At 60.6% G+C, this 57,671-nt stretch carries 31 protein-coding genes (1 of these 31 running past the window's edge); 4 read left to right on the top strand and 27 right to left on the bottom strand.

The window, feature by feature from the left end; genetic code table 11:
- Window positions 1-306, top strand: the end of a protein-coding gene (locus tag ALO80_RS08800; RefSeq protein ID WP_055008704.1) for a metallophosphoesterase. 813 nt of this gene lie to the left of the window's left edge; only the last 306 of its 1,119 coding nucleotides appear in the window; its start codon lies off the left edge, out of view; its stop codon occupies window positions 304-306.
- Window positions 307-476: 170 nt separating this feature from the next.
- Here the strand turns inward: ALO80_RS08800 and ALO80_RS08795 are convergent, their stop codons facing one another.
- The 25 genes from ALO80_RS08795 to ALO80_RS08675 form a co-directional block, all read right to left on the bottom strand.
- Window positions 477-1,793, bottom strand: coding sequence for a methyl-accepting chemotaxis protein (locus ALO80_RS08795; RefSeq protein WP_055005763.1), 1,317 nt, complete (start codon window positions 1,791-1,793; stop codon window positions 477-479).
- Between the two features lie 340 nt (window positions 1,794-2,133).
- A complete protein-coding gene (locus ALO80_RS08790; protein ID WP_055008703.1) occupies window positions 2,134-2,754 on the bottom strand; it encodes an RraA family protein in 621 nt (206 codons plus the stop codon).
- Window positions 2,751-3,530, bottom strand: coding sequence for an IucA/IucC family C-terminal-domain containing protein (locus tag ALO80_RS08785; protein WP_055008702.1), 780 nt, complete (start codon window positions 3,528-3,530; stop codon window positions 2,751-2,753). Before ALO80_RS08785 ends, ALO80_RS08790 begins: the two co-directional genes overlap by 4 nt.
- On the bottom strand, window positions 3,527-4,318 hold the full coding sequence (locus ALO80_RS08780) for an ABC transporter ATP-binding protein (protein WP_055008701.1): 792 nt from the start codon (window positions 4,316-4,318) through the stop codon (window positions 3,527-3,529). The genes ALO80_RS08785 and ALO80_RS08780 overlap by 4 nt, the downstream gene beginning before the upstream one ends.
- 10 nt (window positions 4,319-4,328) lie before the next feature.
- Window positions 4,329-5,360, bottom strand: coding sequence for a FecCD family ABC transporter permease (locus ALO80_RS08775; protein WP_055008700.1), 1,032 nt, complete (start codon window positions 5,358-5,360; stop codon window positions 4,329-4,331).
- Window positions 5,353-6,342, bottom strand: coding sequence for a FecCD family ABC transporter permease (locus tag ALO80_RS08770; RefSeq protein ID WP_055008699.1), 990 nt, complete (start codon window positions 6,340-6,342; stop codon window positions 5,353-5,355). Before ALO80_RS08770 ends, ALO80_RS08775 begins: the two co-directional genes overlap by 8 nt.
- Window positions 6,339-7,244 carry an ABC transporter substrate-binding protein gene (locus ALO80_RS08765; protein ID WP_055008698.1) on the bottom strand — a complete coding sequence of 302 codons (906 nt, stop codon included), beginning with the start codon at window positions 7,242-7,244 and terminating at the stop codon, window positions 6,339-6,341. The genes ALO80_RS08770 and ALO80_RS08765 overlap by 4 nt, the downstream gene beginning before the upstream one ends.
- Window positions 7,234-9,117, bottom strand: coding sequence for an IucA/IucC family protein (locus tag ALO80_RS08760; protein WP_055008697.1), 1,884 nt, complete (start codon window positions 9,115-9,117; stop codon window positions 7,234-7,236). The genes ALO80_RS08765 and ALO80_RS08760 overlap by 11 nt, the downstream gene beginning before the upstream one ends.
- Before the next feature lie 3 nt (window positions 9,118-9,120).
- Window positions 9,121-9,894: an HpcH/HpaI aldolase family protein gene (locus ALO80_RS08755; protein ID WP_055008696.1), complete on the bottom strand. Its 774-nt coding sequence runs from the start codon at window positions 9,892-9,894 to the stop codon at window positions 9,121-9,123.
- Window positions 9,894-11,747, bottom strand: a complete 1,854-nt coding sequence (locus ALO80_RS08750; protein WP_055008727.1) for an IucA/IucC family protein — start codon at window positions 11,745-11,747, stop codon at window positions 9,894-9,896. Before ALO80_RS08750 ends, ALO80_RS08755 begins: the two co-directional genes overlap by 1 nt.
- Before the next feature lie 21 nt (window positions 11,748-11,768).
- Window positions 11,769-13,175 carry a DHA2 family efflux MFS transporter permease subunit gene (locus ALO80_RS08745; RefSeq protein ID WP_055008695.1) on the bottom strand — a complete coding sequence of 469 codons (1,407 nt, stop codon included), beginning with the start codon at window positions 13,173-13,175 and terminating at the stop codon, window positions 11,769-11,771.
- Window positions 13,172-14,380, bottom strand: a complete 1,209-nt coding sequence (locus ALO80_RS08740) for a type III PLP-dependent enzyme (RefSeq protein WP_055008694.1) — start codon at window positions 14,378-14,380, stop codon at window positions 13,172-13,174. The genes ALO80_RS08745 and ALO80_RS08740 overlap by 4 nt, the downstream gene beginning before the upstream one ends.
- Window positions 14,373-16,157, bottom strand: a complete 1,785-nt coding sequence (locus ALO80_RS08735; RefSeq protein ID WP_055008693.1) for an IucA/IucC family protein — start codon at window positions 16,155-16,157, stop codon at window positions 14,373-14,375. The genes ALO80_RS08740 and ALO80_RS08735 overlap by 8 nt, the downstream gene beginning before the upstream one ends.
- Before the next feature lie 226 nt (window positions 16,158-16,383).
- Window positions 16,384-17,760 (bottom strand): diaminobutyrate--2-oxoglutarate transaminase, encoded by a 1,377-nt coding sequence (locus tag ALO80_RS08730; protein WP_055008692.1) that lies wholly within the window; start codon window positions 17,758-17,760, stop codon window positions 16,384-16,386.
- Between the two features lie 361 nt (window positions 17,761-18,121).
- Window positions 18,122-20,524, bottom strand: a complete 2,403-nt coding sequence (locus tag ALO80_RS08725; protein ID WP_055008691.1) for a TonB-dependent receptor — start codon at window positions 20,522-20,524, stop codon at window positions 18,122-18,124.
- A gap of 70 nt (window positions 20,525-20,594) precedes the next feature.
- A complete protein-coding gene (locus tag ALO80_RS08720) occupies window positions 20,595-21,560 on the bottom strand; it encodes a FecR domain-containing protein (protein ID WP_055008690.1) in 966 nt (321 codons plus the stop codon).
- Window positions 21,557-22,066: a sigma-70 family RNA polymerase sigma factor gene (locus ALO80_RS08715; protein ID WP_055005751.1), complete on the bottom strand. Its 510-nt coding sequence runs from the start codon at window positions 22,064-22,066 to the stop codon at window positions 21,557-21,559. The genes ALO80_RS08720 and ALO80_RS08715 overlap by 4 nt, the downstream gene beginning before the upstream one ends.
- Before the next feature lie 189 nt (window positions 22,067-22,255).
- The gene (locus ALO80_RS08710) at window positions 22,256-22,444 is read right to left on the bottom strand and encodes an ATP-binding cassette domain-containing protein (RefSeq protein ID WP_235812462.1); all 189 of its coding nucleotides are present in this window, start codon (window positions 22,442-22,444) and stop codon (window positions 22,256-22,258) included.
- Window positions 22,445-22,527: 83 nt separating this feature from the next.
- Complete coding sequence (locus ALO80_RS08705; RefSeq protein WP_055008688.1) at window positions 22,528-23,703, bottom strand: MFS transporter; 1,176 nt, start codon at window positions 23,701-23,703, stop codon at window positions 22,528-22,530.
- Window positions 23,704-23,725: 22 nt separating this feature from the next.
- Window positions 23,726-24,346 carry a hypothetical protein gene (locus ALO80_RS08700; protein ID WP_083493207.1) on the bottom strand — a complete coding sequence of 207 codons (621 nt, stop codon included), beginning with the start codon at window positions 24,344-24,346 and terminating at the stop codon, window positions 23,726-23,728.
- A gap of 10 nt (window positions 24,347-24,356) precedes the next feature.
- Window positions 24,357-25,838, bottom strand: a complete 1,482-nt coding sequence (locus tag ALO80_RS08695; protein ID WP_055008686.1) for an aspartate aminotransferase family protein — start codon at window positions 25,836-25,838, stop codon at window positions 24,357-24,359.
- Window positions 25,835-26,518, bottom strand: coding sequence for a class II aldolase/adducin family protein (locus ALO80_RS08690; protein WP_055008685.1), 684 nt, complete (start codon window positions 26,516-26,518; stop codon window positions 25,835-25,837). Before ALO80_RS08690 ends, ALO80_RS08695 begins: the two co-directional genes overlap by 4 nt.
- A complete protein-coding gene (locus ALO80_RS08685) occupies window positions 26,515-28,143 on the bottom strand; it encodes a xylulokinase (RefSeq protein WP_055008684.1) in 1,629 nt (542 codons plus the stop codon). Before ALO80_RS08685 ends, ALO80_RS08690 begins: the two co-directional genes overlap by 4 nt.
- Before the next feature lie 10 nt (window positions 28,144-28,153).
- Window positions 28,154-29,035, bottom strand: coding sequence for a TorF family putative porin (locus ALO80_RS08680; RefSeq protein WP_055008683.1), 882 nt, complete (start codon window positions 29,033-29,035; stop codon window positions 28,154-28,156).
- Window positions 29,036-29,063: 28 nt separating this feature from the next.
- The gene (locus tag ALO80_RS08675; RefSeq protein WP_055008682.1) at window positions 29,064-29,489 is read right to left on the bottom strand and encodes a DUF2147 domain-containing protein; all 426 of its coding nucleotides are present in this window, start codon (window positions 29,487-29,489) and stop codon (window positions 29,064-29,066) included.
- 162 nt (window positions 29,490-29,651) lie between these two features.
- On the opposite strand from ALO80_RS08675, the gene ALO80_RS08670 reads away from it, so the two are divergent.
- The 3 genes from ALO80_RS08670 to ALO80_RS08660 all read left to right on the top strand — a co-directional run bounded on the left by ALO80_RS08670 (window position 29,652) and on the right by ALO80_RS08660 (window position 32,879).
- Window positions 29,652-30,338 (top strand): TetR/AcrR family transcriptional regulator, encoded by a 687-nt coding sequence (locus tag ALO80_RS08670; RefSeq protein WP_055008681.1) that lies wholly within the window; start codon window positions 29,652-29,654, stop codon window positions 30,336-30,338.
- Between the two features lie 153 nt (window positions 30,339-30,491).
- Window positions 30,492-31,928 (top strand): coniferyl aldehyde dehydrogenase, encoded by a 1,437-nt coding sequence (locus ALO80_RS08665; RefSeq protein ID WP_055008680.1) that lies wholly within the window; start codon window positions 30,492-30,494, stop codon window positions 31,926-31,928.
- Between the two features lie 282 nt (window positions 31,929-32,210).
- On the top strand, window positions 32,211-32,879 hold the full coding sequence (locus ALO80_RS08660) for a helix-turn-helix transcriptional regulator (RefSeq protein ID WP_055008679.1): 669 nt from the start codon (window positions 32,211-32,213) through the stop codon (window positions 32,877-32,879).
- A gap of 154 nt (window positions 32,880-33,033) precedes the next feature.
- On the opposite strand, the gene ALO80_RS08655 is transcribed toward ALO80_RS08660, so the two are convergent.
- Both ALO80_RS08655 and ALO80_RS08650 read right to left on the bottom strand, forming a co-directional pair.
- A complete protein-coding gene (locus tag ALO80_RS08655; RefSeq protein WP_055008678.1) occupies window positions 33,034-50,817 on the bottom strand; it encodes a non-ribosomal peptide synthetase in 17,784 nt (5,927 codons plus the stop codon).
- Window positions 50,814-57,671: non-ribosomal peptide synthetase (locus tag ALO80_RS08650; RefSeq protein WP_055008677.1), on the bottom strand; the 6,858-nt coding region annotated here is incomplete at its 5' end. The genes ALO80_RS08650 and ALO80_RS08655, both read right to left, overlap by 4 nt.

The raw sequence follows: 57,671 nt of genomic DNA, 5'->3' as shown, positions 1-57,671 counted from the left end.
CAAAAGGCCATTGCCGGTATCGCAAAAGACACACCGATCATCCTGCTCGACCATCAGCCCAGAAACGCGCAAGAAACGGCGACACAAGGGGTGGCGTTACAACTTTCCGGCCACACCCACGGCGGCATGATTTTCGGACTTCACCGACTCCTGGCACTGGCCAACGGCGGATTTGTATCGGGCCTTTATGAGGTCGGCAGCATGCAGTTGTACGTCAACAACGGTACCGCGCTCTGGCCGGGATTTGCCATCCGTCTGGGCCAGCCGTCCGAGCTGACCCGGATTACGCTTCGCCGGGCACCGTAGCGCACGCCATCGGCTTCTACGCAGTTGCGTTACTGAATGCTCCGTGTGCCCGCCCCTGTTTTCCGGGGGCAGGCTCATTAGCATTTATCTGAACGCTGGACTCTTTGATCCTCGAAGCACGAGGTGCAGCGACCTCAAGTCATTCCCCGAGTCGGCCCGACTGTTCATACTTAACCGGCACGCTGGTTCACAAACCGGCTGACGGCCCGTACCACTGTGTTCGCGCCCTGCTGGATTTCTTCGATAACGCGGTCTGCGTCGTTGGCCAGCACCAGAGCTTCAGAAGCCTGCTCGGTACTGCGTACGATTACCCCCACGGCTTCTGAAGCCAGACTTTGATTCTTCTTAACGACGTTTACAATTTCTTCCGCTGCTTTGGTTGTTCGAGAAGCCAGCTGGCGTACTTCATCGGCCACCACCGCAAATCCCCTGCCCTGTTCACCTGCCCTGGCGGCTTCGATAGCGGCGTTCAAGGCGAGCAAATTGGTTTGCTCGGCGATTCCGCTGATGGTTTTTATGATCGTTCCGATCACCTGGCTTTGCGAGTCCAGTGCCTCGATGCCGCGCGTGGCCTCTTCCATCGAAATCGTCAGTTGGCCCAGCATCTGCAGCGTATCCTTGATTACTTTTCTGCCTTGCTGTGCGCTGCCGTCCGTATCGATAGATGTTTGATAAGCCATCTCCGACGCTTCGGCGACAGCTTTCTCACGCTCAACCTGCTCAGTAATGACTGTTGCAAACTTGGCAATTTTATAAAGCTTGCCGTTGGCATCGGTAATAGGGTTATAGGACGCTTCCAGCCATACATCACGCCCGGCTTTGTCAATTCGCCGGAAACGGTCAACGATGAACTCACCCCGGCGCAGTCTCTCCCAAAACAGAGTGTATGCCTCGGAGCTGGATTCTTCAGGCAAACAGAAAATCTTATGGTGTTTTCCCTTTATCTGATTCAACTCGTAACCCATCGCTTTCAGGAAATTGTCATTGGCGGATATGACAATTCCATCAAGGGTGAAATCGATAACGGCAGTGGAGCGTTGCAGAGCGTTCACGAGGGCTTCGTTTTCTCGTGAGGCTTCAATCGTTCGTGTCAGAACGCTCGAGTACAGGGTGATCTGCTCGATGCCGCCCGTTTCATTTTTAAAGGGTACGACCACGGTCCTCAGCCACACCCTTGCCCCTGTTTTACTGACCAGCCGCAGCGTGCCGCTGAAATGCTTGCCATCCCGGATCGCCGCCAGTGCGCGCTTCTGGTGAACATCGCCGCTCAGTTCTGGCGGGCTCAGTTCGGTGAGGCTGCGTCCCGCAATCTCGGCTTGTGAATAGCTCAGCTCTGTCTCGAACAACGCATTGACTGTCTGCACGTTGCCCGCGCCATCCAGAACAGCGGCCACGGTCTCCAGGTTCAAGACTTGCCCCGCTTGCTCAAGCATGGCGAGACGGCGCTCCAATGCCTTGTTGGTGTTTTTCAAATGAGAGTTGAACATTGCGGCTATCCGGGACAGTTTGGGCTTGCAAACTTCATCGGTCGTTACATCGAAACCTTTAGCGCTTTAGTCAACTAAAGGTCGGAAAAGCCGGGTATACATTCTAAAATTTTATTTAGGATCCAAACTGACTATTTGCCAAGGCGATAACGTTTATCACAGGGTGAATAATTGTAAAAATTTACGGAATGAAGTTGAAAGCCGGCTGTCAATGTTCTCTTGATCTGAACAAGGGCTGAAACACGGCTCAACGAATTCCAGGCGCTGTACGTAACGTCTGTCAGGTGTACTCAAAAACGCATCGCTGCTCGATGACATGCACTCATTGGCTGCAGAATTCTCACCCCTTGGTCAGGCGTCCCAGAAGCTCCTCTCGCCGCTCCCTGTCCGCGAGCTCTTTCGCCAGTAACCCAGGCAATAGCTCGCTCGCCTGCTGCGCATTGAGGATAAACACGCCGTCGTCATCACCGATGGCAATGTCTCCCGGATTGACAACGACCCCACCGATATCGATCCGCCCATTAAGCTCGCCGCTCTCCCCCAGGCTCCGCGTGGTCACGGCGCTGATTCCCCGGCTGAACACCGGCAGGCGATGTTCGCGCAGGGCGGAGACATCGGTCACTGCGCCTGAAACGATGACGCCGGCCAGCCCCTTGATAAGTCCGGCCAAGGTACGCAGCTCGCCCCAGCAGGCACAATGCGGGTCGCCGACGCACTCGATCACCAACACATCGCCGGGCAGGCTGTTCAGCAGTGCATCGCGCAAAATGCTGCCGTCGGGCAATTGTACTTTGATCGTGACGACGTTACCGACCAGCCGGGCACCTTCGAACAACGGTCTGATCCCGGGCAGATAACCACGGTCGGTCAGGTGACCGATGGTGGAGGACGCAATGCCCCGGTATTGCTCTATGACGGCGTTGCTCAGCGGTTGCTGGCGGTGTGCAATGTGCTTGTTCATCGGGATTTCCTGGGCCTCAGTAACGGACAGGTCGAGCAATACTCGACAGGGTTGCTGGCGTCGTAATAGAAGCAGCAGGTTCGACGAAAACGGACGCTTTTGCCTTCAGCTTCCAGCAAAACGGGGGGGCGCCGGAAGTGTTTCAACGGGTTGTAGTTCAGGCCGAACAATGCCGGGTCTGCCTGATTCAGCAGCCAGTCGAAGTCGCCCTCATAGCGCTGCCGAATTGCCGGGTCCTGAATCTTTTCCATGCGTTTGTCGTACAGCGAATAGACGCGTACGGCTGTGTTTTCCCAGAGGATGCGCCGGGATATGCCGGTGACGCGGTTGAAGGTTTCCCACAATGGCTGCAGCAGTTCGCGGAACAAGGTTGCGACGATGAGCTCCCTCCACGCCTCGCGAGTGCCGGGTTCATAACCCACAGGCGTCACATCGACCAAGGGCATTGAAGAGGTCCACAGGCCGTCATCGTGTGCGTATTCGATAACGCTGTTGTCCAGCGACAGGATCAAACCCTTGTCGTAGACCGACATGGCGTACAGACAGGCACCCGTGCTCAGGAAGGAGAAGCGCTTGGCCAGCAGTGATGCGGTGATTGTCTGCGTCGGAGAGCCGATGACAGGCCCTAACGTCTCGAGCACTTGTTCGCACACCTCCTCGTCCAGCAGGGCGCGGGGCGATAACGAGCGAGGATCGCGGTCACTTGCCTGCCTGAGCTGCAGCGCCCCGGACAGCAGCGCCCATTCGGGCTCGGTGAAAGCGTGCACCAGACTCATTGCGGCAGTTCCCTGCCAAAGGGAATGCACAACGGTGTACCAAAGAATGGATCGGCGATAATCCGGCAATTGAGGCCAAAGACCTGCTTGACCAGCGCTTCACTGAGGATGTCGGCCGGACGCCCCTGAGCGAAGGCGGTGCGCTCGTGGACAGCGACCATGTGATCGGCATAACGGCACGCCAGATTCAGGTCATGCAGGACCATGATGATGGTTTTGCCTTCTTGCCGATTGAGGTCGCGCAACAAGTCCAGCACTTCGATCTGGTGAGCCAGGTCGAGAAAGGTCGTTGGCTCGTCGAGTAATACGATATCGGTATCCTGCGCCAGGGTCATGGCGATCCACGCGCGCTGACGCTGACCGCCCGATAGCGCATCGACGGGCCTGTCAGCCAACGCCTGCATGCCGGTCTGGGCCAGCGCTCGCTCGACCATGGCTTCATCCTGAACGGACCATTGCTGCATCCAGTTCTGGTAAGGATAACGGCCCAGCGCCACCAGCTGACGTACGCAGATACCTTCCGGGGCGCTTGGCATTTGCGGCAGAATCGCCAGTTCACGCGCTACTGTGGCGGTGGACTTCTGATGGATGTCTGCACCGTTGAGCACCACGCTGCCCTGCTGTGGCTTGAGCAGACGCGCGAGGGATTTCAGCAAGGTACTTTTGCCGCAACCGTTGCTGCCGATCAGCACGGTCACCTGGCCTGCAGGCAATTGCAGATCCAGGCTGTCGATGATCACCTGGCGTTGGTAGCTCAGGGTCAGGTCGTGGGTTGCGATTGACGCCATCCGTATTTCCTTAATGCCGCTGGTTAATCAATAGATAAAGAAAAAACGGCGTGCCCAGCACCGCGACAAAAATCCCTGCAGGCAGATCCAGCGGCAGGAACAGCGTACGCCCGGCAAGATCGGCAAGCATGACAAGGTCTGCACCAATCAGCGCCGACATCAGCGCCTGACCGGTAAACCCCGGCGGCATCAGGCGTTTGGCAATATGCGGCGCGATCAAGCCAACAAAGGCAATTGCCCCGCCCCATGCGACCGCCAGGCCTGCAAGCGCAACGCTCACCAGCAGCAGTCCGGCGCGCAGCCATTGCACCCTGACGCCTATGCCCAGCGCCAGACCGTCATCGAGTTGCTGCATGCGCACCTGGCGAGCGAGCAGCACCAGCAACGGCAGTGTCAACAACAGCCAGCCTGCCAGCGCGCGGGGTTCTGGCCAACTGGCACCATACACACTCCCGGTCAGCCAGACGTAAGCCGACAAGGTGGTTGTCAACGGGCTGAACACCAGAATGAACGTCGTCACCGCAGCCAGCAGAGCCGATACCCCTACGCCGATCAATACCATGCGTAATGGCGAGGCGCCCTGATTCCACGCCAGCAGATAGATAACCAGCGCGGCCAATCCTGCGCCGGAGACGGCGGCCAAGGGTAGAAACTGCGTGCCCAATGCAGCCGAGAAGAACGACAGATACAACACGGCTGCCGCACTGGCACCGCTGGTGATGCCCAACAAGTCCGGCGACGCCAGCGGGTTACGAATAATGCTTTGCAGGATCAGCCCGGACACCGCCAAAGCAGCTCCGACCAGCGCTGCCAGTGCCAGCCGGGGCATGCGCAACTGCTCGACAATGAAGATCAGGCTGGCGTCCGCCTGACCGCTGAATACATTCAAAAGGGTCGCGGGCGACAGGTTGATTTTGCCCAGGGCCAACGAGCTCAGTGCGATCATCAGGGTCAGCGTTACGGCAATCACCAAGCGCAGCAATGCCGTCAGGCTGAACTGCCGGGAAAATCCCGGGTAGCGCACGGTCAGGTGCCTATCCATAACGTGCCCCCCGCCGTACCAGCGCTATGAAGAATGGAGCACCGAACAGCGCGGTCATCACACCCACCGGTACTTCCTGAGGCACGATTACCACCCGCGACAGCGTATCGGCCAGCAACAACAGCGTTGCGCCCAGCAACGCGCAACCGGGCAGCAGCCAGCGGTGATCGATGGACAGCGTCTTGCGCACCATGTGCGGCACCAGCAGCCCGATGAAACCGATGCTCCCGGCCAATGCCACTGCGCTGCCTGCCAGAGCAATGATCACGATGCTCATGAGCAGACGAATCAGCCCGGTACGCTGGCCCAGAGCGGTGGCGATGGCTTCTCCGGTATTGAGCACATTGACCTGCCCGGCGAGCAGCAGTGATCCGCTCAGAGCCAGTACCACGCAGATCAGCAATGGCGCGGCAGTGCCCAGATCGCGTTCCGACAAGGAGCCCGCCAGCCAGAACAACACGGTGTCCAGGCCGTCCTGGTTGACCACCAGCAGGGCCTGACTGAACGCGGTAAACAGCGCGGTGATCGCTGCGCCGGCCAACACAATCCGCAATGGGTTGAGGCTGCCCTGCCCTCGGTTGCCGATCACCCAGACAAGGGTCCCTGCCACCGCTGCACCGATGAAGGCGCACCACAGCCATTGGCTCATGGACGAAAGCGCGAACAACGACGAACAGGCAATGATGGAAAACGTCGCCCCGGCATTGATGCCGAACAATCCCGGCGACGCCAGCGGGTTGCGCGTCAGGGCCTGCATCAGCGCGCCGGCAACCGCCAGACTGGAACCCACGGCGACGGCCATCAGGGTGCGCGTCAGGCGGGTATCCAGCAGCACATGCTCGATAGCGCTCAGCGCGTCGGGCTGCCACACGCTTCTGACTATTGCAGAGGGCGATATCCAGTTGGCTCCGGTGGCCAGGCTCAATCCCATGCACATTATCAATACCAACAGTCCCAGCCCCAGTTTTACCGCAGTCGTCATGAGGGACTGTCCGCCATTGCCACGCGGGCGATTTCGTCGAGCATGTGGTTGGCACCCAGAATGCCTCCGGACAGACTCCAGGCGACGGCATCGACGCGCCATACCTGACGGTCCTGCGCGGCGCGCAACTGCTGCCAGAACGGGTGCTGGACCAGCTTGTCGTAATTTTGCTGCGCGGCTTTGCTGTCCGCGCGCTGAAAAATGAAGAACAGGTCAGCATCGACCACAGGCAAGCTCTCTTTGCTGCTGAGTTTAAGGGACACGCCGCGTGTTTCTCGAGCAGCCTGCGTCCAGGCAAAGCCCAGTTCGGTAAGCACCGAACCTGCAAAGCTGGCAGGCAGATAGCTGCGAATATGGTCCTCGCGAATGTCGAGAACCGACACAGTGATCGGCCAGCGTCCAGCGAATTTAGCCTGTAACAGGCCACGCAATTGCGTCACACGCTGTTGCCAATGCCCCAGCAGTTCCAGGGCCTGCTGCTGACGCTGCAATGCAGCGCCCATCATTGCCAGTGTGCGCTTGAACTCGAACACTTCCTCCAGCATAAGGACCGGGCTGATCTGCTCGAGCAACGGCGCGATGCGTTGATGGCGAAAACGTGATGCGACGATCAGGTCCGGTTTGAGCAGCACTATATCTTCAAGGCTCGGCTGGGTTTCCAGGCCCACATGCGGTACCGCCGCCAGCGCCGGGCGCAGGTAGCGATACATCGGCTTTTCGCTCCAGGAATCGACCACGCCGCACGGCGTGATGCCCAATGCCACCGCGCTGTCGGATGCTCCCTGAAACAACGTGACCACTCTTGGTGGCGCTGCCCAGGCAATGCCCGGCAGCGCCAGCAACCCCAATGACAGACGCAGTACCGTGCGCCGCGAAGGATGCAGGGCCTGATCAGGTTGCACGGCGCAACCTGTGGAACGGATTGACCACCTCGCCTTTGCCGAAGGGCATGCTGCCTGGTCCGCCAGCGCGCTCGATCATAGGGGTAAGCAAGAGTTTCTGCGGCCAATTGGGGGCTTCGAACAGTTGATGCCTGATCATGGCACGCGCCTCGTCGTCAAATTCGATGGTTGTGATCAGATTATCCAGAACATCGCGCAATACCGTCCACAGCGCTGTTACCGGTACGTCATATACCTGGGCCAGCGTATCCATGATTGCCCGCACATTTACTTGAATCCCCAGTGTCTGCAACCAGAACAGCAAGTCTTCAGGGCAGTTGTGGTAAAGGGTATTGGCATGGCCTTTCTTGATGCGATATTCCGGATCGTGCATGCCGTTGCGCTCCAGCCACGGCACGAAAATACGCAACGAGTCGTGGTCGCGCAACAACAGACCTTGCGCCTGGCCGTCTTTCCAGACCATCACTGCGTTCTGGCCATGCACTTCGCCGAGCATACCCAGGCGGAACATGCGCAGGTTGATGTCGAAGAAACTGTGGCTCAGCTCGCGGAACAGCGTCAGTACCGAAGCCTGGTTGCGCGGCAGATCGCGATAATCCATCCATTCATCGAAGAAATGCCGATTGCTGCCGGGTAACGGCGTACCCAGCGCCGCCATCGGCAGCAGGCGGCAGTCCGGATCGTCGAGCAAGGCTGCCGGATAGCCGCGCACCATCGCCGAAAGATGCCGAGGCCCTTCGTCGAACAGGGTGGCTTGAGGTGGCATGAACGCCCACCATTTGCGTTCATCGCACAGGTGCAGCGAGCGGCTCAGGGTTTCATCCTTGTCGACAACCTGGCGCAACAGCTTTTCACTCAGGCCGCCGTTGATCATTTTTACTGCGGGCAGATAGCGGGATGCGCCGAGCGAATAGATGGCCATGGGCAGCTTGAGGTAATCGGGGCTGGCAAAGCATGGCGTCATCGAGCGCAGCGATGAGGTGGCATACACTGCTGCCTCGTTGAAGGTCAGGCGCTGACAATCGCCGCTGGCAAATGCATCGCCCAACTGGGCCTGCAGAACATGTTCGAACTGCCACGGGTGGACCGGCAATGCCACATGGCTGCCGGCAATGCCGCGCGCTTGCAATTCCTGTTCGAGACCAGCTTGCAGGTGCTCTGGCAGCAGATAGCGGGCAGGGAAAGACTCGTTCACATCCCCTACTCCGTCACCGCACTGCAGCAGGGTCTTGTCGACAGCGACCCAGTTCAGCGCCACCGGCTGGGCAAATTCGGCCTGATACTGCAGGTATTCCCGCTCGTTCAAACCTTGTTTGGCCTTGGCCAGCGGGTGATAGGGCCGATCGCGCAACGAAGCCCACTGCTCCATCGTCCTGAAGAACGTAGCGCCGTCCTGAGCCATCAGGTTGTGCTCGTCGACCTTATGATCCAGCGACAACGCGGTCTGCCACACGCTGATGCGCAACACCTCGAGAAACAGTGCTATGCCCTTTTCATTGTCTTGCCGCTCGCTGTCCTGAAGCAGCGTCGCCTTGCCGGCGAACACCCATTTCATGAAATCTTCCGGAGACAGCCGGGTCCAGCGCTCAGCCTGACGGCCGAGCACCGGCGTGCCGGGCTCTTTTTCCCATTGCTGGGTAATGCCGGGGCGCAAGGCGATGCTGATGAAGCGCTGTTCCGCGTCATCGCAGCACCATTCCCAGATCTGCTGTGCGCTGTTCTGCGCTGCCAGCTTCGGGGCCTGTGGGTGACGGGATTGCCAGTGAGCGTTGTCCTGCAGGCTCAATGGCTCGCGGCCAAAGAAATCTTCAGCCAGCAGGCAGTCGACCAGATCCTGCATGACCAGGTCAGCGGCGAGTGAAGTGAAGTTCATCGTTTATTTTCCTTCTGCTGAATGTTGAGCCAGGCGGGCCTGAAGTGCACGAAAGGCTATGCCGCGCTCGTCCCCGAGGACAAAGGCATTGACCCCGCGCGCCTGCCAGCGGGCAGCGTCGCCGGGTTGACGGGGAATCGTGCAGTAGGCGACGCCTGCTGCGCTGGTCGCTTGCCAGGTAGCCAGCAAGGCCTGTTGTACATCGGCTTGATCGATCTGCCAGGGCATGCCCAGTGATTGCGACAGGTCTGCGGCCCCCTCGAGAATCATGTCCAGCCCCGGCACAGCTGCAATCTCTGCGGCGCGGCGCACGCCTTCGGCGCTTTCGATCATTGCCACCACCATGATCTGTTGATTGGCGGCCTCCACGTACTGCGCCAGGCTGTGCTTGCCGAACGAGCCGGGACGACCGGCGTTAAGGCTGCGACGGCCCAGCGGGTAATATTTGCAGGCGGCAATGGCGTCCGCCAATTGCCCGGGACTCTCGATCATCGGCAAAACGATACCCTGCGCGCCGCCATCGAGCAGGCGCAGCAGGGTTTTCGGGTTGAGATCGGCGACCCGCACCAGCGGCGTGAGGCCGTAGCTCTCCGCTACGCGGATCATGTTCTCCACGGTTTCCGGGTTGATCAGCACGTGTTCCATGTCGATGATCACGAAGTCGAAACCGGCCTCGGCGATCAACTCGATGGCAGCCGGGGCCGGAATCGAGCTGATCAGCCCGTACACCGGCTGCCCGCTGCCGAGTCTGCTTTTGAGCGTATTGGTCCTCAGCATCATTGCGGCCTGCAGGCATGCAGCGGGTTGGGCACCGAACGGAACCGGCGTTCGCCATCACCCAGCAGGCGACGTTTGGTCAGCTCTTCCACTTCATACGACGCAGCAAACACGTCAAACAGCTCGAAGCGGTCGCGATGCTGCGGATGCGCGCGCTGATAGTCGAGAATGACATCTGCGGTCATCTGCCAGAACAGAGTTTCGTCCAGCGAGTAGTGCTGGCGCAGGAAGATCGCCATTTCAGCCAGGCAGATGAAGAAGAAGCAGTCGCAGGAAAAGTCGCGCACCGCGTTGACGTCATCGGTAACGATGAACGAATTACGGTTGAGTTTCGCGTGGCTGGCGGGCAGCGGGACCAGCTCCGGGCACAACTCGGGGCGTCCGAGGTGCGCGGGCGAATAACGCACGCCATCATGAAAGTCCTTGAGGGCGATGCGTTGCGGCCAGCCCTGCTTGACGATCAGCACGATGTTCTGCCCGTGGGACTCCATGCCGATACCTTCGGCATAGAGCATATGAATGATCGGCGGCACCGTGACCTGCAGTAATTGTCGGGTCCATTCCTTGAGACCGTACTGGCGGACCCAGGCGTCGATGAACGGCGTCTGGTCGCCGTCGTCATAACGATTTTCGACGTGGCTGAGGCCATTGAACGGCACTGCCTGCTCATCGTCCCTGAGGTATTGATGCAGGCTTTCGCGCCAGATCGCACCCAGCGTGCCGTAAGTCTGTGCCGAGCGGGATTCCGGCAGATGGCGGTAGTCGTAGCTGACACCGGCGACTTCGCCGAGGATCACAAAATCCAGCGCACGAGCGGTGCTGTCGGTGGCGATGAGTTGGTGCAGCCAGTCGGTGATGATCGGACCGTTGAGCACGGTGTGCCGCGCCAGAATTCGCGTGCTGGAGGTATTGGTCATGCTCATGGCCAGCTTGACGTAAGGTCGCTTGGGCTGGCTGGCATTGGCCAGGGTGCGAATCGACTGCTGAGCCTTGTAGACGTCGCTCGAAGTTCCCAGATAAATCAGCTCGCCGCTGGCAAGTTCCGGATAGAAGGTCGATACCGTGACGTTGTCCCACTGCCACGGATGTACCGGCATCAGCTGATAATCGTCGATGGATTTGCCTTGCGCGGCCAGATTCCGGGCGATTTCCTGCCAGCGCTGTGTACCCAGTTCCTGGCGGATAAACGCCGGAAAATCCATGTTGCGTGAATGACCGACCGACGCGCTCGATTTCGCCACCGCCAGCCTGACCACCGCAACAGGCGTGGCAAATTCAGGGCCGTAGTGGCGATTGTCACTTAAGGAAAAGCCGATCCGCGACTTGTAGCACGGGTGATAGCTATGGGCATCCATGAAATGCTGTTCAAGCGCGTCCACGTCCAGCTCGTGCGCGGGCCTTGCGGGTCGATAACCCTGAGTGCGGGCTTGCAGGTCCTTTAGCTGGGTCTGCTCGATTTCCTGGATAAAGCGCGCCAGATGCGGGCTGTCCTTGAACGGACTCAGCAGCTCGGTCAACGCCAGATGCAAATCCGGCACACTGCGCTCACCTTCGCCGGTTACCCTCTCCAGGGTGGCGTGATCCAGGCGGATCAGCTCGAAGCTGGTACTCAGCAGTCCGTCACAGTGGTATTCCACCCCTTCAGTTGTGGCGACTGTGAAGTGATGCCGATGATCGTCCAGCCGTGTGCACCGGTAAGGCAGTGCAGCCTCGTACAGTAAGGTTTGCAGCAATTGGCCGATCACGCGGCGCTGTACTTTTTCGTAACGTGCGGTGTCGACATCGGCCAGCCAGGCACCTGTGGCCGTTTCTGGTGAAGCAGCGTTACGTTTCAGCGGTAAAGGGGTAGCCATGTTCATACCTCGAACGAAAAATTATCGGGGTTCGACCGCACCGGGCTGAGCCTCGCTGCGTTCGTCGTTAAGCGGGAAGCGCCAGGCACACGGCAGCGCCAGCAGGATCAGCAGGCCGGTGACGATGAAGACTTCACTGATGGCCGATGGTGTGGCAGCCGGTCCCGCAGTGTTCAGGCGGAACTCCAGCCACAGCGACGCGATGACAATTGCCAGCGACGCGACGAGACGGCGGGATATGTTATTCATTGCCGCGCCCTGAGTGACCATCGGCTCGGGCAAGGCATTGAGCCCGGCCGTTGTCACCGGCATGTAGGAAAGCCCGAGACCCGCGCCACGAATCATCATCAAGACGAACACCACGCCAATGGCGGTATCAGCCTTGAGCATGCCCAGCGCGAAGGTTGAAATACCGGTCAGCAGCAGGCCGATAGCAACCACTGTGCGTGGACCATGCCGGTCCAGCGCCTTGCCGCCCCACTGGCCGAACAGACTGGCGAAGGCGGCGGTACAGAGCAGTGCCAGGCCGGTCCAGATCGGGTTGTAGCCCAGCACTGTCTGCACCAGCAGCGGCAACAGGACCAGGCATTCGAACATGCCAACCGATTGCACCACGGCAATGATCACGCTCAGACGGTAGCCGCGCAGGTTGAACAGCCGCAGATTCAGCAGCGGTGCCTTGCGGCTCAATTCAACCCGCACGAACGCGATCAGACAGGCCACCGCGATCAGCACCATGCCCTGGTTCAACGGGTCGAGCAGCGCCTGGGCCTGATGCATACGGCTGATGGCTATCATCAGCAAGCCAATGCCGGAGGCAACCAGCAGGTAACCGATCAGGTCGAACGGCTTGCGCTCGACAGGTTCGGAGTCCGGCAGCACACCGAGGCCCAACAACAAGGCCAGCAGTCCGATAGGGACATTCATCAGGAACAGCGAGCGCCAACTGAACCACTCCAGCATCAGGCTGCCACACAGCGGACCGAGCGCCGGAGCAAGCATCACGGCTGCGCTCCAGAGCCCTGTCACCCTGCCCCGCTCATGTTTTTCATACACGGAGAAAATGATCGCCAGCGATAACGGAATCATCAACCCGCTGGCGATGCCCTGCACCACTCGCGCAGTGATCACCAGCGCGATGGAACCGGCCAGTGCGCCCAGCAGGGAACCCCCGATGAACAGCGCTACGCCCCAGAGGTACAGCCGTTTACGGCCGATGCGCTGACTGAGAAAGCTGGTCAGCGGCATGGTCATGCCCATGCTGGTCATGAACCCCGCGACGATCCAGGTGGCCAGCAAGGGGCCGACCCGAAACGCCTCCATGAACGTTGGCAGCGCCGGGTTGAGCGAGCTGTTGCTGAGGCTGACGGTCAGTGTGCCGAGCAGCACATTGAACACCACCCAACGGCGTGGCACGTTCAAAGTCATTGGCGAACCCGTTCGCCGTTACGCACGAAGTGCTGTGCCGGTCGTGGATGGCAGAGAAAATCGACATGCGAGATGTTGTAGCCATACGCCCCGGCCAGCGGCAGAACCAGCAGATCACCGATGCTCACGCCCTTGAGCGACTGGCGGCGGCTGAGTACGTCCTTGGGCGTGCACAGTTGCCCGACAACGGTGTAGGCCCGCTCTTCCGAGGCAGCAGTCGCCGGCCTGCCCGGCAGATGGATAACCGGATGGTCATGGCTTTGCGCGACCGGCAGGCGAAACTGATGAGTGCCGCCCCGACACACCAGAAAATGCTCGCCGTGGCTGGTTTTGCTGTCCAGGACCTCAATGGCGTAGTAGCCGCAGTAGGCACTGATGAAACGGCCCGGCTCAAAGCGCAGGATCGGTGCGTCATGTTGTTCGCCCAGACGCTTTTCCAGATAGCGACACAGGCGCTGCCAGTCGAACTGCCGGGTGTTCAGGTAATCGACGCCAATGCCGCCGCCAACGTTGAAGTGGGTCAACTGGTCCGGGTAACTGGCCAGCGCCTTCCACTCCTGCCAGCGCTGCAGATAGAAATCCAGCAACTGCTCGTGACGTTCGACCGACAATTGATGCGACATGGCATGTACATGGAAGCCTTTGAGCGTCAGGTGGCTGGCGCTGTCTACGCGTCCGACGGCTTCGGCCAGATCGGCTTCGTCAATGCCGAACGGGGTCGCTGTGCCGGCCATTGCCAGCTTGCTCGACTGTGCGGCGGGCAGGTGGGGATTGATGCGCAGGAACACGGCCTGCACCCGTCCCGTCTGTTCGGCGAGACGTTGCAGGCGGGCAATTTCATTGAGGCTCTCCAGATGGATGGCCTCAACCTTGTTGAGCAGCGCCGAGCGCAGATCGGAATCAAGTTTGCCAGGGCCGGAGAACACATAGGGCTTGCGTGTCGGACAGGCCATCACCCGCTCGATTTCGCCCCCGGAGGAGATTTCGAAGCCACTGACCAGCGGTGCCAGGGTTTCCAGCATTGGCGCTTCGCTGTTGGCCTTGATCGCGTAGTACAACTCGACGCCCGCAGGCAGAGCTGCCATGACCTCGCTGACGTGTTGCTGCAAGGCGTCCAGATCGTAGACAAAAGCCGCCAGCGGGTCGGTTTCAAGCGCCTGGGCTTCTTTGATGGCGGCCAGCACGGTTTCCGGCAACTTATGCATAACGTGCCTCCGTACCCCACGGTGAGGCAAGGCGCACATAATTGGCCTCACGGTCGGCCTTGGCGGCAAGCCGGACCTTCAGGTTGGTCTTGCAGGCGATCGGCTGGCCGGCGATCAGCGCGTCCAGCTCTGGCGCAGGCAGCACCAGTTCGTCACGAATCCGCTGCAACTGCTGCTCGACCCGTTGCCACATCTGCGGGGCCAGGTGCGGACGCTCCCAGCTCAAGGCCAGCACAGCCTCGGACAAGTTGTTGATCAGCAGGCAATAGGTGATGCGGTTCCAGCCCTGTTCGCGTGTATAGAGCAATGACTGACGAATCCGTGGGTGCAGCCCGACCTGAATAGCCTTGATGCCCAGCTCGTCAGTCAGCTTGACGCCTTCGAAGTCGCGCAGCAGCAGTTGTTGCGGACGACCGTTATCGTGAATCAGTACCGCATTCTGCAAATGCGGCTCCATCACGATGCCATGATTGAAGAACAGCGCCATGACCGGGCGCAGCAGCAAGGACTGGTACTCGTCGAACCAGTCCAGCAGGTGCCGGTCCTCCAGTGCGCCGCCGTTGAAACCCTGCAGGAAGTCATGCACCAATGGGCGTGAACGCAGATCACGTGCAAACAGGGTGCCCGCCATCACGCTGCAGTCTGCGCCGGACCGGCGGCAGAAATTTTCCCGCAGAATTGCGCCCGTCTGTTCGCGAAACCAGTGGCCGTCAGTCTCGCTTGCGCCTGCTGGAGCCCAGCTCATCGAACCGGGTTCGGCCACGGTGGACAGGCCGCCCAGGGTTTCCGGGCGCGTCTGCTGCAAGCGCTGAAACAATTCGTCGATGATCAGCGTGCTTTCCAGTTCGTACCAGGCATTTTTCCGAACGCAGTTGGTAATGCGTACGTTCAGTGAGCCCTTGATGAAGTAGTCATGCCCTTCGATGTACCAGGTGCGCATCGAAGCTGTCGGGCTGGCAAGCGGTCCGCTGGTGCCGAGATCGCTGATCTGCCCGAGCTCGATCAGGCGTTGTACGCGACGGTCTTGCATGAACAGTTGGGCCTGCACCGGATGCATGCAGATCAGAGCATGCCCCGGTCGCGCCCGTGACTGGTCGGCGAACCCTGCCATCACCTCCGACTCGCTCAAACCATTGGCGGTAATCCGCAGCCCGTCCAGCGGCACTTCAAACACATGCAGCGCGGTCTGCGCCTGAAACTCGGGTGCGTAAGTCTCCTGAGCCAGATGTGCCGGCCACAGACGCGCCTTGGGGGCCGGGTGATTGGGATGACCGAACCACAAGCCCTGTTCGCTCGCCAGGTAGCCGCTGAGGGGCGCCGGGTGCTGACCGGTCATGTTGTGGGCAACGATGGCAGCCGTCAGGTGCTGGCTTTGCAGAACCTGATCGAGCAGCTCGTCATTGCTGGCCCGGGTCATGTGCTCGCAGGCCGCCAGCAGTTGCCGTACGAACTCGGCAAAGGCCAGGCAGTGCCAGGTGCCCTGCCCCTGGCGTGCGTAAACATCGGAAAGGTAGCGATGACTGCCCAGATGGTCACGGCGGTCCACCAGCACAAAGAATTGTTGCTGATTGGGCAGGCTGATGGTCAGTGGAATGCCTTTCCATTGTCCGCCATCCACAAAACTGCCCGGTGCAATACCTTGCATGCCTTGGGGCCAGGTGTAATGAAGGCAGTGTTCGGGCAATGCAAACTCCTTGATCAGGCAATTAAGTAATGCACGAGTGGTTGCCAGTTCGCTCACCATGTTTGATAAAACGGTGCGATCGGTATTGGTCATGTCTGCTCCACAGTCGCCTTGACGCTTACTGTTTAAATGACGTTGCAACAAGCGCGGGTGTACCGCTTGAAGCACAACGGCTCAACTGTCTATATGGCTTATTGCCTATAGCCCGCCACGGTATAAGTGTTTGCACGGCGTGCGATTGATTCGCTCAGTCAAACGTTGTTTGCATGTTCTGGTGTGCGCGCGGTGACCCTGTTACTTGTGTGCTGTGTCGAACTGTTTATTTGCGGCGCTGGGCCACGGCTGCCTTGAGGGCATCCTCGAATCGCTGAACCACCAGTTGGCATTGTTCTTCGGTAATGATCAACGGCGGCAACAAACGGATGACATTGCCATTTCGGCCGCCCCGCTCAAGCAACAATCCTTGCCTGAAACAGTGCTGCTGAATCGCAACTGCCAGCTCCGGGTCCATTGGCAAACTGCCGAGGCGGTCGGCCGGCTTGCGCTCATCGACGATCTCGATGCCCAGCATCAGCCCGCGTCCGCGCACCTGGCCCATCATCGGGTAGCGTTGTTGCAAAAGGCCGAGCTTCTCCTTGAGCCAGTCGCCCCGTTTGGCAGCCTGGGCAGCGAGGTTCTGCCGTTGCAGCACCTCAAGCGTCGCAAGGCCGGTGGCCATCGCCATCTGATTACCGCGGAACGTGCCCGCGTGATTGCCCGGTGCCCAGGCGTCGAACTCGCGCTTGAAGCCGAGCACGGCCAACGGCAGGCCGCCGCCAACCGCCTTGGACATGACGATGATGTCGGGTTCGATCCCGGCGTGTTCGAAGGCGAACATCTTGCCGGTACGTCCGAAGCCCGCCTGCACTTCATCCAGAATCAGCAGAATGCCGTGCTTGCGGGTCACCTCGCGAATCTGCCGCAGCCATGTGGCAGGTGCCGGGTTGACGCCGCCTTCGCCCTGTACCGCTTCCAGAATCACAGCGGCTGGCAGGGATACGCCGCTTTCCACGTCTTCGATGAACTGGGTGAAGTAGTAGCTCAGCGCATCCGTGCCGGCTTCACCGCCAATGCCCAGGGGACAGCGGTACTCATGGGGGTACGGAAGGAATTGCACACCAGGCATGAGGTTGGCGACAGCATTCTTCGGCGCAGTGTTGCCGGTCAGCGCCAGGGCTCCGTGGGTCATGCCATGGTAAGCGCCGGAAAAGCTGATGATGTTGTGGCGTCCGGTAGCAGTCTTGGCCAGCTTGATCGCGGCTTCGACAGCATCGGCACCGGATGGACCGCAGAACTGCAGGCAGTAATCGCGTCCCTGCCCCGGCAGCAGACTCAGCAGCGTTTCGCTGAAGGCGTCCTTCACCGCTGTGGTCAGGTCGAGGGTGTGCATCGGCATTCCGGACGTCAGGAAGCTGTCGAGACTGGCCATGATGGCTTCGTGATTGTGGCCTAGCGCTAGCGTTCCGGCGCCGGCCAGGCAGTCCAGGTAGGTGGTGCCTTCAACATCCGTCACCCACACTCCGTGCGCTTTGGCGATGGCCAATGGCAACTTTCGCGGGTAACTTCTTACATTGGATTCAAACTGGCTCTGCCGGTCCAGATAGTTGGCATTGGTTTTCTGCGACGTAGTAGAGTGCAATAGGCCATTATTCAACATCTGTAAGTCCTCGCTGGATTCCGGATGCAAACTATTATCATTTCCCTGAAAGTGCAACCCGTTGTATTAAAAATACGATGAAAATTTAAATGTCCGAGCGTGCGCGCGCGATAAGTTGCAAGGCGCGCGAACGGGCCAGTCTTAAGATCGGTAATATTTAAAGTGCCTTTACTTGGATGGGCACGTGTGACAGGTCTACAACGCAGAAACAGAATATTGAAATAACCGATGCTTCTGTCACTGTCGCTACATTGATTATGTTATCGCTGCCTGTTTATACCTCGTTGCGTACTTCCAGTTTGTTCAGCACGCGGGTAAGCCCGTCCCTGGGCACTCGCGTCGGTTTAGGACCCGATTCGACTCAGAACCCGATAGTGGCTGAAAGCAGATAGGTCCTGGGTGTCGACAGGGTCAGCCCCGGTTCGCTGTCATCCGATGCGCCGGCCGAACTCCAGTAGTACTTATTCATGACGTTCTCGACGTTGGCGCGCAACGTGATGTCCTTCTGATCGACCTTGAACGCATACCGCGCGCCTACGTCGAAGCGCTCGGAAGAGTCGATGCTTTTGCTGTTGGCCTGGTCCAGGTACTGCGAGCCGGTATAGATGCCACGGCCGGTCAGGGTCAGGCCCTTGACGCTTGGCACGTCCCATTCGGCCCCCAGATTGACGTTGTATTTGGGTGTGGCCGGAGCCCGGTTGCCGTCGAACGCACCGTTGACGGTGTTGGTCAGTTCGCTGTCGATGTACATCAGACCGCCCAGCAGGCGGAAGCCCTTGAGAGGTTCGCCGAACATGGTCAGCTCGACACCATCGTTGCGGCGCTTGCCGTTCGGACCAAAGACTCGCGACGTCGTATTGGTTTCATAGGCTGGTTGCTTGATCCGGAATACGCTGGCGGTGAAGGCGTATGACCCCAGGTCATACTTGGCCCCCACCTCAACCTGCCGGCTGACGAACGGCGGGAAGATCTGGTCTTCGTTCACCGAGGTCGACGGAGCGATCTTGCCTTGGCTCAGGCCTTCCATGTAATTGGCGTACACGGACAGATCGTCGGTCACCTTGTACAGAATGCCGCCTGATGGAGAGACCTTTTCCTCGTCGTATGCCGTGTCGCCTTTGACGTCGTCGGTCCAGTCATCAACCTTGACGCGTTGCCAGCGCGCACCGAGTGTCAGCAGAAGGCGATCATCGAAGAAACCCAGTGTGTCGGTAAGGGCAACGCCGCTGAAACGGTTTTCTGTGTAAACCTTGGAGTCGGCACGCGTGGGGTTGGCAGGTGTCGGCGTATCGACCGGGTTATAGAGATTGCTGGGCGCGGCAGCATAACGTGCACCGCCGTTTTCAAAGTCCATATAGAAATAACTGGCGGCCAGATTGACTTCGTGACTGACCGGCCCGGTATGGAACCAGTTGCGCACGCCAGCGGTGGCCGTGCGGACATTTTCGTCACGCGTGAAGTCACGCGGCTGAACGCTGAAGTCGCCTGCATCGTTGGTGACCGATACCGCATGACGAAGGAAATCGTGGTTACTCTTACGCGCACCGACACCGCCGTACAGCATGACCGAGTCGCTGAGATCATATTCGGCATTCACTGCGCCGAAGGTATCCCGGGTACGTGCCTTGCTCCAGGACTGCGCATAGTTGTCACGAACATCGTTGGCATTCGGTACCTTCGCATTGGCACCTACCTGCACGCGCTCCTGAGGGGCATCGGTGTCACGTTCGGTGTGCCCGATATCCGTTGACAGACGCAGACGGTCGCCGCGGAAATCCAGGCCCAGCACGGCCATGTCGCGATCAACGCTCTGATGATCCCATTCCGTGTCGCCGGACTGTTTGACGCCGTTGAAACGGATACCGAACTTGTCGTCTTCACCGAACCGGCGTGCCACATCCACGGCTGCGCCCGCCTGCCCTTTGGAGGCATAGCTGGTGGTCAGCTCGGTGATGGGTTTATCCGTTGCACGCTTGGGGACCACGTTGATTCCGCCGCCGACACTGCCGCGCGGCGAAATGCCATTAATCAACTGGCTTGGTCCCTTGAGAATGTCCACCCGTTCGGCCATTTCCATGTCGATCGTGTAGGTGGGCAGGATGCCGTACAAGCCGTTGTAGGAGACATCACTGTTGAACAGGCTGAAGCCGCGAATGGTGAACTGTTCGTAGCGCCCGCCTGCCGGGTTGGTGGCACGTACCGAAGGATCGCTGGCAATCAGGTCGCCCAGGGTGCGGGCCTGCTGGTTTTTCACCGCGTCCTTGGTGTAAGTGGTCATGCTGAAAGGCGTTTCCATGAAATCCCGAGAACCCAGCATCCCTTGCGAACCTTTGCGGGCCACCTGGCCACCTGCGTACTCCTGGCCGTCCGTAGAACCGCTATCACCGACAATCGAGGTAGGTGCGAGTTGCAAACCAGCGCCTTCAGGGGCCGGGACCAGTGTGTAGGCCTGTTCACCGACCGGCACCAGTTGCAGGCCGGAACCTTGCAGCAGGCGTGCAAACCCTTCCTCAACCGCAAACTCGCCAGACAGACCTGAACTGTTTCGACCGTTCACCAATGCGGGATCTACCGACAGGTTGACCCCGGCCTGACCGGCAAAACGGGTAAGCGCGGCGCTCAGGCTGCCGGCAGGCACTTCATAGGCACGCCTGCCCGAGGTTTCGGCCCAACTGGTCGAGGCAAACAACGGACTGGAACTCAACGTCAGCAAAAGGCTGAAATGCAAAAGCGGACGCAAACGGTAGGAAGACACTGCGGACATAGAGGGAAACTCTCGTATTTTTTTGTGCACTTACCTGAAATGACCAGCGAGACAAAAAAAAGGGACAGCTTCACGCATTATTTTTTGTCGAAATGTTTTTTCGAGGCACCAGCGTGACCCAGTAGCGGGTACGCATCTGCACCTCCACCGGCAGGCTGGCAGCCAGCAACGAAAGTACGCGGTCGGTATTGTCGAGCCTGAAACTGCCCGTCACTCGCAGGGTTTCAAGTGCCGGTTCCCAGCGCAACAAGCCGGGACGATAGCGACCCAGCTCACGCAGGAAATCCCCCAGTTGCTGGTTCTGCGCGGTCAATACATCGTCTCGCCAGCCGGGCAGCAAGGCGTCGAAGGCGCTGACCGGCCCTGCTCCGCTCTGCCTGAGGCTGACCTGCTGTTGCGCACGCAATGCCAGCACGGGCCCCTGCAACGGATAAAGTTGCACCAGACCGCTGACCACCGATACGCGGCAGTCGCTTTCGTTGAGACGTACACAGACTTCGCTCTGACTGACCACGATGCGCCCGTAAGGACCGTTGATTGTCAGCGCTGCACTGCCCGGCACCTTGAGTGCTATCTCACCCCGCACAAGGCTGATTCGGCGTGCACCCAGATCGACGTTTACCGCGCTGTCTGTGTTCAGTTGCAAGGTGCTGCCATCGGCTAGCGACAGGCGCTTGTGTTCGCCGACGGAGGTTTGCAGGTCGGCGCGCCAGACATCCAGTGGCAGCTGACGGCCCACCAGCCAGGCGGTAGGGACCAGTGCGACAGCGCCCAGCGCCCGTTTGAGCGCCGCGCGTCTTGCCTTGTCGGGACGATCCAGAGTAGCCATAGCCAGATTGGCAGGCAGGCCGAAAAAACGCTGCCGCAGCTGTTGCGCCTTTTGCCAGGCGCGCTCATGACTGGCAGAGCTATCGCGCCAGTGCTGCAGCATGGCGTGATCTTCTTCGCTGGCACCGCCGGATTCCAGAAGCGCGAGCCACTGCGCCGCCCTGCGTACTACCTCGCGTTCTTCGCTGGAAGGGGTCGAGCGAATCACCACTCCACCAGCAGGCAGTGTTCGTAGGCCTGCGCCATGTAACGTTTTACAGTACGTTCGGATACACCCAGGCGCTCTGCAATTTCCCGATACCCCAGCCCCTCGAGCTGGCTCCAGAGAAACGCGCGACGCACCACTGCCGACAGCCCGTCGAGCAACTCGTCCAGCGCCTGTAGGGTTTCCAGCAGCAGCCAGCGCTGCTCGGGAGACGGCACGCTGTCTTCAGGCAACTGCGCCAGTGCTTCCAGGTAAGCCTGTTCCAGGCTTCGCCGCGTGTAGAAATTACTGAGCAGGCGTTTGCCCACGGTCAGCAGGTACGCGCGTGGCTCCTGCATATCGGCGATCTGCTGAGAGCTGGACAGCACACGCAGGAACGTATCCTGACTCAGGTCCGCAGCATCCCAGGCATTCCCCATGCGTTTGCGCAGCCAGCTTTCCAGCCAGCCATGATGATCGCGGTAAAGGGAATGCAAGGTCTGCTGTGAGAGCGTCGCTGCTTCAGTCATGTCAAAAGCCTTGAGCGATGGGTGCGCCAAATGAGACTGATTCTAATTAGTGTTATATCCCGAGTCCACGCTCTTTTTTTCAAAAAGCCCGTCGCCGCTGCGTGAAACCGGGGTCATTCGCCTCCAACGCGTTGATCTGCGCCGCATCCGGGTCATTCACCCGGACCAGAAATCAATGCCGGAAAAACGCTACACGTAGCTTTTTGTATCACTTCTGACATGAAATTCCGGTGATGATCGGTCAAAGGCTGCCTCTGCCAGTGAACCCAGAGCGACACGATCACGATGCCTTTCGACACGTTCTTGACGGATCAGCACTGCCCTATCGCACAAATGGGCGACGGTGTTGATGTCATGGCTGACCAGAATCGTGGTCATGCCAGTATCACGGCGCAGGGTCTGCAGAAGCTTGAGTATTTCCGCCTGGGCCGGCACGCTCGGAATCCGCGATGGCTACGCCGTCACGCTCCACGTGCAACACCAACCTGTCTGCCGACAGCCCGCCGATGCAACAGCACAATCAGACACAGCGCCGTGACCGACAGCCAGACACTGACCAGCAGCACCGGTTGAGCGTTGTCGCCAGACACCCACTGCGACGCCAATAGCGGTCCGAATGCGCAGCCCAGCAGTTGCATGCCCGGAATGAGCCCGGCGATGCGTCCCGAGGGGTCGATTTGAAGCGCAATGCGCACCTGAAACGGCGTCAGCATCAGGTAGATCAGGGCAAAAAGACCGCACAGGCCCAGAAATACAGTTACGCCCTGATCAGCCGTTATATACATGCCCAGCGCAATGCTCGCCAGGAGCAGTGCGGCGGCGGCCAGCATCGAATAGTCAGGCACCCGGCGCACCAGCAGAATGCCCAGACACCCGCCCAGAACCTGCATGAACAACATCGCGGATACCAGCAACTGGGCTGAATGCGCATCCAGCCCCGCATGAATGCCCAGCGGCTCAAGGTACGCCCAAAGCCCGCCTACCGCCGAGAGCTGCATGAACACCAACATCAATAGCAGCACCTGCTTCAGGTTCCATTTGAAGCCTGATACTTCCGGTTGTTTGTCAGGCTGTTGCGGCAGGCGTATGGGTAGCCAGGCAACGAACAGCACGGAGCCTGCGGTCAGAATCCCGAGAAACACAAAGCCGGCATAGACACTTTGATCAGGCAGTATCAGGTACGCGAGTGCTGCGGCTATCAGTGCCTGAGCCAGTGTCTGAACCACCATGAACACACCTGCCACCCGATCCGGCGCAGGCCCCTGAACAATCAGGCTGACCGCCCCCCACAACAGCAGACCCTCGGCCAGTCCCGCCAGCGCCCGCGCTGCCGTTAATGGTCCGTCGCCAGTTACGTTGGCCGTGACAAGGTCCATCCCGGCTGCGCAAAAGATCGCGATGACCGTAAGCAGACGCAGGTTGAGCATCGACCGCAGCAAGTCACCCAGTACCACGCCCAGCCCCAGCGCCACGATTTCGCCCATGGCGACGAGCCCGACGCCTTCGAGTGACACATGACGTTGCGCGAGCAGTTCGCCCAGAAGCAGCGGTTGCAGGCCTACCATCAACACCGCGACCGAGCCCAGTGCCAGGGCGGCACTCAGATGTCTGCGAGTTACAGCGGACGACGTTTGCATGCCATGTGCCTCTTCGGAAGTATCAGTAACCGCGGGTTTCAGGCGGGATCTTGCCGTCGGCAAAACACTGCGCGGCCCGCTTCTCGTCTTTCATCAGCCTTCCGTTGGCGACCAGCACCACCCACCAGGGCAATAGCGTGAGGTGGGTGCCGCATGCCTTGGCCAAGGTGTACGCTTTGGCGCATTTTTCGAACAATTCAGCGTTGAGCACCATTCGGGCACCGGTAGTCCCCATGACCACCGGCGTGCCATCGATGACGGCGGCATTACCGCCACGCGTCAACGCACGCGCCAGGGACTGATCGGGACTGGCGGGCGAGCCCATGTGGCCTATGTGGCGTGCCTGCTCATCAAATAGAATCGGCAGGACGCCGCCAAAATCGACCAGACTTTTTGCGAAAGCCCCGCCGCCGATCAGGATGGCGCCGACATCGGCACGTGCCCGATAAATAGCCGCATGGGTCTGGCGCTCGTCTTGCGCAGGATCGGACCAGGCGACGGCCTGCGGTGCCAGGTCGTCGAGCTTGCCGAGCCACATGCCCTGCTCGCCCGGTAACCGCAATGAGACACTGCTGTGCGAGTCCGCCTGACCCATCAGGCGTTCGCGCAGCTCAAGCCATTGTTTTCGAAGTAGATCGCGCACGGTGTTCACCTCACACCAGTTGAAAAACAGTGTCGAACCGCTCGAGAGCGTCATCGATTACATCGTCAGTGTCCGCCAGGCTGGTGTACAGGCGGCTGCCCGCCAGGGTCACAAGGCCGTGAGCGGTATAGGCCGCGCCCATCTCCTCCATCATGTGCTTGCGGGTCTTGGCCTCATTACGTGCTCTGAGCAGCTTGAGCGGATTACCGGTGTCGAGCAGCAACACGCCGGAAGTCTGCAGATGCACGATGGAGCCCATGTTGTACGCCACGTAGGGCAAGCCGCGCCGGTTGATGATTTCGTCCAGCCCTGCGCGCATGCGGTCGCCCGCCCTGCCCGCCAGCGCCGGTGCGTTCAGACGGCGTGCTTCGAGCAGCGCGTAATAACCGGCCACACACGACAGCGGGTTGGCCGACAGCGTCCCGCCGACAAAAGCCCGCCGGGAAGATGTGCCGATACCACCGGCAAGCAGCTGCATCACGTCCCTGCGTCCGCCAATGGCACCTGCCATGGGGTAGCCCCCCGTCAGGCATTTACCCAGTACCGTAATGTCCGGCATAACGTTGAAATAAGCTTGTGCGCCACCCAGTCCCGCGCGGAATCCGGTGACCACCTCGTCGAAAATAAGTAGCGCGTCGAACTCGTTGCACAGTGCCCGCAACTGTCGGTTGAAGTCTGCATGCACCGGGCGGGTGCCACTTTCCGGGCCAAAGGGTTCGACCATGATTGCTGCGGTGCCACCACGCAAGCGATTGATCTGCAGCCTGCGGCGCAATGCGTCGAGATTATTGGGCGGGCTTTCCTGCGTATTTGCAGTGGCACCTCGCGGAATGCCCACGGCTTCCATGCGGCCGGTGCCCGGCAGGCGCATGCCATAGACAAGCTGATCGCTCCAGCCGTGATAGGCTCCGCCAATCTTGATTACCCACTTCTTGCGGGTATAGGCGCGGGCCAGACGAACCGCTGCCATCACCGCCTCAGTTCCCGAGCCCAGCAGGCGCAGCATGTCCACACCCGGCATCACTTGGCAGACCAGTTCGGCCAGCTTGACCTCGTACTCATGCAGCAAGCCGGTCACCGGTCCGCACTCGTCGAGGATACGGTTGACCTGTTCGCGAATGGCCGGGTGATTCGATCCCAGCAAGGTAGGGCCGCCTGCCTGGAGAAAATCGGTGTAGCGATTGCCATCGACATCCGTCAGGTGCGCACCCTTGGCCTGGGAGAAAGCCAGCGGAAACGGATAGTTGAATGCGAGGTTGTGCTGCACGCCTCCCGGTATGACTTTTTTGGCGGCCTCGGAAAGGCGCTTCGAACCCTGACAGCGTTCGTCGAAATAACCCATGACCTTGCTCATCGCTTCACGCTTGATGGGGCGTATGGGTTGCTTCACCAGTTCGTCGAACCGGCGGTAGAGTGAATCGACATCGGGCCATTGCGATACAGCCGATTCGGGAATTTCAGGCACGCGGGCAGGATCAAGAGGTTTGTTCATGATTGAGTCTCTGAAAAAGTCTGAGGGCTGAGTGCGTGCGAGCTGGAGCTGGTCAAGGCACTGATCAGTCGGGCTACTGCGGCGCGTGACTCAGGTTTTCCACGGGTATTGACTTTGATCTGGTTGAGAAGATGGTCACGACAGAATGTTTCCAGATCCTCCAGGCGCGTCAGGGTGGTCTCGATATCCGGGCCGCAACACAAGACGCCGTGGTTGCGCATCAGGTAGGCATTGTGGTCAGGCCGAATGGCACGTCCGAGCTTGCCGGCGAGCCAGCCGGAGCCGGACGGTGCGTAACCCACCAGTTGAATGCGTTTACCCAGCGATTTCCATAGCGGCGGGTAAGGCACGTCCAGTGCTTTGCCGAACAATGTGCAGGCGCTGGCCAGTGGTTGATGGGTATGGATACTGCAATTGACATCCGGCCGACTGCGCAGGACTTTGGCATGCAGCTCGCTTTCTACCGAGGGCGAGCGTTCTCCCGACAATTGCTTCAGATCCTTGAGTCGCAGCACGCAGACATCTTCCGGGCGCATGCTGAAGTAGTCGGTGGCCGACGGTGTGACCGCGATGTGCAGCGCGTCGATCCGCAGCGCCAGATTGCCGCCGGTAGCGGCAAAGAAGCCGCGGCGTGAAAGATGCCGCGACAGGTCGACGATCTGTTGTTGGACGTGACTCATGGTGTCGTCTCCTGCGATGGGTTCAACCTGCGATAGAGCGGTGCCAGGCGTTTGCGGACTTCCTTGAACGTCGCGAAGCGGTCGTCATACAGGCTGCGGATCGACGGTGATGGTTCGTACAGCCGATGAGGCCTCTGCAACGCCGGAAGATCGGTAAACTGCAATTTTTCGAGCGCTACCGCAGCGATGAAAGCGGCACCGCGTGCGTTGGTTTGAATAGGGTTATGCGGTTGCTGGATGACCCGCCCGCAGACATCGGCCATGATCTGGCACCACACATCCGATTGCGCTCCGCCACCGGTGGCCACGATGATTCCACTCGACTGGCCGATAAACCGCGAGAACGGTTCCAGCATCCAGCGAGTGTTGTGCGCAACGCCTTCCATGAAGGCCCGGATGATGTCTTCCCTGGAGTGTTCGAGCTTCAGGTTGATCAACCCGGCACGCAGGCTCGGGTCACCTACCGGAGAGCGTTCGCCACACAACCAGGGCGTGTAGATCAGCCCCCGCGAACCCGGTGGCACTCTGGCTGCGATGCGGTCAAGCAAGGCATATACATCGGGCTGCTGTTCATCACTCAACAATTCGTCCGGGTGATAGAGCACTTTGTCGCGTAGAAACGACAGGTTGGCCCCTGCGGCCGATTGCATGGCCATTGCCAGATAGCGGCCTTTGACCGCACTGGGAACCGCAGCAATATGGTGACGGACACTGGATTTCTTGAACGGTACATGCGCGCCTACCCAGGACGAGGTGCCCAGATAAAGGTGCGGAGCGAAGTCACGCACCGTCGCGCCAACAGCGACTGCCGAGGTGTCGACGGCTCCTGCAACCACCGGCGTTGATCGTGGCAGCCCCAGTACCGTTGCAAGCTCGGGTTTCAGTGTGCCGATGACTTCTGTCGAGCCGACCAGATCAGGCAGCTTGCCAGCATCAATGCCCAGCGCCCTGATAAGGCCGTCATCGTAGCGAATGCTGTGCGGGTCACGATTGTCGGTAATCCAGGCGGTCAGCATCGAGTCGCCCGTTGCACAGTAGCGCCCCGACAGACGCATGTTCATGTAATCGAGCACATTCAAAAACTTGTGGGTCTTTTCATAGCGTGCCGGGTCATGATCAAGGATGTAAGCCATGTGCCCGGCCGAGTCCATCCCGGACAGTGACGCCACCCCGCCTGTCAGTCGCAACGAACGCCAGAGTTTGAGCGGCCCGTAGCCGCCCAGATTGCACCAGCCCCCGCCCATACGCTTTTTGATGGAGTCGGCACCGCGCTTGTCCAGCCACAGCAATGCCCGGCCGACCGCAACACCGTTGCGGTCGACACACACCGTGCCTTCACTTTGAGTGGAGCAGCAGATGGCCACCACCTGGCGACGTCTGAGCGGATCTGCGCCCAGCAATTCGCTGGCCCCGAGCAGAAACGCATTCCACCAGTCCTCGGGTTCCTGCTCTGCACTCAGGCCACTGACGTGCAACGGCACACCATGAAACGCCCAGGCCCGGATGTCACCGTCCATGGAGACCAGTGCGCACTTGCAACCAGAGGTTCCAAGGTCGATAGCGAGGACGAGCTGCTCCAGGCCGGTGGCCGCCTCAGGCGTCCGGGAAATGAAAAGCGAAGTCATAAAGGTCTACTCAGAATGTGCGGGAAATCGACGCTACCCAGCGATTGCCGTCCGTGCTCCGCACATGCCCGTCGTCCTCGGCCATATACAGCTCACGTGCCCTGGTTTTGGTCGTTACCCAGTCGAGACCCCAGTCAAACCCCCACCAGTGATGAACCAGCCCTGCACCATAATCAGCGAAATCTGCTTCCGAGAAGTTGGCGATCTGCTGATAACCGGCGTGCAACTTGAGTTGGGTATTGATGCCCAGAGCGTATTTGTAATCCAGGTCATACAACAGGCTGCCCCGGGAATTGCGGTCACCCTTGGCATAGCATTCCAGGCCTTTGGTCGGGTCTTCGTTGAACTGCAATTGCGCCCCGCATACACCACCGCTGTTGGCACCCCGGTAGTTCTTCGACAGAACCCGGGCGATTCGTCCTTCAAGCGCGCCATAGCCGACTTCGAGCACAGCAAACTGGCTGTTGTAATTTGTCGTATGCTGGTCGCCCGGCGTGAACGTTTCGAAATCGAAGCGATTGGGCGCTTTGAACTGAGCCCCCGGGAACATCTCGGCCGCCAGCCCCACGCCGTAGTGCCAGGCGTCGGGATCACCGAAGCGATACCCGCCGGCGAGCAGCACGCCCAGACCATCACCGTCGAGGAACTGTTTTTTGCTGACGGTGGAAAATTCGGCGAGCGCCACCAGGCCTGTTTCATGAGCGACCTGAATGGTCACCCTGGCGCCCGGTCGATTCAGGGAATCGGAAATGCCTCGAGTACGTATGTCAGAGCTGGCCTTGGCAGTGATATCCACCGCGTAGCTGGACATTTCATCGGCGATAGCCAGGTTCGAGCCTGCTGCAGAGCACAGTGCTGCAGCCATTACATAACGGAATGTATAAGTGTGCATGATTCTCTCCCACGCTAAAGGGCCGGATTTACAGTTTGCAAACCGGGGCAGGAGGCAGTGTTGCGATACGCTCGAATTGCTCTGTCTTGCCGAGGACTTCGGTGCCGACAAAAGCCCTTACATTGAGGCGTCCGTCCTTGACCCGGACGGCACCCTTATATTTTTTCTGATCACGGGGGTCATACACCCAGCCATCGCGCCAGGCATCCTGGTCATAACGGGACAGTTGCAGGATCTGCACACCGCAGTCACTGCTGCCCGAAGCAACATCCTTGACCCAGACAACCTGTCCGCAGATAGCGCCTGGCTTGTCCGCGCAGTCGTCAAGCCTGACCACGGCGTCTTTTTCCGCCGTCAGCCAAAGCCCCTTTGCCTCCAGCGGACCTGCAGCCGCATGAATGCCGGGAGAGCACATCAGAACCGAAGAGAGGAAAAGCCATTGCCGTGCGTTCATAGGGTCACCTTTTTTATTTTTTGTTTTAACAGACCGTCACATTAACGACGCTTCAGTTATGATAGTCATCGCTACACGATAGTTATAACTATCATTTTACCGGCGAGCAACTGTTTTTTTCGACCGTCATGCTGGCGCCCCACTCTTTCTTGACAGGTACTTATGGCCAGGCTGAACACTGAAACCGCTCCTGCGCAGATCGCAGGGAAAACCGCAGAGCGCAAGAAGCTGCCGGCGCAGCAGCGCGCTACCGAGACGTACGAACGCATTCTGGTCGCCACGGCCAAAACCTTGTGCGAAGTCGGCATAGAGCGCTTGTCCACCAACCTGGTATGCGAGCGGGCAGGTCTTACACCCCCTGCGCTGTATCGCTATTTCCCCAACAAATACGCGCTGTTGACGGTGCTGGGGGAACGCCTGCTTGAGAAGCAGAACGAGCGTATCGATCACTGGATCACCCCCGAGCTGATCGCGGGTACGCCGCAGGCTCTGGAGCAGGCCCTCGCCGAGTTGATTCTGGATACCTACCGGGTTACCGACGCCACGTTGGGTGGTATGTGGACACTCAAGGCATTAAGGGCAGTTCCTGCACTGGAACATGTGCGCCTCGACTCCCACCGCCGGGTATCCAAAGCCCAGGCCGCTATTATTGCCAGCGCTATTCCCGAAGCCGATCCCGCGCGAATAGCCATGGTTGCCCGTGTCGCAGTAGAAATGATTCACGCCACCATCGAATTGTTGTTCGATGAGCCCCTGGACCCGGCAGAGACCTGCGCACTGGTGGCGGCGATGATCGTCAGCCATCTGGATCGTCTGGTGTCCGAGCCTGGCGTTGAAACCGGCAAATGAAGGCGCGACTACAGATTGACCGTTTCGGCCTGTTGACGCGTCCGGATCGCCCCTTCATAGGTCCGCGATGGTTGTATAGGGTCACGTGAGCCAGGACGTGACCGGAACACCGCATCTACTCTTATAAAAACACGCAGCCACAGGAGCAGCGTCATGAACCAGCCCGCAAGGATTACGCTAACCACGCCGTCTCCCGCCCCGGGGCTCACCGAGCTTTTCGAGGCGCAGCGCGCTGCAGTGCTGGCACGGGGCGCACCCTCCTACGCTCAACGAATTGCACACCTCAATGCTGTTTTGCGCATGGTCAGCGACAATCAGGACAGATTGCTCGAAACGGTCTGTGCAGACTTCGGCAACCGTTCGTTCGCTGAAACCAGACTCGGTGAGCTGATGCCTGTCATCAATGGCATCAAGCATATTCGCGCGCACCTCAAAGCGTGGATGCGGCCTTCCCGGCGCAAGGTCGGTATCGTCTTCAAGCCCGCTACTGCCAACGTCATGTATCAGCCGCTGGGCGTTGTCGGCGTTCTGGCCCCGTGGAACTATCCGCTGACGCTGACGCTGGTGCCGTTGATCGAGGCCCTGGCGGCTGGCAACCGGGTGATGATCAAACCTTCGGAATTGACGCCCCTGACCTCTGCACTGCTCAAGCAACTGCTGGGCGAGACGTTCCCCGCCGAACAGGTCGTAGTGGTCACTGGAGACGCTGCGCTGGCGGGCCAATTCAGTGAGCTGCCTTTCGACCATCTGCTGTTTACCGGCTCGACCCAGGTAGGTCGCCAGGTCATGGCCGCAGCGGCGCGCAATCTGACACCGGTGACACTGGAGCTGGGTGGCAAGTCGCCAGTTGTGGTATGCGATGACTTTTCGATCAAAAAAGCCGCCCGGATGATCGCGATCGGCAAGCTGTTCAACGCCGGTCAGACCTGCGTAGCGCCTGATCATGTTCTCGTCCCGCGTGAACAGGTCAACAGCTTTGCCAGCGAGTGGCTGGCTGCAGCAAAAAAACTTTACCCGACGCTCGATGGCAATCCGGACTACACCTCGATCATTTCCCAGCGCCACCACGACCGGCTTGTGGCCATGGCCAGCCAGGCTATCGCAACAGGGGCGAAGGCCTGGCAACACAACGCGCCGGTGTCGACCCGCGAGCGCAAGATTGCGCCCATGGCACTCACGCAGGTGCCCTTGAAAGCAGACCTGATGCATGAGGAGATTTTTGGTCCATTGCTGCCGGTACTTGCCTATGACTCCCTCGATGAAGCCATCGCTTTTATCAATGCGCGTCCTGCACCTCTGGCGCTGTACTGCTTTTCCAACGACAAGACGTCCGTGGATCTGGTGTTGAACCGCACACATTCGGGCGGCGTGACCATCAATGGCACCATGCTGCATGCCACTCAGGATGATCTGCCGTTCGGCGGCGTCGGGCAAAGCGGTACCGGGGCCTATCACGGCTATGAGGGCTTCGTCCGCCTGTCCCATGCCCGCGGCGTTCTCAAGCTCAGTCGCTTCAACATGTCCGACAAGGTCTCGGCCCCCTATGGACGGCTGACGCGCCTGATAACCCGCCTCATGCTCGGCAAATAGTCTCCAGGCGGGCGACTGCGTCAGGTGACAGGATGTCGCCCCCGGCTCGCTGTGCCCGTTCGCTAAACCTACCGGAACGACGGTGAATATCACTGTTTGTGATGCTCCATTATTTATGTAACATCGGGGCGTTATTCTTTTTCGGCCTGAACTAGTCGTGTTCTAAGACGCATCTAACGCGGCGCACTGGCGTCCCTATCACTCGCCGCGGAGTTGATGTGACCACCCTTCGCGTTTCGCGTCTAAGCTCTTGTCAGCAGTTCTGAAATCATGGATGACTCAATGCCTCATACCTTACTACCGCAGATTGGCAGGGCCATCGCCAGCATCGGCAGCGGCCATTTTTCCAGCATGTTCCACAAGCTCATCGACACTCAGCTTGCCGTGGACGCCACGCACCTTTCTTCACTGCCACAGCCTTGGCAAACACTGACCGCGTTGGCACCGACGGTGTTCAACGAAACGGTGACGTCGTCGCGCGGGACCTTGCTGCTGAACGACTCGATTCATCTTTATCCTGCCCACGCCTCGGAAAACTTCAGTTGCAAGATAACGGTATTCCGCGCGCTGCCGGCGCATGAGTTTTCGGACCGTGAACGTCGTCAGTTAAGTGCGCTTTCCCCACTGTTGTTCTCGATACTTGAAAAACATGTCAATGCCTTGCAACTGACCATGATCAATGTCGAGCCTAAGAAAACCGAAAGCGTTGAAGCGCGTTTTCATGATCGACTGCGCGAAACAGGTCTGACATTGTCCGAGCGGGAGACGCAAGTGTGCATCGGTCTGCTTGCCGGGCACACCGCTATCGAGCAGGCCGAACGGCTTGCGCTGAAGGTCAATACGGTCGGCAGTTACCAGCGCCGCGCCGCCATCAAACTGGGCATCAGCGGTCGGCATTCGCTGATGCGCTGGATGTATGGCTCATCCGAAGGCGCCTGTTCGGCCTGCTGAACACTGTTTCGGATCACTGTTGAAGCGCAGGCTGAACAGCTGATTGATACCAGAGGACGAGGCGATATCGATCGCCCCGCCCATGCACTCGTTTACCGCCTTCAGTTTCGGCCTCGTGTATGGCCGACATAACGCTTTAACCCTGCCCGCCGTCTCATTGCGTTTCTCCTACGCCAACCGCCAAACCGTCGTACCACCACGCTGCCAGACTGTAGACATCCGGTGCCTTGAGGACACTGAAGTGATTGCCCGGCCCCTGCCACAGCTCCAGTTGAGGTAACAGGTGTTGCCAACCTGCGGCTGACGACGCCTGCTCGAGTTGATTGTCCAGAGCATCCAGCTGTGGATCATCCACCAGTACCAGACTTGCCCTGCCGCTGTAGCCTCCCTGGACTGGTCGGTAGACCGTTCGCACGGCGCTGGCAAACGTGCGAACAATCCCTTGCAGTGCCTGTGCTGCCAGACGTGATGGCAACAGCCCGACGCGCACCATCGCTTGTTGCAGCAGATGCAATTGAGTGTCGCCATCACTGTCGGCAAACATCTGAGGGTCGATTTCCAGGCTTCTCCCGCTGGATAACTGCAACGCTTCGATCAGCCTTTCCAGCGCCGCCGTAGCGGTATAGGGCTTGCTGTCGAGGCCGTCACCGCCGGGCGCTTCACTGTCGATCAGGGTCAGGGAAACAACCTCGCGGCCACGCGCCTGAAGTTTGACCGCCATCGCATGTGCTGCCCAGCCACCAAAGGAGTGTCCGACCAGATGCAACGGTCCATGCGGGTACATCGCTTCGATAGCCTCCACATGGCTCTGCGCCGCAGCGTCCACCCGGCTGTGCGGAGCACTGCGGCCGTCCAGACCGCGCGGTTGCAAGCCATGAATGGGCCAGTCCGGACCCAGCGCCTCGGCCAGGCCAATGAAACTGGTGACGCTGTCACCCGCGCCCGGCACGCAGAACAGTGGTGCATGCCCTTCCCGCCCGCTCTGAATCGCCAGCAGTGACTGGTAAGCCGGTGCCGACGGTGGCGTATCGGGTACCTCATGCAATGCGGCGCTGATACTCAGTCCGAGTGTCTGCACATGAGGTGCCTGCATCATCGTCATGTGATCTCCCGGCACGCCGACACACTGCAACTGGCCTTTTGCAAGAAGCTCACCCCAGCCCAGTGTCGCGGTGGTGCCTGGCGGTGCCATTGGACGTTGCTCGGCGCAGAACAAGTGAATCGGCAAGTCGAGCGGCTCCAACTGGTAGTGCGCCAGGGCGTGACCGTGTGCCACTTCCCGGTCCAGGTAATGATGCAATTGCTGATCGCTGGCCTGCGCCAGTTCCTCGTACAGCAGGTTCTCGTCGCGGCACAGCTGCAACAGGGTGTCGAAGTCCGGCAGGGTCGCCAGGCCACTCAGGAAAGTCAGGCGCGCCGACGCAGCAGCGCCCACTCCGCCCTGATTTTTCCAGTGCGCGGCGCAGTGCGACAGCAATTGCCGCTCAACCAGGTCTGCTCCTTGCCAGCGCGCCTTGCCCTGATCCGTCAGGCGCGGCACGTAGCTGTCGATCAGGCCGAGGAATGCCACCGCCTCATCCATACCGAGCAGTTGAGTCGCCACTTCATAAGCCAGAACCCCGCCGAACGACCAGCCGGCCAGCCGGTAAGGCCCGCGGGGCTGCACCTGACGAATACGCTCCACCAGCCGCGCCGCCAGGCATTCGATGGTGCGTAATTGCTGCTGACCCAGGCCAATCCCCGGCAAGCCGTAGATCGGGAAGTCGCCCTGCACATGTTGTCCAAGCACCGGAAAATAAGCGTCCAGACCGGTAAAGTCATGGATCAGGAACAGGGGCGATTCGCTGCCGCCCGCTCGTACCGTGATCACTTCCTGAGCGTCTGCCGACGGTGCCGGACGCTGATCAAGCAATCCAGCCAGCGCGGCGATGCTCGGGTGCTGGAACAACTCGGCGAGGGTCAGTGGCAAGCCTGCTTGTTGCAGCAGGCTGACCAGACGTATGGCTGACAGCGAATGGCCGCCCAACTCGAAGAAGCTGTCATGCCTGCCGATTCGGCCGACCTCCAGAACGTCTGCCCACAACTGCGCCAGATGCTCCTCCAGGGCTGTGGTCGGCGCTTGATAAGCGAGGTTCGCCAATGTGGTCAGGTCCGGCGCAGGCAAGGCCTTGCGGTCGACCTTGCCGTTTTGGGTCAAGGGCAGTGCATCAAGTCCCACAAAGACTGCAGGTACCATGTACTCCGGCAATTGTCCCAGCAGGTGCGCACGTAATGCGGCACCGTCGAGCGACACGTCGCGACGGGTAAAGTACCCCACCAGGCGCAACGTGCCATTTTCCAGCCGCTGGGTCGTCACGACGGCTTCGCCAACGCCCGGGCACTGCGCCAGGTGCTGTTCGATCTCGCCTGGCTCGATGCGCACCCCGCGAATTTTCACCTGATCGTCATTGCGACCCAGGTATTCAAGGGTCCCGTCGGCCAGCCAGCGCACCAGGTCGCCGGAACGGTACATCCTCGCCCCGCGCCTGTCGCTGAACGGATCATCGAGGAAGCGCTCGGCGGTCAGCTCCAGGCGGTTCAGATAACCGCGTGCCACGCCTGTGCCACCGATATACAACTCGCCGGGCACGCCCAGTGGCACGGGCTGACCCCGCGTATCCAGGACATACAGCCGCGCATGGGTAACAGGTTTGCCGATGTGCAACACTTTGCCCGGCTCCATCACGCCGGAGCTGGCGACCACCGTGGTTTCCGTCGGGCCATAGTTGTTGACCACGGCGAAACCCGGATCCCGATTGAAGTGGCGCAAACGGTCGCCACCGATCAACAGGGTTTTCAGGGTTGGATGGCGCAGCTCGCGACTGAAAGCGTATTCGGCCACCGGTGTCGGCAGAAACGCTACCTGTAGAGGTTGCGCCAGCCACCAGTCGAGCAATACGTCAAGCTGCTCGTTGCCCATCTCCGCAGGCGGCAGGTGCAGTACCGCACCGGCACACAACGCCGGCCAGACTTCCCAGGCCATGGCATCGAAACCGAATCCGGCAACGCTTGCGGTATGGCTGCCCGCACGCAGATCGAATGCCTGACAGTGCCAGTCGACCAGATTGTTCAGCGTCCGGTGTTCGACCATCACGCCTTTGGGTAGCCCGGTGGACCCCGAGGTGTAGATCACGTAGGCCAGGTGTTGCGTGGTCACTTCCGGCACGTACGGGTTGTCAGTGCGCTGCAACAAGTCCGGGCGATCAAGTGTAATCACCGGTACAGACAAGCCGGGCAGACGCGCCAGCAGTCCGGATTGAACGAGCACCACCACCGGCGCGCTGTCTTCGAGCAGGTAACCGATACGTTCATCGGGATGTGCCGGATCAATCGGCACGTAGCTCGCTCCGGCCTTCAATACCGCCAGCAAAGCGGTCAGCGTCTCAAGCCCTCGCCGCGCCACTACCGCCACGCGGTCGTCCGGGCGTACGCCCAGATCAATCAGGTGATGGGCCAGTGCGTTGGCTTGACCATTGAGCTGGGTGTAGCTCAAGCGCTGCTCGCCCGCCTGTGCAGCCAGTGCGTCTGGCTGATCGAGCGCATGTCGGGCAATGCGCTGATGAATGGTCAGCGGGTTCTCTGCTGCGAAAGCATCGGCATTGAAGCCATCGAGCAGCTCGTGGCGTTCTGCGCCAGGCAGGATGTTGAGCGACTGAATCGCGGCAGACGGTGTCTGCTCCAGAGCGATCACTAGGTTATCCACGGCACAGGAAAGATACGCGCAGACACGCCGGGCATCGATGCCTGTCGAGGTCAGTGCTGTCAGGTCGAACACCTCGCCCAGGTCATCGACGCTGAGGGTCAGCGGGTAGCTGCTGCGCTCTCCCGTCTGCAACAGCTCGATGCCCTGCCAGGCTCTATCGGCAGCCTTGTCATGCTCGCCCGGTGCAGCGCTGTGGCGATAATTCAGCAGCGCGCTGAATAACGGCGCGCCCGCAGGCAAAGCGCTGCAACGCTGGGCGATTGACAGAGAAGCATGCTCATGGGCGAGCAATCCAGTCAGACGTCGATGGGTTTGCAACAGCGCCTCGCGTGCGGTCTGATCGGCAAGGTCGATACGCAGTGGCAAGGTGTTGATGAACACTCCGAGCGTGCGCTCTGCACCCTCGGTACCGTTCAGACGCCCGAGCAGCACGGTGCCGAACACTACTTTGTCGCGCCCGGACAACCGACCCAGTACCTGAGCCCAGGCCAGGTGCATGAGGCTGGCAGGACTGACCCCCAGTTGCCGCACGCGATTGCGTAGCCGCAGACTCAGTGCCTTATCCAGCCGCAGTCTGGCCTCACCCGGAACCTCCGGCCCCGGCAATGAGGTCTGGGCAAACGGTAAGGTGGGTTCGTCCAGATCACCCAATTGCTCGCGGAAGAACGTTTCATGCGCGTGGTCGCCCGCCCCCAGCAAGGTTTGCGCGATGTAATTGCGATAAGGCACTGGTGCGGGCAGTTGCGCTTCCTGATCCAGCAGCACTGCCTGCAATTCCCGGCTCAGCAAATCGAGGGCAACGTGATCCATGATGAGGTGATGGAACAGCAGTACCGCCACGATACGCCGGTTGTCAGGGTCCTCGGCATGCACCAGGCGCAGCAGCGGTGCACGAACGAGGTCCAGCGGTTCAGGGGCGGCCAGCGCTGCCAGCGGCACCTCGATTACTGGCAGATCGGCATGACGCCACACCACTTGCACAGGTGTTTCCAGGCCTTGCCAGCACAGCGAAGTGCGCAGTACGTCGTTGCGGGCAATGACCTGTTGCAGCGCCTGGCAAAAGGCATCCAGCCGCGAGCGGTCGGCAAACGCGAAGCGTGCCTGCAGGCTATAAGGGTCATCGCCGCCGGCCGACAGATAATGGTAGAAAATGCCTGACTGCAACGGGCCTAGCGGGTAGATGTCCTGCACGTTGGGCGCACCGCCTGCAACGCTGGCAACGACGCGATCGATTCCTGCCTGATCCAGCTTCACCAGCGGTAACAGGTCTGGTGTGATCAAGGTGCAATCCGTACCGATCAGGTTGGCCGGTATCTTCACCTGACTGCCGTTGCCAATGGCACGGGCCAGAGCGGCCAGAGTCGGTTGGGCAAACAACACGCGAATATCTGCGTCCATGCCGCGACGCCGCATGCGAGCGATCAGCGCGACGGCAAGCAGCGAATGGCCGCCAAGCTCGAAGAAGTGATCGTTACGCCCTACTTGTGCGACCTGCAGCAAATCGCTCCAGATGTCGGCCAGCGCCGTTTCCAGCTCACCTTGCGGCGGCTCGTAATCACGCCCTGGCAGCGCATCGCGATCCGGCACCGGCAAGGCGCGTCGATCCACCTTGCCATTGGCCGTCAACGGCCAGGCATCGAGACGTACGAAGGCGCTCGGCACCATGTATCCCGGCAGGCGGGCCAGCATCTCGGTACGCAGCTCGGCAACCTCGATGGCAGCGGCATCGGCGCGCTCGATGAAGTAAGCCACCAGACGAGGTTGTCCTGGCTCGTCCTCGCGGGCCAGGACCAGCGATTCCTCGATACCCGGCAGAGCCGCCAACTGTGCTTCTATCTCGCCCAGTTCGATACGCACGCCGCGAATCTTCACCTGATCATCGTTACGACCCAGGTAATCCAGCGTGCCATCGGCATTCCAGCGCGCCAGATCGCCGGTACGGTACATGCGTGCTTGCGGCCGCTCAGCGAACGGGTCGCTCAGGAAACGCTCGGCAGTCAGTTGCGGCTGGTTCAGATAACCCCGTGCCACGCCTTCGCCGCCGATGTAGAGTTCGCCGGCAACGCCCAATGGCACCAGTTGCCGCCGGTCGTCGAGCACATACACGCGGGTGTTGGCGATCGGCCTGCCGATATCCAGGTTTCCATCCGGCAACAGGCGACCCGAGGTGGCCACCACCGTGGCCTCGGTCGGACCGTAGTTGTTGATCACGGCAAAGCCCGGTTCACGGTGGAACTGACGCAAGCGGTCGCCGCCGATCAGCAGTGTGTGCAGGGTCGGATGGTGCAGCTCGCGGCTGAACGCATATTCGGCTACCGGTGTCGGCAGAAACGCCACTTGCAGGGGTTGGGCAAGCCACCAGTCGAGCAGCGTGTCGAGCTGCTCGTTGCCGATGTTTGCAGGCGGCAGGTGCAGCGTTGCCCCGGCGCACAGGGCCGGCCAGATTTCCCAGGCCATGGCGTCGAAGCCGAACCCGGCAACGCTGGCTGTGTGGCTGCCTGCATGCAGATCGAACGCCTGGCAATGCCAATGCACCAGGTTGGCCAGAGTGCCGTGCTCGACCATCACGCCTTTCGGTTGCCCGGTCGAGCCGGAGGTGTAGATCACGTAAGCCAGGTTGCTGGAGGTCAGGCCTGCCACGAGTGGATTGTGCGATTGCGCGGGCCATTGGGGTCGATCAAGCGCGATCACCGGCACCGTCAGCGCGGGCAGACGTGTAATAAATGCCTGTTGAGCGAGCACTACGACCGGCGCGCTGTCGGTCAGCAGGTAGGTGATGCGCTCATCAGGATGTGCCGGGTCCACCGGCACGTAACAGGCACCGGCCTTGAGCACCGCCAACAGGCTCACCAGCGTGTCCAGTCCACGGCGCGCAACGACCGCAATGCGATCGTCCGGGCGCACACCAAGGCCGATCAGATGATGGGCAAGGCTGTTGGCCTGATGGTTCAGGGCTGCATAGCTCAGCGACTGCTCGCCGACCTGAGCGGCAATCGCGTCAGGCAGATTAGCGGCCCGGGCTTCGATCAGGCTGTGAACGGTCTGGCCCTGCGGGAAGTCCATCGCGCTGGCGTTGAGCCTGTCGAGCAGGTGCTCACGCTCCAGCAGCCCGACCAGCGGGATGTCGCCGAGCACCGTGTGCTCATCTGTCACCAGCGCGTGCAGCAGCTGTTCGAAGTAGCCGCAATAGCGTTGCACCGTCGGTTCATCGAACAATGCAGTTGCATAGTCCAGCGTGCCAAACAGCGCATCACCCTGTTCGCCGAGGTTCAGCGACAGATCGAACTTGGAGACCTGGCTCTGCTGCTCGACCACGCTTAGCGACAGCCCGTCCATGTCCGGTAACGAACTTTCCCCGGCCAGCCAGTTAAGCGTCGTCTGAAATAACGGGGAGTGAGCCAGGCTGCGCGTCGGGCGGACAATTTCCACCACCTGCTCGAAAGGCAGGTCCTGGTGATCCTGAGCTTCCAGTACCCGCGCCCTGACTTGCGCCAGCAGCGTATCACCGGTCGGGGCGGAAGCTGTGTCGATGCGCACGGCCAGCGTGTTGACGAACAGGCCGATCAACCCTTCCAGCTCAGCGCGGCCGCGGCCGGCAATCGGGCTGCCGACCACCACCTCGGCCTGACCGGAAAGACGCGCCAGCAGAGCGCCCCATGCAGTCAGCAAGGTCATGTACAGCGTGACGCCTTGACGCTGCGCCAGAGCCCTCAAACCCGCCGTCAGCCGCCCGTCCAGGCGTACATTCAGGCTGGCACCGGCAAAGTCCTGCTGCGCCGGACGTGGCCGGTCGGCAGGCAGCGTCAGCAGCGTCGGCGCGCCTTCCAGTGCCTGCCGCCAGTAGGCAGCCTGATGTTGCAAACGCTCGCCGCCCATCCAGCCCTGCTGCCAGACCGCATAGTCAGCGTACTGAATGGCCAGCGCTGGCAGCGGATCGTCCCTGCCTTGCCGCAACGCCGGGTATAACGCGAGTAATTCGCGAGTCAGCACGCCCATCGACCAGCCGTCAGCGACAATGTGATGCACGGTCAGCAACAATACGTGCTGCGCGTCTTCCACTTGCAGCAGGCAGCCTCGGATCAGCGGGCCACGCGCCAGATCGAACCGTGCGGTGGCCTCCGCATTAACGCGGTCGGCCAGTGTTTGCGGGGCTTTACGCAGATCCTCGACGTTCAGGATCGGCAGGTCCGACGGCGGGGAGAAAAGCACCTCGGCCCCCTCTTCGCAGGCGATGAACCGGCTGCGCAGGGTTTCGTGGCGCTCGACGATTCGCGCCACCGCAGCGCTCAGCGCAACGACATCCAGAGAGCCGCGCAAACTCAGGGCCAGCGGGATGTTGTACGCCTCATTGCCACCCTCCATTTGTGCCAGAAACCACAACCGCTGCTGGGCGAACGACAGCGACAACGCCTGATCACGCGGTGCAGGCAGGATCAGTGACAGCTCACTGCGCCCGGCACCGGCCAGCGCACTGGCAACGGCCGCCAGCTCGCCCAGCGCGAAGAGTTCGCCCAGAGGCAATTCCATGCCCATCTGCTGGCGCACCTGAGACACCATGCGCATGGCCAGCAGCGAGTGCCCGCCCAGATCGAAAAAGTGATCGTGGCGCCCTACCCGCTCGATCTGCAGGATGTCAGACCATATCTGCGCCAGAGCCGTCTCGATCTCACCCTGAGGGGGCTGGTAGGCCACCCCCAGCAGCGCCGAATGATCCGGTTTTGGCAGTGCGCGGCTGTCGAGCTTGCCGTTGGCGGTCAGCGGCAGCGCGGTCAGCTCGATGTAGGCCCCCGGCACCATGTATTCAGGCAGGCTGGCTTGCAGATGAGCGCGCATTTGCTCCGGTCCAGGCGCATCCACCTCCAGCTGGCTGGTGAAATAGGCGACCAGGCGCACGGTGCCCGGCTCGTCTTCGCGTGCGAGTACAACAGCCTCCCTGACCCCGGGCAACTGGTGCAAACAATTGACAATCTCGCCCAGCTCGATGCGGAAGCCGCGGATTTTCACTTGATCATCGTTGCGTCCCAGGCATTCCAGTTGCCCGTCATCGAGCCAGCGTCCCAGATCGCCCGTGCGGTACATCATGGCTGCGGGCTGGTCACTGAACGGGTCGGCAATAAATTTCTCGTCGGTCAGATCCTGACGATTCAGATAACCCAGCGCTACGCCGTCGCCGCCTATGTAAATCTCGCCAATTGCCCCCAGAGGCGTCAGGCGCTGATGAGTGTCGAGCACGTAAACGCTCGTGTTGCCGATGGGGCGACCGATGGACACCGACTCGGCGTCATCGGCCAGCATTCTTACTTCGCAGGTTGTGGCAAAGGTAGTCGTCTCGGTCGGGCCGTAAGCGTTCAGCAGGTGCAGACCAGGGGCCTGGGCAAGCAGCTTGCGGAAACTGACCGGGTCTGCGCGCTCTCCGCCTGAAAGCAGCAGCCGCAGGCTACCAAGTGCTTCTGGAATCAATTGCACGTACTGGTTGAACAATGCGCTGGTCAGGAACAGCACACTGACATTGCCGTGACGCAGGGCTGCGCTGAAGCGCATAGGGTCGATCAGCGTGGTGTGCTCGATCACCAGCAACTGCCCGCCGTTGAGCAAGGCACCCCAGACTTCCATGGTGCTTGCGTCGAAGGCCGGGTTAGAGGCAAACGCGATGCTGTCCTGCTCGTTGAAGTCGGCATAACCGCTGTTCAATACCAGCCTGGCAATGCCGCGATGGGCTACACGTACGCCTTTGGGGGCACCCGTCGAACCCGAGGTATACATAACGTAAGCTGCCGTGTCGGAGGCCTGCGGCAGGCCCGGATCATGCGCAGGCTGATCATCGAGATCAAGGCGGTCCAGGTCGATGCGCTGCACAGCGGCAGCAGTCGACATCGCGCTTTGCGTCAATACGCATCTGGCCTGACAGTCATCGAGCATGTACTGCTGCCGATCGGCGGGCGCATTGACGTCCAGCGGCACGTAGGTCGCTGCGCATTTACCCACGGCCAACTGGCTGATGACCAGCTCCAGCGAGCGTGGCAGGAGAATCGCCACATGCTCACCGGGCTTCACACCTTGGCCCAGCAGGTAATGGGCAAGGTGATTGGCACGTTCGTTCAACTCGCCGTATGTCAGCGAACGTCGGCCATGCACTGCAGCCACTGCATGCGGATGCAGCGCAGCGCGACGTTCGAACAGACGGTGCACAGGCTGCTCGCGCGGGTAGTCACGGCGGCTATCGTTGAACGTGGCCAGCAGACGTTCGCGCTCTGCCTCTGGCACCACCGAGACGTCGATCAGCGCTGTTCCGGATTGCTCTTCGAGTGCCTGCACCAGATGGACAAGGGCTTGTTGCACATAGGCGCAGATACGGTGCGGATCAATACCGGGCGCAGTCTGCGCAGTCAGGCCGAAGCCTTCGCCGAAGTCATCGACACTCAAGGTCAGCGGGTAGTTGCTGCGCTCTTGCGCGTGCACGACTTCAATCCCATGCCATGCCGCACTGCGCGCCTGGTCATCGACCTGAGGTACGGCGCTGTGGCGATAATTGAGCAGCGTATTGAACAGCGGCGCACCCGCCGGCAAGGCACTGCAGCGCTGGGCCAGAGCCAGCTGAGCATGCTCATGGGCGAGCATCCCGACCAGACGATCATGGAGGTCGAGCACCGCACTGCGCACGCAATGCCCGCCAAGATCCATGCGCAGCGGCAAGGTATTGATAAACACGCCCAAGGCGCGCTCGCCTCCTTCGCCACCCCGCAAGCGTCCAAACAGCACGGTGCCGAACACCACGCTGTCGCGCCCGGACAACTGACCCAGTACCTGAGCCCAGGCCAGGTGCATCAAGGAGGCAGCGCTGACGCTCAGTTGCCTTGCCTGATCGCGGACCCGGCGGCACAGGTCGCTGTCCAGTGCGAGGCGGGCCTCGCCAGGAATCTGCTCTGCGGATGTCATTGCCAGACCATACGGCAAGGTCGGCTCATCGACATCGCCCAACTGCTCGCGGAAAAACGCTTCATGGGCGTCATCGCCAGGTCCTTGCAGGACGTGGGCGATGTAGTTTCGGTACGGCACAGGCGCGGCGAGCCTGGCTTCATCGCCCAGCAGCACGGCCTGCAGCTCCTGGCTCAGTACATCAAGGGCAATATGATCCATGATCACATGGTGATAGCGCAGCACCGCTGCAATGTTTTGCCTGGCCGGGTCGTGGGCATAGACCAGATGCAGCAGCGGTGCCTGGGTCAGGTCCATGCGTGGTGCATTGAAAAGGTCTTGCAATGCTGTCTCTTGAACAGGCAGAGGGGCCTGACGCCAGACCACCTGCACCGGCGCTTGCAAACCTTCCCAGAACAACGCGGTGCGCAGAATATCGTTGCGCGCGATCACGCTTTGCAATGCATCGCAGAAGGCTTCCAGACGTGACGTATCGGCGAACGCGAACTGCGGCTGCAACAGATAAGGATCGCGGTCTCCGGCTGTGAGGTGGTGATAAAGAATGCCGGTCTGCAACGGACCCAGCGGATAGATATCCTGCACATTGGCGGCACCTCCCGGCACCTGCGCAACGATACGGTCAATGGCTGGCTGGTCCAGGGCGACCAAAGGCAGCAGTTCGGGCGTGATGCGCTGGCAATGCGCATCGATCAGATTGGCCGGCACCTGGATTTCAGTGTCGCGACCGACGGCGTCAGCCAGTGCCGCCAGGGTTGGCTGGACAAACAGCACGCGGATGTCAGCGCTCATGCCCAGACGACGCATACGCGCAATCAGGGTCACGGCGAGCAAGGAGTGGCCGCCCAGTTCAAAGAAATTATCCTGACGACCTACCTGCGCCACCTGGAGCAACTCGGCCCAGAGGCCGGCCAGGGCGATTTCGATCGCACTTTGCGGTGCTTCATAAGCGTGACTGGCGATACTGTCGCGATCCGGTGCGGGCAGGCTTTTGCGGTCCAGTTTGCCGTTCGCCGTCACAGGCAGGCCGGCAAGCCGCACATAAGCCGCAGGCACCATGTATTCAGGCAGCAGCCCCGACAGCCACGCACGCAACTGCTCGATATCCAGCCCGGTCTGGTCCTCGGCGCAGGTGTAATAGGCAACCAGTCGTTTGTCACCGGGGACATCCTCGCGTGCCACTACCACAGCGTCGAGAACATCCGGATGTTCGTTCAGGCGAGACGCGATCTCACCCAGCTCGATGCGGAAGCCGCGAATCTTCACCTGTTCGTCGTTACGGCCCATGTATTCCAGGCTACCGTCGGCCATCCAGCGACCCAAGTCGCCGGTGCGGTACATACGTGCGTTTGGTGCCTGGCTGAACGGGTTGTCGAGGAAACGTTCTGCCGTCAGTGCTTCGCGGTTGAGGTAGCCCCGTGCCACACCTGCGCCGCCGACATACAACTCGCCGACCACACCCACCGGCACTGGCTCGCCACGGGCGTCAAGGACGTACAACTGCAAATCGGGAATGCGCTTGCCGATGGGGCTTGCACCGAGACGCCGGGCGTCTTCGGGCTGCAACGGGTAATAGGTCACGTGCACCGTGGTTTCGGTGATGCCATACATGTTCACCAGCTGTGTTGCGGCATTCACGTTGCGGGCATACCACGGCCTGAGCATCGCTGTCTCCAGCGCTTCACCGCCGAAAATCACCGTGCGCAGCGAATGCGTCTGCTGGTTCTCGCCCTGAGCGGCAATCAGTTGCCGGAACGCACTCGGCGTCTGGTTAAGCACCGTAACTCCGGCGCTGCACAACAGCGTGTAGAAGTCTTCGGGTGAGCGGCTGACCAGTTGCGGCACGATCAACAGACGCCCGCCGTGCAGCAACGCTCCCCAGATTTCCCAGACCGAGAAGTCGAAGGCGAACGAATGAAACAGCGCCCAGACATCCTGCTGGTTGAAACCGAACCATTCCTCGGTGGCCGAGAATAGCCGCGCCACGTTGCGGTGTTCGATCATCACCCCTTTGGGCAGACCGGTCGAGCCGGAGGTATAAATTACATAAGCCAGGCTTGTGGACTTTACCGGCACCTGCGGATTATGGACGGATTCGTCCTGTAAATCGGCACTGTCGAGACTGATCACCGGCACGTTTGACACCGGCAAGGCCTCCAGCACTGACTGCTGGCTCAGCAACGCTACCGGCGCGCTGTCGCCGAGGGTATAAGCCAGACGTTCGAGAGGATACGCCGGGTCCAGCGGCACATAGGCAGCACCGGCCTTGAGAATCCCCAACAGCCCCGCGATCATCGGTAGGCCGCGCTGTGTGCAGATAGCGACTCGATCGTCTACACGGATGCCCATGCCAGTCAGGCGATGCGCGATTCTGTTGGCCTGGGCGTTGAGTGTTGCGTAGCTCCACGATGTCCCTTCGAACGTTACGGCGATCGCATCCGGCGTGCGCTGCACTTGCGTTTCAAACTGGCTGTGCAGCGTCTGCTCTTGCGGATAAGCCGCATCAGGTGCATTGAAACCGTCGATCAACTGCCGACGCTCGGCCTCCGGCAAGAGCGGAATATGGTTCACCACCGTCTGGCTGTCGGCAACCATGCCACGCAGTATCGCCTGCAGATAACCCAGATAGCGTTCGATGGTGCGGCGGTCAAACAACGCGGTGGCATATTCCACAATGCAGCGGAACGTATCGGCGCTGTCGCCGACGCTCAGCGCCAGGTCGAACTTTGCGAAGGACGGCTGCTCTTCCAGCGGTTCCAGGTGCACATCTCCCAGTTGCAATTCCAGCCCCTGGCTGGCATCCCAGTTCAGCGATGCCTGGAACAGCGGGCTGTGCGCCAGGCTGCGCGGCGGCCGCAGGCGTTCCACCACCTGTTCGAAAGGCAGATCCTGATGGTCCTGCGCGGCCACCACACGGGCCTTTATGCGGTTCAGCAAGGTCAACACATCCGGTTCGCCGGACGTATCGACGCGCACGGCCAGCGTGTTGACAAACAGACCGATCAAACCTTCGATTTCGGCATGACGTCGATTGGCAACCGGCATGCCGACGACGACTTCCTCCTGGCCGGACAAACGCGTCAGCAGTACCGCCCAGGCCCCCATGAACAGCATGAATGGTGTAACGGACTGTTTCTGGCAAAAAGTTCTGAGGTCCGCACTCAGACGCGGATCGAGAGTCAACGCGACACTGGCACCCGAGTAGTCCTGGTGCGCAGGACGAGGACGGTCTGTAGGCAGCGCCAGCAATACCGGAGCACCCGCCAGTGCCTGTTGCCAGTAATCGCTTTGATGGCTCAACCGTTCGCCGTCAAGCCAGTTGCGTTGCCACACGGCGTAATCGCCATATTGCAGCGCCAGCGCAGGCAGCGGATCGTCCAGCCCCTGGCTGAAGGCCTGATAGAGCGCAGTCAGTTCACGGGTCAGCACGCCCAGCGACCAGCCGTCGGCGACGATATGGTGCATCGTCAGCAGCAATACGTGGCGATCTTCTGCCAGGCAGAGCAAACGACCGCGGATTGGCAGGTCGTGGCATAGGTCGAAGGGTTGCGCGGCCTCTTGCGCTACAACTGCCTGCAACGCCTGCGGGTCCTGCCCACGCAAATCCTGCAAGGAGATAGCCGGTACCAGGGTGGCAGGCGCTGCCTGCACCCAAGCGTCTTCGTCTTCTTGGCTGAAGCGGCTGCGCAGGCTGTCGTGGCGGGCGACAATGCGCTCCAGTGAACGCGTCAGGGCCTGGCTGTCCAGCATGCCGGTCAGTTTCAGGCCCAATGAGATGTTGTAAGCGCTGTTGGCGTCTTCCATCTGCGCCATGAACCAGATGCGCTGCTGGGCAGAAGAAAGTGGCACCGGGCCGTTGCGTGGCTGCACCTCGATGATCGGCAACTGACTGCGTGCGGCAGCGGACAGGCAGTGTGCAACTGCAATCAGTGAGCTGTCGGCAAACAGATCAGCAAGAGCAAGTTCCAGTGAAAGTCGCTGACGTACCTGAGACACCATACGCATTGCCAGCAGCGAATGGCCGCCCAGATCGAAAAAGCGGTCGTGACGCCCTACCCGTTCGACCTGTAGCAATTCGCCCCAGATCAGGGCCAGTGCGTTCTCCAGCTCACCTTGCGGTGCCTGATATTCAGCCGTCGACAACGCGCCGCGGTCGGGTACCGGCAGTGCACGGCGGTCGACCTTGCCGTTGGCAGTCAGTGGCCAGCTGTCCAGTCTCACCAGTGCGCCGGGCACCATGTAGCTCGGCAGACGTTCCAGCAGCGCGGTACGCCATTGCTCAACCGTATTGGCTGGCGCATCCGCACGCACGGTGAAGTAACCCACTAGTCGCGGTTGCCCCGGTTCATCTTCGCGCGCCAGCACCAGTGCTTCCTCGATCCCTGGCAACTGACTGAACTGGCTTTCGATTTCACCCAGTTCGATGCGCACACCGCGAATTTTTACCTGATCGTCATTACGGCCCAGATACTCCAGCGTGCCATCGGCGTTCCAGCGCGCGAGGTCGCCGGTGCGGTACATGCGTGCCTGCGCGTGTCCGGCGAATGGGTCGCGCAGAAAGCGTTCGGCGGTCAGTTGCGGCTGGTTCAGATAACCGCGAGCAACACTGTCGCCGCCAATGTACAGCTCGCCTGCCACACCGAGCGGAACCAGCTGCTGGTGCTTATCCAGCAGATAAACCGAGGTATTGGCGACAGGTTTGCCGATATCCAGACTGCCATCGGGCCATAAACGCCCTGAGGTGGCGACGACCGTGGTCTCGGTCGGCCCGTAGTTATTGATCACCGCAAAGCCCGGATCGCGATGGAACTGGCGCAAGCGGTCGCCACCGATCAGCAACGTATGCAGGGTCGGGTGGCGCAGGTTGCGGCTGAAGGCGTACTCGGCAACGGGGGTCGGTAGAAATGCGACCTGCAACGGTTGAGTCAGCCACCAGTCAAGCAGCGCATCAAGCTGTTCATTACCAATGTCGGCAGGCGGCAGGTGCAGCGTTGCACCGGCGCACAAGGCTGGCCAGACTTCCCAGGCCATGGCATCAAAACCAAACCCCGCGACACTGGCAGTATGACTGCGGGCATCCAGGCCGAAGGCCTCGCAGTGCCAGTCGACCAGATTATTCAGCATCCGGTGCTCGACCATCACCCCCTTGGGCTGGCCGGTTGAGCCCGAGGTGTAGATTACGTAAGCGAGATGAGCCGAATCGAGGCCGTCGATGTGCGGATTGCCTGGCTGTTCAGGCCAGTTCGCCAGGTCAAGGTCGATGACCGGTCTACTCCCCTCGTGGAAGCCCAGCGCCTGCAGGCGCGCCATAAATGCCGGCTGGGACAGCACTGCAACCGGTGCGCTGTCGGTCAGCAAATAGGCGATACGCTCGTCTGGATGCGCCGGATCGACCGGTACGTAGCCGGCACCGGCCTTGAGCACGGCCAGCAAACCGACCAGCGTCTCCAGGCTGCGCCGTGCCACCACCGCCACACGGTCGTCAGTTTGCACCCCGACGACGATCAAATGATCGGCGAGCGCGTTGGCCCTGGCGTTCAGTTCGCTGTAGCTCAGGTGCTGTTTGCCCACCTGGGCAGCAACCGCGTCAGGCTGCTGCCGTGCCAGTTGCTCGATGCGCTGGTGAATCGTCAGCTTGCGTTCATAGTCGGCATGCCGATCGTTGAAGCCGAGCAAAAGCTTTGCCCGCTCACTGGCGGGCATCACATCAAGCTGATCGACCGGCATCTGCGGCGCCTGCTCCAGTGCATCGAGCACGCTTTCCATGGTCCATTGCATATAAGCGCAAATGCTTTGCGGGTCGATACCTGCGGTGGTTTGTGCCGTAAAGCCAAAGGCTTCGCCCAGGTCATCGACGCTCAGCACCAGCGGGTAGTTGCTGCGCTCCTGCGCGTGCAGCACTTCGATGCCCTGCCATGTTTCGCCGGAAACCTGCGCGGGCGAACTGTGACGGTAGTTGAGCAAGGCATTGAACAATGGCGTTGGCGCTTTCACTCCACTGCAGCGCTGAGCCAGTGCCAGCGGAGCGTGTTCGTGACGCATCAGTGTGGTCAGGCGCTGGTGGGTTGCCCGCACAGCGGCTTGCACGCCTTGATCTTCCAGGTCGAGACGCAGCGGCAGCGTATTGATGAAGATGCCCAGCGCGCGCTCCGTGGCTTCGGCCCCCAGCAAACGCCCCATCAGCACGGTGCCGAATACCACCCGCGACTGCCCGGTAAGGCCCGCCAGTACCCGTGCCCAGCTCAGGTGAAACAGGCTGGCGACACTGACGCCGAGGCTCCGCGCCTGGGCACGCAGGCGCTGGCATACCAGCAGATGGAGCGTGACGCTGTGCTCTTCAATCTCATCGCCTTCACCGCTCAAGTCCTGCAGACCGTAAGCCAGGGTCGGTTCGTCGAGGTCACCGAGCATCTCGCGGAAAAACGCTTCGTGCTGCTCTTCGCTGATGCCCAACAGCGCCTGCCCGACGTAATTGCGGAAAGGTATCGCTACGCCCAGCAGCCCGGCCTGCCCTGACAGACACGCCTGTATTTCGTGACGCACCACTTCCAGCGCACTGTGGTCCATGGCGATGTGGTGGAACAGCAGCGTAGCCTGAACACCTTGACCTTGCGCAGGCTCATGGCAGACCAGACGCATCAACGGTGCCTGACCCAGATCCATCGTGATGCCTGCTGCCGTCGGCAAACTGTCGACCTTGAGTTCAGCATGGCGCCAGACCACTTGCACGGGGGTTTCCAGGCCGTCCCAGTGTACTGAGGTGCGCAGAATATCGTGCCGGGTGATGACGGTTTGCAACGCCAGAGCGAACGCCTCCAGGCGTGCTCGATCAGAAAAGGCGAACTGCACCTGCATCACATACGGATCGACCTGGGTAGCGGTAACGTGGTGGTACAAAATACCTTGCTGCAACGGCGCCAGCGGATAAATGTCCTGCACATTGGCAGCGCCTCCCGGTATCGCCTCCATCAATTGGTCAACGGCTGTCTGGTCAAGCTCCACCAGCGTCAGCATCCCGGGCGTGATGCGCTCGCAACCCTGCGGGATGCCATTGCCTGGCAATACCAGCGCGCCACGCCTGGCGTTCTGGTAATCGCCTTGCTCGATCAGTTCGATCAGCGCCGGCTTGTGCTCGCGCAGGTGTTCGAGCAAGCCGTTATCAGTCAATGCACGGCGATTCCCCTGCACCACCAGTTGTCCGTCCTTGACCGTCAGGTGAATGTCGTGGGCTTTGAGTGTCGCCAAGAGTTCGTTGATGCTCACAGGATAATCTCCATGTTCTCTGTGATGGCTGCGTAGCCTGCCAGCGTCGGTTGTTCGAAAAGTGCCCGGACATCGGCTTCGATGCCTTCCTGGCGCAGGCGCGCCGTCAGGTTGACCGCCAGCAGCGAGTGGCCGCCCAATAAGAAAAAGTTATCGTGACGCCCTACTTGCCCGACCCCGAGCAATTCGCTCCAGAGCCTGGCCAGCAAGACCTCTGTTGCGCCTTGTGGCGCTTCGTAAAGGCGGGTCGGCAGTGCGTCGCCACACGGTGCAGGCAAAGCCTTGCGGTCCAGCTTGCCGTTGGGGCTCAGCGGCATGGCGTCCAGGTGCACAAACAGTGCTGGCACCATGTAATCCGGCAACTGCGCACGCAGCACCTCGCGCAGTGTCTCGACCGGCAGCGGTATGCCGGTGTAATAGGCCACCAGTCGCTGACCGCCCGGTTGCTCGTCGCGAACCAGTACAACGGCTTGCTCGATCCCCGGATGACCGGTCAGGCACGCCTGAATGTCGCCCGGCTCGATACGCAATCCGTGGATTTTCACCTGATCGTCATTGCGACCGAGAAACTCGAGGTTGCCGCCTGCCTGCTGGCGTACCAGGTCGCCACTCCGGTACAGCCGGTCGCCTGCAACGAACGGGCTGTCGATAAAGCGCTCGGCGTCGGCGTGTGGCAGGTTCAGGTAGCCACGCGTTACCCCGGCACCGCCAATATGCAACTGGCCGATAACACCTTGCGGTACAGGTTGGTCATAGGCATCAAGTACATATAGCCGTGTGTTGCTGATCGGGCGGCCGATAGGCAACGTACGCTCCGGCACCGCTTCGTCGGGCTCCAGTGTCCAGACGCTGCAATCCACGGTGGTTTCGGTCGGGCCGTAAACGTTGTGCAGGCGGACCTGCGGTAGTTGTTTGCGCAACTGTCTGGCCAGAGCAGCGGTCAGCTCGCCACCACCACAGACGATGTCGGTCAGGCTGTGGCACTGGCTGCTCTGTGGCAGGTCGAGAAATTGCTGCAGCAATACAGGAACAAACTGCACCACGCTGACCTGACGCTCCTGAATCACTTGCACGATATAAGCAGGATCGCGCTGGCCGTCAGGTCGGGCCAATACCAGCGGGATACCGCTGGTCAGTGGCCAGAAAATCTCCCAGACCGAGGCGTCGAAACTGATCGGTGTCTTTTGCAACAATGCGCTGCCCGAGGTCGGCGGACACAGTCGTGAACTCCATTGCACCAGATTACTGACGTTGCAATGCTCGACCATCACCCCTTTAGGCGTGCCGGTGGAGCCTGAGGTGTAAATCACATACGCCAGATGGTTAGGCGTCAGGCCATAGACACGAGGGTTATCGACGCGCCGCATGTCCCAGGTTGCGCTGTCCAGATCGACCCGCAAGGTGTGCTCGCATTCGAGCAGATTGCGTGTGCTGGTGTGTACCAGTAAAGCAACCGGCGCGCTGTCCTTGACCATGTAGTGCAGGCGTTCGCGCGGGTAGCTTGGGTCGAGCGGCACGTAGGCACCACCGGCCTTGAGGATCGCCAACAGGCCGACCATCATCGACATGCCGCGCTCGACACAGATCGCTACGCGGTCATCGGGCTGCACACCCAGATCGATAAGGTGATGGGCCAGGCAATTGGCCTGTTCGTTGAGCTGTCGATAACTCAGTTGCGAACGCCCGGCGCGCAACGCGACAGCCTGAGGCGTGCGCACCGCCTGGGCTTCAAACAGCCCTTGCAGGGTTTGCTGAAGATCGTGATGAACCTCAGTGGCATTGAAATCGACCAGCGCGCGCTGGCGCTCCTCGGCGTCCAGCACAGAAAGATGTTGTACAGGCAGATCCGGCTGGCATTCAAGCGCCTCGACCAGGCCAGTCAGCGCCTGCTGAACATAGCCACAGATGCGTTGCGCGCCCACCTGAGGAGGCACTGTTACATTCAAACGCAGGCTGTCGCCCAGATCATCAACGTTGAGGCTTAACGGATAATTGGTGTGCTTCTCGCTGGCCAGAATCTCCAGACCACGCCATGCATCACGCTGCGCATCCTGGCGGGCCTGACCGGCGGCGTGTCGGTAGTTGAGAATCGCACTGAACAACGGCAAGGGCGCGGCCACTCCGCTCCAGCGCTGGGCCTGAGCCAGTGACGCATGTTCATGAGCCAGCAGTGCCGCAAGCCTGGCGTGAGTAGCGCGTGCGCCTTCGCGCACCCCGAGAGTCTCCAGATCAATTCGCAGCGGCAGCGTGTTGATGAACATGCCCATGCCACGGTCGGCGCCCGCACCACCCTGCAGACGACCCAGCAATACAGTGCCGAATACCACACGGTCGGTGCCGGTGGCTGCTGCCAGAACGCGCGCCCACGCCAGGTGGAACAGGCTGGCGACACTGACCCCGAGTTGCCGCGCCTGACTGCGCAAACGTTCTGACAACGCATCAGGCAGCAGCTGTTGCGCATCTTCGATGGAGTGTCCGCCACCCTGCACATCGCGCAGGTCGAACGGCAGCGTGGGCTCGTCGATATCGCCCAGTTGCTCACGGAAATACGCTTCGTGCTCTGCTTCGCTGACACCCAGCCGCGCCTGGGCCACATAGTTGCGATAAGGTACTGCGGGTCTCGCCGGATCAGGCTCGCCGCGCAGGCAGGCGAGCATTTCCTCGCGCATGACGTCGAGCGCAGTGGCATCCACCACGATGTGATGGAACATCAACGTTGCAGACAGGCCGGAGCCTGTCGCGTCCGGGCAGTACGCCAGGCGAATCAGCGGCGCGCAGCTCAGGTCCATGCGCGCAGAGCCTGCGGGCGCGTCGATTTGCGCCAGCGGTACGCGCTCGACCATAAGCTCGGCCTGCCGCCAGACCACCTGGTGCGGCGCATCCAGACCTTCCCGGACGATCGCAGTGCGCAGGCTGTCATGCCGTGCAATGACCTTGCGCAGTGCATCGGCCACCGCCTCCAGGCGCTCCGTGGTGTCGATGTTGATGCGCAGTCGCAGCAAGTACGGATCGCCCTGCTCTGCAGTCAGGTGGTGATACAGAATGCCTTCCTGAAGCGGCGCCAGCGGGTAGATTTCCTGCACGTTGGCCGCGCCGCCAGGCACCGTGGCGACAATGCGCTCGATGCTCGTCTGATCGAGCTGTGCCAGGCTCAGCAGATCCGGCGTGATGTGTGTGCAACCGACTGGAACGCGGTTGGCCGGCACCGAAATTTCGCGACTTTTGCCCACGGATGTAGCCAGTGCGGCGACGGTGGGCTGGCCAAGCAACACACGGACATCGACGCCGAGGCCGGCATTACGCAAGCGCTCGACCAGACTGACCGCCAACAACGAGTGGCCACCCAGCTCGAAGAAGTTGTCGTGACGTCCGACTTTTTCCAGGCCCAGCACTTGCGCCCAGAGTCCGGCCATGACGGTCTCTGTCTCACCTCGGGGCGCTTCGTAGGCCTGCCCGGTCAACGCTTCCAGCTCCGGATCCGGCAAGGCACGGCGATCCAGCTTGCCATGACTGGTCAAGGGCATGACATCCAGGCGGGTCAAGGCCAGCGGCACCATATGAGCAGGAAGACGCGCGCGCAGCGCTTCGCGCAGGACTTCAGGCTCAACGGGGGCGTTTTCGGTAAACCAGGCCAGCAAACGCTCGCCACGCACCAGCACCACGGCGTCTTTCACTTCGGCCTGGCGGGTCAGGGCCGATTCGATTTCGCCCAGTTCGATACGCATGCCGCGAATTTTTACCTGATCATCGTTGCGCCCCAGGTAGTCCAGGCTGCCATCGGCATTCCAGCGCACCAGATCGCCACTGCGATACAGGCGTGCCCGTGCCTTTTGGCTGAACGGGTCGATAACAAACCGCTCCTCGGTCATCTGCGGCCGGTTCAGGTAACCACGCGCAACCCCCGCACCTCCGATATATAGCTCGCCGATGACACCCACAGGTACTGGCTGCAACTGTTCATCCAGCACGTACACGCAGGTATTGGCAATCGGACCGCCGATGTGCAGCGGACCGCCTGGTTTGACCGCACCGGAGGTGGCCACTACCGTGGTTTCGGTCGGGCCATAGTTGTTGACCACGGCGAAGCCCGGGTCGCTGTCGAACTGACGCAAACGATCACCGCCGATCAGCAGCGTGCGCAACGTCGGATGCTGATGCGGGCGTCTGAACGCCTGCTCAGCCACCGGAGTGGGCAGGAAACTGACCTGAAGTGGCTGTTCCAGCCACCAGTCGAGCAGCTCATCCACGTGTTCGTTGCCGACCTGTGCTGGTGGCAGATGCAGCACGGCCCCGACACACAACGCGGGCCACACCTCCCAGGCCATGGCATCGAACCCGAAACCGGCCACGCTCGCTGTATGACTGCCAGCCTGCAGATCGAACGCCTGGCAATGCCAGTGAACCAGGTTGACCAGCGTGCAGTGCTCGACCATGACGCCTTTGGGCTGGCCGGTCGAACCGGAGGTGTAGATTACGTAAGCCAGGTTCTGCTGGTCATGACCCGGTACGCACGGATTGCTGGCGCACTCATGAAGCCAGGTACCCCGCTCAATGTTCACTTGCGCAGCATCGCCTGCCAGACCGTAGGTCGAGTCTTCGGTCAGCACCACACGAGGTGCGCTGTCGTCTAGCAGATACGCAATGCGCTGCGCCGGGTAGACCGGATCCACCGGCACGTAGGCAGCACCGGCCTTGAGTACCGCCAACATGGCGACCAGGCGCTGTGGGCCACGATGCAGACACAGTGCGACCCGTTCATCTGCTGTTACACCCATGCCGATCAGGTGATGGGCCAGGCGATTGGCGCGCTGGTTGAGCTGAGCGTACGTCAGCGCATTGCCACCCTGAATCACCGCTGCACTGTCAGGTCGGCTGGCTGCCTGCGCTTCGATCAGCGCCTGCACGGTGCCGTGCTGCGCAAACACCTGTTCACTGGCGTTGAAATCACCCAGCAGATGGCTGCGCTCTTCGGCATCGAGAATCGAAAGGGTATCCAGCTTCAGTGGCCACGCTTCTTCCAGCGTTTCCAGCAAATGCTCCAGCGTATTCAGCACCCAGCCTGCGATGCGCTCAGCGCCCATGCCTTGCAGTGCCAGCACCTGCAGGTCGAAGCCTTCACTCAGGTCGTCCACACTGAGCGTCAACGGATAATTGCTGCGTACATCACCACCGAGCACCCGTACGCCTTGCCAGAGACCTTCGCCGTCATGCGGTTTCACATCAGCACTGTGGCGATAATTGAGCAGCGCACTGAACAGCGGCGAACCTGCCGCCACCGCGCTGCAACCCTGCGCGAGTACCAGCGAAGCCTGCTCGTGAGCGATCAGCGCAGAAAGGGTCGAATGGACCGTCTGGACGACTGTGCGAGTGGCCAGTGTCGTATCAACGCGCAGCGGCAGGGTATTGATGAATACGCCTAGCGCCCGGTCAGCCCCCTCACCACCCATGCGCCCCAACAATACGGTGCCAAACACCACGTCGCGTCGGTTGGCAAGCACACCGAGAACCCGCGCCCAGGTGACGTGCATCAGGCTTGCAGCGCTTACACCGAGTTGCCGCGCCTGCTCGCGCAGCCGCAGCGCAAGCGTACGATCGAGTGAACATCGGTGTTCCTCGATACCGCTGCCGTCTGCACGCACGTCCTGCACGCCAAAAGGCAGGGTGGGTTCCTCCACGTCGCCAAGCATTTCACTGAAAAACGCCGCATGATCGGCCTCATCATTGGCCAGGCGTACCTGTGCCACATAGTTACGATAAGGCACCGGCGTCTTCAGGTCAGCGTACTGGCCGAACAGCAGAGCCTGCATCTCGCGGCTGACAATTTCCATCGCGGTGTTATCCAGCACCAGATGATGGAACAGCAGAATCGCAACGGTTTCGCCGCTCGCCGGCTCCTGGGCATGCACCAGGCGCATCAACGGTGCCTGAGACAGGTCCAGTCGATGATGACGGGCGTCAAATCGCCGCTGCAAGCGGTCGATGATCGCCGTTTCAGTCTTTTCGGCATCGAACTCGATGGCCTGCACGGTCAGTTCGGCGTTACGCCAGACCACTTGCTGCGGGCTTTCCAGACCTTCCCAGACCACAGAGGTGCGCAGAATGTCATGGCGGTTGATGACATGCTGCAATGCAGCCGCCCACGCGTACAGACGCTCCGGCGTGTCGAATGCCAGGCGCCATTGCAGCAGGTAGGGGTCGCCCTGCTCTGCGGTGAGGTGATGATAAAGAATGCCCTCCTGCAAGGGTGCCAGCGGATAGATGTCCTGCACATTGGCAGCGCCGCCCGGCACATGGGCAACGATACGATCAATGGTGGTCTGTTCGAGCGAGACCAGGCTGAGCATTTCCGGCGTGATCCGCGTACAGCCTGGCGGGATGAGGTTCGCGGGGGCCTTGAACGCCTGAGAATCAACCTGGCAAGCGGCCAGAGCGGCAAGCGTTGGCTGGCTGAGCAGCACATGCACGTCTGCCGCTAGCCCGGCGTGGCGCAGTTGCTCGACCAGATTCACAGCCAGTAAGGAGTGACCGCCCAATTCAAAAAAGTTGTCGTACCGCCCCACTCGCTCCACGCCCAGCACCTGCGCCCAGATAGCCGCCATGGCGATTTCAACCTCGCCGCTGGGCGCCTCGTAGGCTTGACCCAGCAGGTATGCCGGGTCCGGGTCAGGTAACGCGCGGCGATCTAGTTTGCCGTTGGCCGTCAAGGGCAGTGACGCCAGACGCGTGAATGCGCGCGGCACCATGTAACCGGGCAGTCGTGCTCGCATTGCAGGCGACAGTGTGGCGGTGTCGACCGGGGATGTTTCCGTGAACCAGGCCAGCAGATGCAAGTCGCGAACCAGTACAACGGCATC

The organism is Pseudomonas caricapapayae (assembly GCF_001400735.1).
Lineage (GTDB): Bacteria > Pseudomonadota > Gammaproteobacteria > Pseudomonadales > Pseudomonadaceae > Aquipseudomonas > Aquipseudomonas caricapapayae.
The sequence above is the reverse complement of the archived record's forward strand: the minus strand, read 5'-3'. Positions and strand labels throughout refer to the sequence as shown.

Coding starts and splice junctions, on each gene's coding strand:
- ALO80_RS08750 (WP_055008727.1), bottom strand. CDS start 11,747: ATGGCTACCCCTTTACCGCTGAAACGTAACGCTGCTTCACCAGAAACG.
- ALO80_RS08770 (WP_055008699.1), bottom strand. CDS start 6,342: ATGACGACTGCGGTAAAACTGGGGCTGGGACTGTTGGTATTGATAATG.
- ALO80_RS08675 (WP_055008682.1), bottom strand. CDS start 29,489: ATGAACGCACGGCAATGGCTTTTCCTCTCTTCGGTTCTGATGTGCTCT.
- ALO80_RS08790 (WP_055008703.1), bottom strand. CDS start 2,754: ATGAACAAGCACATTGCACACCGCCAGCAACCGCTGAGCAACGCCGTC.
- ALO80_RS08695 (WP_055008686.1), bottom strand. CDS start 25,838: ATGAACAAACCTCTTGATCCTGCCCGCGTGCCTGAAATTCCCGAATCG.
- ALO80_RS08690 (WP_055008685.1), bottom strand. CDS start 26,518: ATGAGTCACGTCCAACAACAGATCGTCGACCTGTCGCGGCATCTTTCA.
- ALO80_RS08755 (WP_055008696.1), bottom strand. CDS start 9,894: ATGCTGAGGACCAATACGCTCAAAAGCAGACTCGGCAGCGGGCAGCCG.
- ALO80_RS08785 (WP_055008702.1), bottom strand. CDS start 3,530: ATGAGTCTGGTGCACGCTTTCACCGAGCCCGAATGGGCGCTGCTGTCC.
- ALO80_RS08775 (WP_055008700.1), bottom strand. CDS start 5,360: ATGGATAGGCACCTGACCGTGCGCTACCCGGGATTTTCCCGGCAGTTC.
- ALO80_RS08670 (WP_055008681.1), top strand. CDS start 29,652: ATGGCCAGGCTGAACACTGAAACCGCTCCTGCGCAGATCGCAGGGAAA.
- ALO80_RS08795 (WP_055005763.1), bottom strand. CDS start 1,793: ATGTTCAACTCTCATTTGAAAAACACCAACAAGGCATTGGAGCGCCGT.
- ALO80_RS08680 (WP_055008683.1), bottom strand. CDS start 29,035: ATGCACACTTATACATTCCGTTATGTAATGGCTGCAGCACTGTGCTCT.
- ALO80_RS08740 (WP_055008694.1), bottom strand. CDS start 14,380: ATGCATAAGTTGCCGGAAACCGTGCTGGCCGCCATCAAAGAAGCCCAG.
- ALO80_RS08745 (WP_055008695.1), bottom strand. CDS start 13,175: ATGACTTTGAACGTGCCACGCCGTTGGGTGGTGTTCAATGTGCTGCTC.
- ALO80_RS08735 (WP_055008693.1), bottom strand. CDS start 16,157: ATGACCAATACCGATCGCACCGTTTTATCAAACATGGTGAGCGAACTG.
- ALO80_RS08730 (WP_055008692.1), bottom strand. CDS start 17,760: ATGTTGAATAATGGCCTATTGCACTCTACTACGTCGCAGAAAACCAAT.
- ALO80_RS08705 (WP_055008688.1), bottom strand. CDS start 23,703: ATGCAAACGTCGTCCGCTGTAACTCGCAGACATCTGAGTGCCGCCCTG.
- ALO80_RS08710 (WP_235812462.1), bottom strand. CDS start 22,444: ATGACCACGATTCTGGTCAGCCATGACATCAACACCGTCGCCCATTTG.
- ALO80_RS08685 (WP_055008684.1), bottom strand. CDS start 28,143: ATGACTTCGCTTTTCATTTCCCGGACGCCTGAGGCGGCCACCGGCCTG.
- ALO80_RS08715 (WP_055005751.1), bottom strand. CDS start 22,066: ATGACTGAAGCAGCGACGCTCTCACAGCAGACCTTGCATTCCCTTTAC.
- ALO80_RS08665 (WP_055008680.1), top strand. CDS start 30,492: ATGAACCAGCCCGCAAGGATTACGCTAACCACGCCGTCTCCCGCCCCG.
- ALO80_RS08725 (WP_055008691.1), bottom strand. CDS start 20,524: ATGTCCGCAGTGTCTTCCTACCGTTTGCGTCCGCTTTTGCATTTCAGC.
- ALO80_RS08660 (WP_055008679.1), top strand. CDS start 32,211: ATGCCTCATACCTTACTACCGCAGATTGGCAGGGCCATCGCCAGCATC.
- ALO80_RS08760 (WP_055008697.1), bottom strand. CDS start 9,117: ATGAACTTCACTTCACTCGCCGCTGACCTGGTCATGCAGGATCTGGTC.
- ALO80_RS08780 (WP_055008701.1), bottom strand. CDS start 4,318: ATGGCGTCAATCGCAACCCACGACCTGACCCTGAGCTACCAACGCCAG.